This window comes from Microcoleus sp. S36b_A4 (assembly GCF_036700645.1).
Lineage (GTDB): Bacteria > Cyanobacteriota > Cyanobacteriia > Cyanobacteriales > Microcoleaceae > Microcoleus.
In genome coordinates, this window is sequence record NZ_JAUBPI010000034.1 from 1 (window position 1) to 57,671 (window position 57,671).

Here is a 57,671-nt window from a genome sequence, read left to right on the forward strand (position 1 = left end):
TGATCGCTGGTATTTATAATTATGAACTTTTTTTGAAGACAAACTAGCGCTCGTCTGAGACTTTCGCAAGAGGTCTACTGAGTCCCGTTGTTTGACTGATAGTTGCATCATCCAGGCGATCGAGCAATTGCCGCGCGATCGCATTTTAGTAGCGCTCGCGCGGCGGTATGATATTCCTTACGTTGAAACGATTTGGTAGTTGCGGGCGATCGCACTTGGGTTTTCTGGTTAGGGCGATCGCACTTCCCACACCACAATCTATTCTGGTTTTATCCAACCTTTAACGATCGCCTTCCCGACATTGACATAGGGATTGTCTAAAAACTCTTCGATCGCAGCTTCACCACCAGCTTGCAACGCACCAACCACGCGACGCTTGAAACCGGGGGTAGTTTCATCGTTAAAGTAAACAATTTTTTCAGCCTCAGTAGCGGTAGGATTAGTTTTCTCTAACTGTTTGAGCAATTGTTGAATTTCTTCTGCTGCATCAGAAAGAGTTTGTTTCTGTTGTGATTGTTGCACAAAATTGTTGTTGTCGGAGCTGGCATTCTCACCCATAGCCCCAGCCTGACCATAGTTATTATAGTGGGAAGTTTCTGACATTGATTTACTCTCTGATACGGGTTTATACTTTACATCTCCAGTGACGTTTCCTTGAACCCAAATGCCATCGAAACTACCGTTATTCATTCCTACATATTTCGGTTCCATAACTGATACCATCCTCATAATTACTGATTGGGATTTTTAGTCTGATGTTCATTCAGTTAATCATCAGAACCGAACAAGGCATTTCCACCGACATCTCCCTGTATCCAGTTACCTTTAACCTGACCGTTGTTGATAGATATCTGGTAAATTGCATCTTTTTCTTTCTCAATAAACTCATAGATTGCTCCAATAGCCAATTTGAGGTTTGGCTTATCGGTTGTAGTAAAAAGCTTTTTATCGCCAGAATTTAGAGTTAGTAATAAACCTTAGTGTTTTGGCTTAGTAAAGTTCCAAATCGCACCTCCAATCGCAGCCAAACTTAAGGCCAAACCTATTCCACTGTTTGCAAGACCAGCAATTGAACCCATTAAAAGAAGAGCAACTATAATTCCCCAAGGAATCGTTCCTATCTCTACCTCTCCTTCACTAAAATCTGTAATATTGTGAGTCTGGTAAACATTGTGTGAGAAACGAACTGTTTTTTTAGTTATGGTAATAACTTTATTCCTCTCTAAAGTGATGTTCTGATTACTTCCCAAGGGGTTTGCTGTTGCCATTCATTATACCTATAAAATTGATGGTTGAGACTATGTGAAGACACCCTTTTTAGCTCAAAGGCGCAACTATGCACCTGTCAATAGACACTCTAGTAAGATGCTTGTGTCCGGTTGATCCATGCTAGACCGATCGCCCAAAAATTGTCCATAAAAAAAAGTTGGAAAAAGTGGGAACTTCCTAAAATTCGGATGCGCTGCCCCAAAAGTTGCAAAAAGTTGGAAAAAGTTTGCTATAGTAACTAAAATTATCTCACCATCCAACCTATGGACAGTCCTCAGATATTGCAATTTGTCGATGAAGCTGTCTGCGCCACGACAGGCAAACATCTAAACAACTTGCAGCGCAAAATTATCACGGGAATACTGAATCGTAAAAAGTATACTGATGTTGCAGAAACTTATGGTTATAGTTCCCAGCACGTTAAAAAGGCTAGTCACGAGCTTTTGCAAATGTTATCTGAGGTGTTTGGCGAACCCGTTAAGAAAAGTAATCTTGAATCCGTTATAGAAAGACAGATAAATCAGAATATAAATCTGGGCAAAAATAATAATTTTCAAAATAACAGAATTAGCTACGTCAATAATTGCCCTAATCCCTCTACTTCTACCCCAGATGAAACTCAGCCGGAAAATCCCGACTTGCAGGAGGAAACCATAAATCAAACTAAGATTGAAACAATTGATAAATTACGGCAGTTTGGCTTGAGCGACGAGCAAATTGCAGAAGCGCTAGATATACCTTTAGAGCAGGTTAAACAGGTGAACTTGGACGAGTAAAGTCTGCTACAGTAATGAAAAGGTAAGTTGTGAAAATAAATTAGGAGAATTAATTGAAAATAAAAATTATTATTCACGAAGCAGAAGAAGGCGGATACTGGGCAGAAGTTCCTGCTATTCCTGGCTGTGCAACTGAGGGAGAAACTTTTGAGGAATTGCTGCAAAACCTCTATGAAGCGATCGAAGGTTGCCTTGTTGAAGTAAGATAAAATATCCCCAGATTTTTTCAGCTATGAACACAAAACTCATTGAATCCTTAGTACAAATCATCCAGACACTCTCAGAAGAGGAGCAATTGCTAATCAAAGCAAAACTATTTAATAACATCCCCTATCCTTCTACTGTGGAAATAACCCAGTTAGCCCAAAGCGGAGGAGTATTTCAATTCCTGCACGACGAACCTGATATTTACACCCTTGAAGATGGAGAGCCAATTTAGTGAAGCTAAAAAAAGGAGATATTGTTTTAGCTGAATTTCCCTTTACAGATTTGAGTCAGAAAAAGTTACGTCCGGCTTTAGTGCTGTGGGCAAGTTCAACCATAGATGAAATTACGCTCTGCTTCATTTCTTCGCAAAATGTCACTAGCCTAAGTTTAGATGAATTTGCTTTAAATGCTTCAGATCCCGAATTTTCCAGCACGGGATTAAAAGTATCTTCTAAAGTTAGAGTGACTCGGATTGTCAGTCTTGAACAGAGATTAATACTGAGACGATTGGGCAAGTTAGGAAGTCAGCAAATGCAGGAATTGAATGCAACTATCATACAAGCATTTCAATTAGTATAGCCTTGTTTACTCTCGCGTACTTGGCGGAAACGATCGCAAATCTCTGCAATAAAGGTTTCGCCGTCAATCGGGGGAGTATGTTCGGACATGGCAACAGCAGCATCTATCTTAACTCGTACAGAATCTATCCGCTGGCGATCGGCGCGATCGTACTCATCTAACAATCGCAAAGCAACTTCACAACACAAACTAGAATCATCGTGCAAACTCATAGGCAATATTCATGATGCGGCCGCGCCAGTAGGGCAATAGCGAGCCATCAGGCAGTTGCCACGCCACCTCACCGGAGAGCGGAATCCGCATACCGTCTCGCAATTCGTAGTCCCAGAAACGGCCCTGCCAGGGCGCAAACACCAGTCCCCCGTTAACTGTACGGGCGCGGGCCTCGGCGCGGACAGTGGCGATTAGCCCTGCTTCATCAAAGCGGAAATCCAGGGAAACAGCGGTATCGCCATCCTGTAGCGTTGCTCTGGCCGAAGAATTGTCGATCGCCTCCCAGCGAACACCCTGACTCGGCAGCAGTCTCGTCGGATACCAAGCAGCCTCCGCGAAAAAGCGCATCAGTTCCCCTTGTGCCGCTTCTGGAGTGCCGCGGATATCCGCCAGAGTCACCAGGCCCAGCAGCGCCGCATGGAGGATGCCTTCGCCAGAAATGTAGGCATCATGAACAAACGCATTGATACCGGGCATCATGGCAATTCGCCCATCCCAGTCAAAGCCAGGGCGCTGAGTAATTACCAGTTGAGTTGAGGTGAAGGCGCTCCATTTTTCTGCGGTTTCGCTCATGTTAAACGTGCCTTCGTGGGAAACCCGCGCTGCTGCAATTAGCGGTTGTCCATCCTTCAGCACCGCGCGAAAGTAGCGCTGCACGGGCTGGGGTAAATCGGCGATTTCCCGCGCATCAAATGTGAGAGGTTTAATCGGCAAGCGTGCAGCTTCCAGATTCGCTCGCAGTTCCTTGGTACCCAGATGCCAGCGGTATGCTCCAAGGGCGATCGCCCCAACAATGCCAACTACAAGCGCCAGGATGATTAGTACGATCGCCGATCGCCACATAGTGATTCCTCTTGGTAAGTAAAAACGAGTTAATCAAGGGCGAGTCTTAAACCCATCGACCCACTACAACTCTCACCGTTCCATCTGCCAAAGTTTCCTCTTCTTCAACATGAAAACCCTCAGACTGCACCGCCGCCATCAAACTTTTGCGCGCGTATTTTTGACTAATTGAATTGACAAATTCCTGCTGATTAATTCGAGCGCCCCAAAAATCCGCCACCAATTCGTAATCCTCTTCGCTGCGGCGAAAACCCAAATCGTAACCATTGGATTGCCGAATCACGTACTCGGCATTAGTTTTGTCACCGCGATAACCCCGTACCTGCACATTGCACTCTACTTGATAACCCAACTCTTCCAACACTTGATGTAGCAGTTCGCCGTTCTTGATCTGAACCTTGATCGTTGTGAAGTGTGACATATCACTTTCGGATTTGTGTGTGAAACGCTGATTTGATTATAATACTATAAAGTGCAACAGTCAATAAGTTATAAGTTGCGAGCTTAAACGAGGTTTTAGCGTCACCGAAAGCAGCCCGGTTACAAGACCCCGGCTTCATATGTGCAGAAAATTACCACAGAGTATCCGATAACAATTGCCCCGATTTATCCGTGCGTGAGTTCGCTTTTTTTACTAATCCAATTCTTCAATCCAAAATCTAAAATCTAAAATCTAAAATCGTATGATGCCCGACAATCCTAACCAACCCAGAGAATATGATGCCGTCCTCGGCGGTCAAAGTCAAATCCCGATCGCCGGTGCAGTTTTGGGAGGCATCGCCGGGGTCAAGCAGCGCTTCAACAGTCCTAGTATCGAGGCTCGGATTGCCGCTGTTAAAGATGCTCCTAAATACGGAGGCGCTGGTTTAAATTTAGCAATTGAGGCGCTGCTTGACCCCGCACCAGAAGTGCAGCGAGTTGCTTATTTAATTTTGCGATCGAGGACAGAACCTCTAGTGCGCCAAGCTTTAAAAGACTTCGTGCCTTACAAGCTTTTTGACTGTATCCGCACTGTCAAAACTGGGACAAATGTTGCGATTAGTCCCGGAGGCGATCGCACGGCGAGTTTGCACGGGAAAATAATTAGAATTTGCGATGTTGATACAGGAGAAATACTCTATACTGTTGACAAGTATCCCCGCGCTCAAGAAACTTTTATCCTTTGCCAAGAAAGCGAAGTTTTTGTGAGGAGTAGAAATACTCCGAAACACCGTGCGCTCGAAATTTGGCAGGGAGGAGAATTGCAGCATACTTCCCTCGGACATGAAGCGGAAATTAGCGCAATTGCCGTCAGTCCCGACAGTCAAGTTATCGCCAGCGGTTCGGCAGATACTACTATCAAAATTTGGAATTTAGAAACGGGAAAGTTAATCTGTACTTTTGGCAATCTTTTAACTTGGGGAGCTCATAAAGCAGGAATTGTTAGTATTGCTTTTAGCCCGATCGCACAAACTCTCGCTAGCAGCAGTTCTGACGGTACAATTAAACTGTGGAACCTCCGCAGCAGAGAATGCTTCCAAACAATTAAGGGTTATGCGAATTGTCTGGCTTTGGGTCCAGACGGGCAGACTTTGGCTACTGGCGGCTGGGACAGAAACATTCAACTGCGCCAGCTATCGAATCCAGATAGTTCAATCACATTGGCAGGGCATTTTAACTCGATAAATGCGATCGCCTTTAGCCCAGACGGACTCACTGTTGTCAGTGCTAGCGCGGATGGTAATATCAAATTTTGGAATGCCAGTAGCGGCGACAACTTTTACACTCTCAGCGGACATCAAAGCTCTGTTACTTGTCTTACTTTTAGCACGGATGGTGAAACTATTATCAGTGGTAGTATAGACAAAACTGTCAAAATTTGGGGAGTTATACCATTTTAGATTGTAGATTTTAGATTTTAGATTGAAGAATAGGGAATGACTGCTCGGCTATAGGTTTGGAGCTTGCCTAAAGTTGCAATTTAATTGAGGGCTATTAATTGAATTTTCGCGAATACCCGACTAAAACAATATTGTTCCGATGCAAACCCAAAGGATATTATTCTTATATTTTTTATCACTCAACCCGATCTTTTTTCGTATAAACCCGGTTTCGCAAGGCAAGCCTGCGTCCAGGACTATTCTCATAAAACTCGCTCGGACGGACTTCCTAACTACAAACACCTGTTATGACTGGTAATTGACCGGACATGATATCAAGAGTGCGTCCTGGACTGTTTAATATTTCAATTTTCCCGATTCCCTCTTCCTCGGTGCGTGAATCTACGCAAACAAATATAATAAATTTACAATCCCAGTTCTTGTGCAAGCCGAAGATTGCGAAAATTCTTTTTTCACTAATACAAATTGTTACCGTAAAAATACCGAGTGGCAGGCATTATTCAGCTTATTATCAATTTGTGAACCGTCGCCATAAATCCTAAGTTAGCCGCAATTTCTGAATCCTTTAAAGTAGCTTTAATATATCGCATCTTGGTCGGATGAGTATTCCTGCTAATTGTAATATTTGACTTAAAAAGTTTATGCTTAAAAGATAGGCTAGGGTTAAATATACAGTGCGCCCTAGAGTAACCATGTCACACTGCAACCAATCCATCTGTCGTTCCCGCAATTTCGCAGAAATGTGCGATACTGCTGCCAGTTGGCAGCAAAAAGCCGATCGACTAACGGTAGAACTAAACACCACCCAGGATCTGCTTCACGCAGAAATCGATCGGCTTAAACAAGCCAACGAAACCCTTCACACCGCTGTCAGTTGTGCCCCAATTTTCCTGTGGGCAACAGACAGAGAAGGCAAGTTAACCCTTGCAGCAGGGAAAGAATTAGAAAATTTGGGACTCAAACCAGGTGCAACTGTCGGGCGATCGATTTTTGAAGTTTACAGCAGCCAACCAGATATCTTAGAAAATATTGCCGAGGTACTAGCAGGAAACGATCGTACTTGGAACATCCGAGAGAGGCATTTTATTCACGAAATTCGATCGGCAGCCCTGCGAGATGGAAACGGCGAAGTTGTCGGCGCAGTTGGTGTTTCTACTGAAATTACCGAGCGCGAGCACTCCATCGCTACTCTGGAAACGGCAAATCAAGAATTAGAAGAGAGACTTCAGCAGCAGACGGCAGTCTTCAATGCAGCACTTGCCGAAAGCGAAAAAAAGTACCGCAACCTCGTAGAAACCTCCCAAGAATTGATTTGGTCGATCGATATTGAAGGCCTCTTGACTTTTGTCAATTCCGCCGCCAAACGCATCTACGGTTACGAACCGCCAGAAATGATCGGACGCCGCTTCACCGATTTTTTAGTTTCCGATCAAGAAAGTAGACCAAGAGAAATATTTGCCCAACTTTTAGCGAGAACCAAACTTCAGCCACAAACAGCTAATTCTCCTTACGAAACAGTACACATTCGCAAAGACGGTACTCCCGTCCACCTGCGCGTCAACAGCATCGTCAACCAAGCTGAAAACGGCGCTATTTTAGGCTTGTGCGGAACGGCAACAGATATTAGCGATCACAAGCGATCGGAAGAAGCACTCCAAGAAGCTACAGACCAACTTCGCGCCGTTTTGGATGCCGTACCCGGACTGATTTCTTGGATCAGTTCAGATTTGCGGTATATCGGAGTCAACCAGCACCTAGCAACCTCATTCAACCTGTCTCCTGAAAGCTTTGTCGGTCAAGAAATCAACTTTCTCGACAAAGGCTCGACTTTCGGAGAACTGATCAGAAAATTTTTTGCCAGTTCATCTCAGCAAACCTGTCAAGAAATAGACATTGAAATTAACGGTTTCGTCCGAAACTATTTGATAGTCGCTCAGAAATATCATCAGGGAACCGCAGCAGTTTCCGTAGGAATAGACATTACCGACCGCAAGCGTGCGGAAGCTATCAAAAACCAATTGATCTGCTCGTTGCAAGAATCAGAACACAAATTTCGCAGCCTTTATGAAGCCACCAGCGACGCAGTAATGTTGCTTGACGAAAAGGAGTTTTTTGACTGCAACCTCGCTACTTTAAAAATATTTGGCTGTAGCAGCACAAAACAATTTTACGGCAAAAAACTGAGCGACTTTTCCCCACAATTTCAGCCTAGTGGACAAGACTCATCCAGTCTAGCAATACAGAGAATATCGACAGCAATGCAAACAGGTAGCTGTCGCTTTGACTGGGTACACAAACGAATCGACGGTTCAGAATTTCCCGCTGAAGTGCTGTTAAATGCAATGGAAATTAACGGACGAAAAGTAATTCAAGGAGTAGTACGGGATATTACAGATCGCAAGCGCGACGAAGATGGCATCAAAGCATCCCTCGCAGAAAAAGAAGTTCTCCTCAAAGAAATTCACCACCGTGTCAAAAACAACCTCCAAGTTATTTCCAGTTTGCTCAAACTTCAGTCACGCTACATCCAAGACAGCCACGTTAGTGAAATGTTAAAAGAAAGTCAAAACCGAGTCAGATCAATGGCCCTGGTTCACGAACAATTGTATCAATCCAAAGACTTGTCAAACATTGACTTTGCTGAATACATCCAAAATCTCGCCTACAATTTATTCCAAGCTTATGAAATTCATGCAGAAGGCGTTAAGTTGCAAACAAATATTGCGCCGTCTTCTCTTAATATTGATACGGCAGTTCCTTGCGGGTTAATTATCAACGAGCTTGTGACAAATGCCATTAAATATGCCTTTAAAGGACAAGTTAAAGGTAAAATTAACATAGATTTCACTTTAGATAATAACAGAGTTTGCGTGCTAACTGTGAGCGACAGCGGAATTGGTTTCCCTCAAGACTTAGATTATCGCAAAGCCCGAACTTTGGGTTTGCGACTGGTCGGGTCTTTAGTCAAGCAAATCCGGGGGAGAATAGAACTGTTAGAAACTCCTGGCACGACTTTTAGAATAACCTTTTCTCAACCCAATTTGCACTCTGAGGAGAAAAAATAGTGTCCAACAAAAAAATTCTGATCGTTGAAGACGAGAGCATCATTGCGGAAGACATTTCCGACAGTTTGATATCTCTAGGATATAGAATAACTGGCATGGTTTATTCTGGAGAAGAAGCGATTGAATCGGCAGCCAACTTGCGCCCGGATTTAGTTTTAATGGATGTCAACCTGCAAGGAGAAATCGACGGCATTACAGCAGCCGAAGAAATTCGCTTGCGCTTTCAAATTCCGGTAGTTTATCTGACAGCTTATGCCGATGAAACTACTTTGCGACGAGTCAATAGTACAAAACCGTTCGGATATATTGTCAAGCCATTTGAAGAAAAAAACTTGCACACAACTATTCAACTGGCACTCTACCGACATCAGTATGACAGCTTGACAAACCTGCCGAACCGTTCATTTTTGCGAGAAAAGTTAAGTCGAGAATTAGATGGTCAAAAAGAATTGTCAGGAGTCGTTCCAGTTGTCACGCTTAGCTTAGATAAAATCAACCGCATTAACAGTACCTGGGGACACGATATCGGGGACTCGGTGCTTTGCAGCATCGCCCAGCGGCTAACTAACTGCATGGAAAATATTAATATTGTTGCTCGTTTGGAAGCAGCCGAATTCGCGCTGATTCTCAAACCAGTTGCAGAAAAACAGGATGTGGCTAAGATTGCTCAAAGCATTTTAGATATTGTATCCCAAGGTATGATTGTCAAAGATTACGAAGTTTCTGTCACTGCTAGTATGGGGATCTGCTTGTATCCCGGTGACGGCACCGACGGAGATGAAATGCTGAAAAATGCTTATATAGCCATGTATCAATCTCAGCAGAAAGGCGGCAATACTTATCATTTTTATACGGCAAAAAATGCTAATTTGTTTATCAATACACTTCTTCAAGAAACTTCACTGCGCCAGGCTTTAAAAAGCTCAGAATTTGAAGTATACTATCAGCCGCAAATAGAAATCAAAACAGGTAAAATTATTGGTGCTGAAGCTTTGGTGCGCTGGAATCATCCAGAACGGGGGCGAGTTTCTCCGGGGGAATTTATTCCGATGGCTGAAGAAATTGGCTTGATTGCGCCGTTGGGTGAATGGGTATTAGAGACTGCTTGCAGGCAAACTAAAACATGGCAAAGAGCAGGTTTGCCGCCCCTGCGAGTGGCAGTTAACGTGTCAGCCCGTCAATTCGAGCGCAAAAATTTCACGGAAAGAGTCAGGGAGATATTAACAGAAACTGGTCTTGATCCCAAGTGTTTGGAATTAGAACTGACGGAAAGTCTGGTTTTGCAAGACGAAATTGCAGCAGCTAAAGCTTTTACGATGTGGAAAGATCAGGGTATTAGGATAGCAATTGATGATTTTGGGACTGGATATTCTTCTTTGAGTTATCCGAAACGCTTTCCGTTTGATGCGATAAAAATAGACAAGAGTTTTATTCGCAACATTGCAGACGATCGCCAAAATGCAGCGATAACAATAGCGATTATTCAAATGGCACACTGCATGAACATGACGGTGGTGGCTGAGGGGGTAGAAAATGAGCAGGAACTTGATTTTTTGTGCGAGTACGAATGTGACGAAATTCAAGGCTATCTTTTCAGTCATGCTTTGCCAAGCGCTGAGTTTGAAGCGCTGCTGAAAAGCGATAAGTGCTGGAATTTAGATCAATTCCGGTTGCAATCCTCCGGAATTGTTGAGTGTTGAGTGTTGACAGTTGACTGTTGACAACTGACAACTGACAACTGACTAATTCAAAAGATACGATCGCCCAACCAACTTCCCAGCCACAGCCCGAAACCCGAAGTAGCCACCAACAGGATAACCGTGTAAAGCCCGCTGCTGGTGTGGATCAACCTTTCTGCCGCTACCATCCGCGCCACAACTCCAGCAATAATGCCGATCGCAGCCCAAGCCCCATAAACAGTCTTAGACCCGGCGATAGCCAAGGCTTCGACGATCGCCCCCGAACCCGCCCCAGCCAAAACCCCCGCCCACGCCCCAATCCCCAGCCCGATCGCACCAGAGAGCCCCACGGGGCCGCCAGAATTCACGCCTAGTTCCGTCGCCAGCCCGCACGTCAAGCCAACAATCGCCCAACACACCGCCGTCACCAACGCCTTAACCCAATTCCCCGAATCCGTTCCAGCCATCAATCCCACCACTGTCACCACTCCCCCTACAGCCAAAACAGCAGCCACAGCCCGCGACTCAGCCTCGGAACTGGCGATCGCCCCCAAACCAGCCCCAACTGCCGCCCAAGCAGCCCCTGTTTCCTTTCCTCCCGCCTGAAAACCGGCGATCGATCCCCCTACGGCCCCAGCCAAAACTAACGCTGCCAGCCACACTCTAGGCGTTGCCGAACCCTCCGCCAGCAAAATCGCGGCCCACAGCCAATCTGCACCGCAGATTAAAGCCCACATCCACAGCGGGGCGTCTGATACTGATACCGTCAAAATCCAACCGGTCAAAGCGTAACTCGCCACGGCGATTGCCAGCGGCCACCAAGGGAAGCTTGAATAGTGTTGAGATGGCCGTACTTCCCTCGGCGCGCTTCGCGGTTTTGAGTATTGAGTTGAAAATTCTTTTTTCTTTTTCGAGATAAGCTTTCGATAGTTTTGAGATGGCCGTGCTTGCCTCGCAACGCTTCGCCCTGGTTGCTTTGTGCCCCGCCACGCTTGACGATTGTCAGTGGTAAATCGTTTCTTGCTTGAAGAGTTTTTTTGAGTGAGAAATTTTTTGGAGGCAGCTTTTGGGCGGGTTTGACGGCGCTGGGAACCAGGCCTGGCTGCTGATTTTCCAGAACGCCTTCTCAGCGGCTTTTCCGGCGCAGGGGGCGGTGGCTGCTGAAACTGTTGTTCGATCGACCTCGATGATTCAGGCTGACTCAGAAACAACACCAACTGCTGGTAAGCTTCATTAATTTCTGTTAATCGTTGTTGAGCTTTTTGTTGCAGGCGATCGTTGTGGGCAAACCGATCGGGATGCCACACAAACGCTAAATCCCTGTAAGCACGCTTAATTTCTTCTAGGGAACTTCCCGGCTCAATTTCGAGGATTTCGTAGCATCGATTAATGTCAGCCATAGGCTTGGGGCAGGTGTTTGTAAATTCGCGTGAAGCGAAGCTATCCCGTAGGGAATCGTACTTAACATCTTGTACTATTCTCAGCCAAGCTGCACAGTAAGCCGAGATCCGATCGAGTGTCAAGCGTCCTCAAGTCTGCGGGTCATTCGATTTTAGATTTTAGATTTTAGATTTTGGATTGACGCCACGGATAAATTCGGGGGCTTGAGGATTTTAGATTTTAGATTTTAGATTTTGGATTGATTCCACGGATAAATCACGTGGCGGGTACCACCTTTGAAATTCTTGGTCATCCTTCCGGTCGATCGATGCAGGCGGACAACTGAGTACAATGAGAAAATCCTTTCGTGCGATCGGTATTTGTGTCTGTGTCGGCAAATCAAGCTCCCATCTTCATCTTAGTTGACGGCCACTCCCTGGCCTTTCGATCCTACTTCGCCTTTGCCAAAAGTCGAGACGGAGGCTTGCGAACTACGACAGGCATTCCCACCAGCGTCTGTTTTGGCTTTCTCAAGTCGCTGCTGGAAGTTATGGCGGCCCACGACCCCCAGTACATGGCGATCGCCTTTGACCTCGCCACACCCACATTTCGCCACGAAGCAGACGAAACTTACAAAGCCGGTCGTGCGGAAACTCCCGAAGATTTTATTCCCGATATCAAAAACCTGCAAGAACTCCTCAGCTATTTGAATTTACCCGCCATAACTGCTCCCGGCTACGAGGCCGACGATGTTTTGGGAACTTTGGCAAACAAAGCCAGCGCCGCCGGTTATCAGGTCAAAATCCTCACGGGCGATCGAGATTTGTTTCAATTAGTAGAAACCGAAAAACAAATCAGCGTATTATATTTGAGTACCGATGAACTCAGGCGATCGGGCAAAGGCAAATCCCAAGAATACGGCCCGGAAGCAGTCAAAGAAAAACTCGGCATTTTGCCAGAACAAGTAGTAGATTACAAAGCTTTGTGCGGCGACAAATCCGATAACATCCCCGGAGTCAAAGGCATCGGCGACAAAACCGCCCTGCAATTGCTGGAAGCTTACAATTCCCTTGATGGAATTTATGCAGCCATCGATGAGATTAAAGGGGCTACTAAGAAAAAGCTAGAAGAAGGCAAAGAAGTGGCTTATCATTCTCAACGCATGGCGACAATTGTCCAAGACGTGCCATTAGAAATCAATTTAGAAGATTGCAAGCTTATAGGTTTTGACGAATCAGCCTTGATTCCCATGCTGGAAAAGTTGGAATTTAAGACATTTTTAAGCAAAGTTAAACAAATTCAAAAGCGTTTTGGTGGTGTAGAAGAACCATTGGCAAAGGGCGGGCAAGATGCCCACCCCACAATCAATTCACTGGAGAGTGGAACAGGCATCTTGCCTGTTGCAAAGGGCGGGCAAGATGCCCAACCCCTACTCCCCACAATAGATAAGTCACCTCAAACTTCTGAAATTTCAGAAGATGAAAGTGACACATTTTACAGTTTGGCAGAAACCCTAGCCGCCCAGCAGGAAAACAAATTACCAATTAAACCCCGAATAATTCAAACAACCGAACAGTTAAATGAATTAGTCGAACTGCTGCAAACCTTCACCCACAAAGCCTCACCCGTGGCGTGGGATACCGAAACCACCGCGATCGAACCGCGAGACGCCGAATTAGTCGGAATTGGCTGCTGTTGGGGAACCGGCGGAGAGGATCTCGCTTACATTCCCACGGGACACAAAACGGGCACAAACTTGGACAAAGCCACAGTTTTAAATGCTTTGCGTCCGATTTTGGAAAGCGAGAATTATCCCAAAGCGCTGCAAAATGCTAAGTTCGATCGATCGATCCTGCGCTGTCAGGGAATCAAACTAGCAGGAGTCGTCTTCGACACCATGCTAGCCAGTTACGTACTCAATCCCGAAACCAGCCACAGCCTCAGCGAATTGTCCAAGAAATACTTAGTCGAGTCAGAAGACAATCACAGTGTCAGCGAATCGTTAAGGGAATACTTACGCACTAATCCCAAAAATTATAATCAATTAGTACCAAAAAACAAAACAATTGCTGACATCAGCATTCGAGAAGTAGCCGACTACTGCGGCATGGATGTTTACACTACATTTCACTTAGTTAAGGAACTTAAAGCCAAATTGAAGGAAGCTGATGAATCTAGCTTTCCCGGAAAAACTTTGGAGGGGTTATTGCTGGAAGTAGAACAGCCCCTAGAACCAGTTTTAGCAGAAATGGAATACTGCGGAATTCGCATTGATTCAGCATATCTGCAAGAACTATCGCAACAGCTAGAAAAGAGCTTAACAGAAATAGAAGAAAAAACTTATGCCGCAGCGGGAAGAAAGTTTAATTTAGGTTCCCCGAAACAACTCAGCGAAATCTTGTTAGAAAAAATCCCGGATGAGTTTCAGAAAAAGTCTCGCAAAACTAAGACGGGATACTCTACAGACGCGGCTGTTTTGGATAAATTGCAAGGAGACCACCCGATTGTAGACGATTTATTAGAACACCGAACATTATCCAAGTTGAAATCAACTTATGTCGATGCTTTGCCTCAGTTAGTGCGTAAGGATACTGGGCGAGTGCATACAGATTTCAACCAAGCGGCAACTGGTACGGGAAGGCTTTCTTCTTCTAATCCAAATTTACAAAATATTCCCATCCGCACCGAGTTTTCACGGCAAATTCGCAAGGCTTTTTTACCAGAAGCAGGTTGGCTGATGGTGTCGGCTGACTATTCTCAAATCGAACTGCGAATTTTGGCTCATTTGAGTCAAGAACCTGTGTTAATTGAAGCTTATCAAAATAACCGAGATGTGCATACCGTAACCGCTCAACTGTTGTTTGAAAAGGAAGAAATAACTCCCGACGAGCGCAGGTTTGGCAAGACGATTAATTTTGGGGTAGTTTACGGTATGGGGGCGATTAAGTTTGGCAAATCGATGGGTAAAAGCGCAGCAGACGGCAAAGAGTTTATTAAGCGATTTAACGAGCGTTACAGTAAAGTTTTTGAATATTTGGAGAAAGTAAAAAAACAGGCGATCGCCCTCGGCTATGTTACCACAATTCTAGGCCGCCGCCGCTATCTAAACTTCGACAAAAATGGCAGCCTCCGCCGCTTACAAGGCAGCAATCCCGAAGACATTCGCTCAAACGAACTTAAATCTCTCAGCAGAGATGACGCCCAATCTTTGCGGGCGGCAGCCAACGCTCCCATTCAAGGTTCCAGTGCTGATATCATTAAACTTGCCATGATTGAGGTACACAAAATTTTGCAAAACTATCAGGCCCGGCTGCTGCTGCAAGTTCACGATGAATTAATATTTGAAGTACCTCCCGATGAATGGGAAGAATTGCAACCGAAAATTAGAACTGCGATGGAAAATGCTCTGCAACTTAGCGTACCGCTGATAGTTGACATCCACGCTGGGCAAAATTGGATGGAAACTAAATAGACAGCAGCAACCGCACTTTTGGGAGAAAAAACAAGATGATGACAGCAGAAACACAAACTTTGTGGCAGCAGTTAAACGACTTAAAAAAACGCGCCACCGATTTAAACTTGCGCTTTTCTCAAGCAGCTCAAAAACTGCAAGACACGGGCACTCCTTTATCCGAAAGCTTGATTGAAGAATTAGCCGTCTACCGCCAAGATTTTGACAAGCTATGTGCCAAAACTCAGCAATTGCCAAGCCCGCAAGCTGCACCTGCGGAGATTGTTTCTCTACAAGATATCGAAAGATTGTTGCTAAAAGCAGAAGTAGCAAAAATTCCCACTTGGCATCACTGCATTGACCTCGGTTGCGGAGTCATCACTCCCGGCGGCGGTAAAACCTCATCTCCCCAAACCGAAGAAAAAATTGGACTTCCCCAAAGTTTAGCAGGAATGACTGTTTTAGATGTCGGTGCTTGGGATGGATTTTATTCTTTTGCCGCCGAAAGGCGCGGGGCTAAGCGCGTTTTGGCTACAGATTCCTTTGTTTGGCAATCCCCCGATGTTGGCAAAGGAGGATTTGAGTTAGCCCGCAGAGTGCTCAACTCTCAAGTTGAAGATATGGAGATAGACGTGCTCGACCTTTCGCCGGAGAAAGTAGGGGTTTTTGATTTGGTTTTGTTCTTGGGAGTGCTTTACCATATGAGGCATCCCCTGCTGGCCCTCGATCGAGTTTTCAGTGTCACCGGCAAACAGTTAATATTAGAAACTCACGTTGATATGCTCGATTGTCCAAGACCGGCAGCGGCGTTTTACTCTGGCCGCGAACTGAATAATGACCCGACGAATTGGTTCGGGCCAAATGCTCTGGCGGTGAAAGGAATGCTGGAAAGTGCAGGGTTCCGCGACATTAAGGTTGTTAATACTTCGCAGGCTAGCGGTACGTGCGCCCGGATGGTTTTTCACGCTTGGCGTTAGGGAAAGACTGAAAGTGCGATCGGTTAATTAAACTCACCACATAAATGTAAAGTAATGTACAGGCAGAAATATGAGCCAACTTAAAATCGCTATTTTCCCAAAAATAAAAACCTTAAGTGCAGTTGCTCTGCTATTGCTACTATTCGGGTGTCCACAAAAGTTAGCGCCCAACAACTATGCTGTCAAGCGAGTCAGCGACGGCGACACCCTTGTCGCCAGCGATGCCGCCGGGAAAGATATAAAAGTGCGTTTTGCCTGTATTGATGCACCGGAAGTCGCGCACACAAATGCTGAGAAAAATAGCAAAGCAGCAGCAAAAAAAAATCAATTTAAGTGGGGAAATCTAGCGCACCAAAGAATGCAGCAGCTAGTCAAACAAGGAGGCGGTCGCGTTGTTTTGACCGTCACGGATACTGACCGCTACGGCCGCAAAGTTAGCGAAGTTCGCTTGCCAAATGGTACATTTGCCCAAGAAGTTTTGACCCGCGAAGGATTAGCAATGGTTTACCGTCCTTACTTGAAAAACTGTCCGAGTGCAAGTATTTTGGAACAAGCGGAAGCCGAAGCTAAGAAAAATCGCCGCGGCGTTTGGGGAGATTCTAAGTTTGTGCCCGCGTGGAAATTTCGGAACAGTGATAAATGATGGGAAGAAAGCCCTTCGACTTCGCGATCGGGTAAAAAGAAGGAAAATGGTAGGAGTACGAGCTAACTCTTGCCTTCGGAGTTTTGTTAGTCTAGTATTGCCACAAGTTTCAACCGATTTGTATATTGACAGGGACAGGATTATGTTGTTGGGGTGGAATCTGGGAACCTCTATCAGACATTTACAGTCTTGGACTCACTCCGGTTTTGTTAAACCCCGTCTATACTAGAAATCTTAGGTTTAGCTGCTCCGCATCGACCCAGAAAGCGGGTTTCTAGAGACCGATGCCGATCGCCCTAATTTCGATCGCACTTTGATCCGATCTGTTTTTTCGGAAAAGTCAACAAATGTGATAGGCTCCAGATAAACTAATAGACTGCTGACAAAAGCGGTCTATTGCAATCACCCAAAATTAACTTTACCGGACATCAATGAATATCAAACATCTGGTTATTTCCGGCATGGCCCTGCTCCTCGGTACTACAATCGTAGGAAATGCTATTGCTCAAGGACTGACCGAAAACGAAAAAACGGTTATTTGTCGCTTGAAAACAGAAGTTGACCAGCGGAAAAGCAACGGTCAAAAATTAGTATTTGTGCCGTTGCTGGGCCAAGTTCGCAAGCAAGTTTCATCTCCTTTTAGAGCAACGCTGCATCCTAATGTGGAGTATGTTTTTGTTGCCACTTGCGACGGAAATTGCCAGGATTTAAACTTATCTCTCAAGGATGCAAGCGGTCAGGAAGTCGCTGTGAGTCAAAAAACAGGCGAATTGGCGTCAATCTCTTTTACTCCCCCCTCCCAAGGCGAATATCAAATCACTGCTAAGCCTGGGGAATGCACGACGGCAGAGGGTTGCAGTTACGGCCTGGGAATCTTCGTTCCTGCCTCTGCTAGCGTACCTAATGCTTCAAGAATTCCTGCTGAGATAGCACAATTTCGACTTTGCCAGTAGGGGAACAGCGATAGAGTTGTGGGTTGCGAGTAGAGTAGAGTTTTTAATTAGAAATCTAACTCATAACTTGCAACTTATAACTCGCAACTTATCTCGCAACCACGCCAGACGGTGAGTAGGTTATTAATGACTTCAATTATCTGAAACCATGGCTTTGACCGAAAGCATCCAGGATACAAGCCCCCGGATTCATCCGTGGGGTCAAGGCTTCAATCTAAAATCTAAAATCTAAAATCTAAAATCTAAAATCGATTGACTGGTTCTTACTTCTTGCTTTTTTTACTCTGAGCGACTTGCCCTGCCCTTCGACTTGGCTCAGGAACCGCGACTTGCCCGATCGCATTGCCGAAGGGAATGTAGCCGAAGGCAGCCGAAGAGCCTTCTTCCTTCTGCTATATTTTGTTACGCATAACTCCTCCAAACTGTCAAGCAGATCGAGCTGTGGAACCCTGCAAAGACCCCATAAGTGCCGAAAGCTGGCTTGAAGCCAGAACTTTATTTACCCTCATGCAGGCATCAATTAGAATATAGATGGTGCCTCTCAAAGGTGACGAGTACATTGCCCATGTCTTTAACCTTAGCTTTGAAAAATCAACTGCAGAACCGTCCTCAAATAGGGTTGAAAAGTCTGTTGGGCCGCTTGGGCATCAGGCAGAAAATCGGCTGCGGATACGCCTTGGTCATTGGTATTGCCGTTTTGGGTGCTGTGGCGGGACGGGGAGTAGAATCCTATCACAAACAGCAAGTTAGAGAAAAACTAGCGATCGACCGAGACAAAGCGGAAATCTTAACAAACCTCAATCACACGGTGCAGGAAGTCAGAATTCAGCAGCAAGAGCTCGCGAGTCTGACGACCAAACCGCAAATTTTCGATCGCGAACGATCGGAATTCCTGACTCGCGTTGCTCAGATGAGCGGCATCCTCGAACAACTGCAAACCCTACCGCCGACGAAGAATGCCGATATTGCCAAAGACTACCAACAGCTTCAACAGTTCGCTCAAGTCAACGGCAAAACCGTAGAATCATACTTTCAACAAGTACAAAAATTGTTGGCTACTGCGAAATTATCTGCTTTGAATCCGCAACAGCAGCAGGCTTTCGGCCGGAACTTGAACAATTTTGTGGCGGGGGGAACTGCTTTGAAACTCAAACAGTTTTCCGAGGATTCAGCCCAACTGGCCGTCAACTTTCGCGAGAAAGCAGACGAGGCATTGAGAACCTACGAAAATGCCGAAAAACTCGGAACTCTCATTCTCGTTGGCTCTCTCTTGATATCAGGTGCGATCGCAGCAATTCTAGCAGCATACACCAGTGGGGCGATCGCTCGCTCCTTAGAAGCCACCACCCTCATCGCTCAGCGAGTCACAGAAGAATCTAACTTTGACCTGCAAGTACCCGTCACTACTTCCGACGAAGTGGGAATGCTAGCAATTTCCCTCAACGAACTAATCCAAAGAGTAGCGGAATACACAGAAGAATTGCACGAAGCAAAAGTAGCCGCCGAAGCTGCTAACCGCTCGAAAAGTGCATTTCTCGCCAACATGAGCCACGAACTACGCACCCCCCTCAACGCCATCATTAACTACAGCGAAATGCTGCAAGAAGATGCTCAAGATTCCGGTTCAGAAGACTTTCTCCCGGACTTAGAAAAAATTCAAACCGCAGGCAAACACCTGCTGGATATGATCAGCGACATCCTCGACATTTCCAAAATAGAAGCCGGCCACGTCACCCTTTATTTGGAAAACTTCGACGTGGCGACCATGATTGAAGAAGTGATGACTACGGCTCAACCGCTAGTAGAAAAAAAAGGCAATGCTTTAGCACTAAAAACAAAAGGCGAACTCGGCACAATGTACGCCGATCAACCGAAAGTGCGGCAAATTCTCCTTAATTTGCTCAGCAATGCTGCCAAATTTACCGAAAAAGGCGTCATTACTATCGGCGTGGAAAGAATTAAAATTGAAAAATCAAGACCGACGAAACCAAATAAAAATAATGATATTCAATCGGGTTCAAGCTACACTTCTCAAGTTTTAATGTTTCGAGTCAGCGACACCGGCATCGGCATGACAAACGAGCAATTAGAGCAGATATTTAAACCTTTTACCCAAGCTGATGCTTCGACTACCCGCAAATACGGAGGCACGGGTTTGGGATTGACAATTAGCCAGCGTTTGTGTCAAATTCTCGGCGGCGAAATTAGCGTCGAAAGCGAAGACGGTAAAGGTTCAACTTTTATTGTCAGTCTCCCGGAACGGGTTGTGATGCAGGCATGAAGTCAATCGATTTTAGATTTTAGATTTTAGATTTTAGAATTGAAGCATTGACCCCACAGATAAATTCGGGGGCTTGTATCCTGGATGCTTTCGGTCAGGCAAGATAGGGATTTTGACACGGATATACGGATTAATTATTGAGCATTTGTCAATAGTCAGGAGGCAGATATTCAAGGAAAAAGAAAGAGGGAGGAAGGAAGAGGGAAATTTTAAAATATTTTGATATGGCAACCGCTTTCGTCGGTTAGGGCATAAATTGTAAATAGCCCCAATTGCCGTGCGATCGCAAAACCCATCTCCAAAGTTGTACTCTTAAATATCAATACTTCGGACAGTTTTTGATTACCAGCCGTAGAATAAGGGTTTCAAGGCTCCAAGGCGATCGAGCTACCAAGGGAAAACCGAGGGTTTCAGACTACGAAATAAAAACAGTTCGGACTATTGAAATATGAGGGTTTATGAATATTACTCGCGTCTCAGTTGACTCAGCAGGCAATCAGGCCAATCAAAGTCCATCGGTATCCTCCTCTCATTCCATTTCGTCCGACGGGCGGTTTGTGGCGTTTGGATCTCCAGCATCCAACCTCGTGCCGGGGGACACTAACGCTGAATCCGATATCTTTGTGCACGACACTCTAGCTAATACCACCACCCGCGTCTCAGTTGACTCAGCAGGCAATCAGGCGAACGGCATTTCCGTCTGGTCCTCCATCTCAGCCGACGGGCGGTTTGTGGCATTTTCCTCTAATGCCACCAACCTCGTGCCGGGGGACAGTAACAATAAAAACGATGTCTTCGTGCGCGACACACTAGCCAATACCACCAATCGTGTCTCAGTTGACTCGGCAGGCAATCAGGCGAACGACGTTTCCGTCGATCCCTCCATCTCAGCCGACGGGCGGTTTGTGGCATTTTTATCTTTTGCCACCAACCTCGTGCCGGGGGATACTAACGATAACCCTGACATCTTCGTGCGGGATTTGTTGACGAATACCACCACCCGCGTCTCTGTTGACTCAGCAGGCAATCAGGGAAACAAGTATTCCGGCGCACCCTCCATCTCAGCCAACGGGCGGTTTGTGGCATTTAGGTCTTTTGCCACCAACCTCGTGCCGGGGGATACTAACGATAACCCTGACATATTCGTGCGGGATTTGTTGACGAATACCACCACCCGCGTTTCTGTTGGCTCAGCAGGTAATCAGGGGAATAATGGGTTCGGCGAACCCTCCATCTCAGCCGACGGGCGATTTGTGGCATTTTCCTCTAATGCCACCAACCTCGTGCCGGGGGATACTAACAATAGACACGACATCTTCGTGCGGGACACGCTAGCCAATACCACCACCCGTGTCTCAGTTGACTCAGCCGGCAATCAGGCGAACGATTCCTCCGTCTTCAGCCCCTCCATCTCAGCCGACGGGCGATTTGTGGCGTTTGATTCTTCTGCCTCCAACCTCGTGCCGGGGGATACTAACAATAGACACGACATCTTCGTGCGGGACTTGTTGACGAATACCACCACCCGCGTCTCTGTTGACTCAGCCGGTAATCAGGGGAACAGCGGGTCTTTTGAGCCCTCCATCTCTGCAGATGGGCAGAAAGTAGCGTTTTCATCTGAGGCTAGTAACCTCGTACCGGGGGATACTAACTTTACTTTCAATAGCCGCCTCGATGTCTTTGTTTCTGACACCGGCAGCACTCCAGGCAATAACCCTCCTGATAACAGCATCAACGGCAGTCCCGACAACGACATCCTGTTTGGCACCAGCGGCAACGACATCATCAACGGTGTGGAAGGGAATGACGTACTTATGGGTTTACGAGGCAACGATATGCTTGTCGGGGGCGACGGCAGCGATGTCCTGAATGGTGGCAAAGGTTTTGACACCCTCAACGGCGGTTTAGGAAACGATATTCTAGTCGGCGGTGGGGGCAACGATGTTTTTGTTTTAGGTGCCGGATTGGGAGTTGATACAATCGTTAATTTCGTCAAGTCTCAAGATACCGTGCAATTAATCAATGGCTTGACCTTCGGACAGCTATCAATTTCGCCGGGAACTGACGGCACATTAATTACAGTAGCCAGCAGCGGTGAAGTTTTAGCTTCTTTGATAGGTGTTGCTCCCAATCTCATCGGTTCTGAAGATTTCATCTCGGTCTAGAGATAGTAAAATAGCAATCCTTGCAGGAGTCGTAAATTTTTACCCCACCCCAGCCCTCCCCTTACCAAGGGGAGGGAGTAAGAAATTCACAAATGATTTAGGATTGCTATATAGGGGTTCTGCGTAAGTTTTGATAATTCCCAGGTTAAAACCTGGCAATATAGCAAGCCTAAAGAACAAAGCCTTGTACAACAGTAGTTTTCAAGACTCCTTCAAAAGTGCGTTCTGTCTTGTCCAGCAGGACAACGACATTGCGCCGATTCGGAGACAAACGAACTTCTCGGATGGAATAAGAGAACACCCAATCTTGAAAATTGTTCAGGGTTCCGAGGACACGCTGCCGACCGTTATGATTAATTACAAGACGCATTGCCGCGCTTTCTTTGCCAGCAGAAGCATTTTTTTGCCGCTGTTCCAGGCGAATTTGTAAAGGCTTTGCTGTATTGACTCTGACGGCGACTGTCTCGCTTCCATTGGCTCCGGGAGTACGAGAAATAATGTTCAGTTTAGTTCCAGCTTGAGGAGGAGTTAACTTCAAAGTTTGCCTGCTATTCCAACTTTTTTTAAGCAAGTCATCTTCTGCCATTTTAGTGCTTTTATTGGAGTCGGGTTCGCCATATTTAGTTTCGATACACCCATTTCTGATGCACGAATTTGCAGCAACTTGGACAATTTGCAATTCTGCTTTGGGAATTCCCGCTCCAGTATCTCTGGAACTTTCTAGATACAAGTAGTAATTGCTGTCGGCGGAAAAACCAGACATCCGGTGTGCGGCACGCCAGGTACTTGCCAAAGCTTCAGGGGCAAGTGCGATCGCGGAACTTGCTATAATTCCTAACGAAATTAAAGGTAAAATTTTCATGGCTATATTTTCCAGGTGTGAGAGTTCTAGCGGCTGTTATTGATGAGTAAAACAATAACGCTTCGGGTTTAGCTATAGGACTGTGACGCTTCTCAAGTCCTCTCTCCTATTTACATGAGTGTTTCTCCATTTTCCGCAGCAGGAGACTGTTTAAGAATGTGCTGTTTTTTCAAGTGGCACTAGAAAGCATTTTTAATGTGAGAGTTGGTCTTATCTCACATCTTGCACTATTCTCAAGAACAGGCAAGATGCCTGTTCCACAAAGAGTGAATTTTCTTGTGGAACAGGCATCTTGCCTGTTCATAAAAAGCTTATTGACAATGGTGCAACATCTCAGTTTTATCCAAGAGTCCAACTTTTAGGCGCGAAAGTTTGCTTTTCCTTGCGAGGGACTGCTACACAGGACGGAAATACCTATCTCAAGATAGGGGAACACCGATCCGCCCCCCCTCCGCAACTCCCTACAATGACAATTGTACGGGGAATTAAGCAATTGCCTCTACAGCAGTGATCATTTTTAATGCAGGGAATTAAAATATATGCAACCGAATAATCCAAACCAATTTACTGAAAAAGCCTGGGAAGCCCTCGCCCGCACCCCCGAAATCGTCAAAGCAGGTCAGCAGCAGCAGCTAGAAAGCGAACATTTGATGAAAGCTTTGCTGGAACAAGAATCGGGACTTGCTAGCAGCTTATTTAACAAAGCTGGAGTTTCTGTAGCAAAATTGCGCGATCGCACTGATGAGTTTATCAGTCGTCAGCCCAAAATCACTGGAAGCGGCGGCAACGTTTATCTAGGTCGTTCTCTCGACACTTTGCTCGATCGCGCCGAAACTTATCGCAAAGACTACGGCGATGAATTTATTTCGATCGAGCATTTGATACTAGGTTACGTTAAGGACGATCGCTTTGGCAAAAATTTACTACAAGAATTTAAACTAGATGAAGCCAAGCTCAAAGATATCATTACCCAAGTCCGAGGGAAGAACAAAGTGACCGATCAAAATCCAGAAGGCAAATACGAAGCGCTGGAAAAATACGGCCGAGATTTGACTGAAGCTGCGCGTCAAGGCAAACTCGATCCGGTAATCGGACGGGATGACGAAATCCGTCGCACGATTCAAATTTTGAGCCGTCGTACCAAGAATAACCCGGTATTGATTGGGGAACCGGGAGTCGGCAAAACTGCGATCGCCGAAGGACTAGCCCAGCGAATTATCACCGGAGATGTGCCGCAATCTCTCAAAGACAGACAATTAATTAGCCTAGATATGGGCGCGTTAATTGCTGGTGCAAAATTCCGGGGAGAATTTGAAGAACGCTTGAAAGCGGTGCTCAAAGAAGTGATGGACAGCAACGGCAAAGTCATCTTATTTATCGATGAAATTCACACCGTTGTCGGGGCCGGTGCAACTCAAGGATCGATGGATGCCGGCAACTTACTTAAACCCATGTTAGCGAGGGGAGAATTGCGCTGTATCGGCGCTACCACTCTCGACGAATACCGCAAGTATCTCGAAAAAGATGCGGCACTAGAACGTCGTTTTCAACAAGTTTATGTTGACCAACCAACAGTTGAAGATACTGTCTCGATTTTGCGGGGCTTGAAAGAACGCTACGAAGTTCACCACGGCGTTAAAATTTCCGACAGCGCCCTAGTGGCGGCCGCTACTTTGTCTACTCGATATATTAGCGATCGCTTCCTGCCAGACAAAGCCATTGATTTAGTGGACGAAGCAGCAGCTAAACTCAAAATGGAGATTACCTCCAAGCCGGAAGAACTAGATGAAATCGATCGCCGGATTTTGCAGCTAGAAATGGAAAGACTGTCGCTGCAAAAAGAAAGCAATGCGGCTTCGATCGAACGCTTGGAAAGACTGGAAAAAGACTTAGCCAACCTCAAGGAACAGCAAAGCGCTTTGAATGCCCAGTGGCAATCGGAAAAAGGTGTCATCGGCAGCATTCAAAAGATTAAAGAACAGATTGATAAGGTGAATATTGAAATTCAGCAAGCTGAATTAAAATATGACCTGAACCGTGCTGCTGAGTTGAAATATAGCAAGTTAACGGAATTACAAAAACAACTGCAAGAAGCTGAATCTCAACTTTCAGCAACTCAAACCACAGGTAAAACTTTGCTGCGGGAAGAAGTCACGGAAGGTGACATTGCGGAGATTATTTCCAAGTGGACGGGAATTCCGATTAGCAAGTTGGTTGAATCGGAAATGCAGAAACTTCTGCACTTGGAAGATGAACTGCACAAGCGGGTAATTGGACAGGATGAAGCAGTGACGGCGGTTGCAGATGCAATTCAACGATCGCGCGCAGGTTTAGCCGACCCAAATCGTCCGGTTGCGAGTTTTATCTTCCTCGGCCCCACGGGTGTTGGTAAAACCGAGTTAGCCAAAGCATTAGCGGCTTATCTGTTCGACACGGAAGAAGCGATCGTCCGAATTGATATGTCGGAATACATGGAAAAACACGCGGTTTCGCGGTTAATTGGTGCGCCTCCGGGATACGTTGGCTACGATGAAGGTGGACAATTAACTGAGGCTGTGCGCCGCCGCCCTTACTCCGTGATTCTATTCGATGAAATCGAGAAAGCGCACCCGGATGTATTCAACATCATGCTGCAAATTCTGGATGATGGCCGCGTTACCGATGCTCAAGGTCACACAGTAGACTTTAAGAATTCTGTGATTATTATGACATCGAATGTCGGCTCTCAATACATCTTAGATGTGGCGGGAGATAACGAACAAATGCGGAGTCGGGTGATGGAAGCGATGCGGGGAACTTTCCGCCCAGAATTCTTGAACCGGATTGATGAGATGATTATCTTCCACGGTTTGAGTAAGGCCGAACTGCGGCAGATTGTGCTGTTGCAAGTTAAGCGCTTGGAAAAACGGTTAGCCGATCGCAAAATGTCTCTGAAATTGTCGGAATCTGCGATCGATTTCTTAGCAGAAATTGGTTACGATCCGGTGTACGGTGCACGGCCATTGAAGCGGGGAATTCAACGCGAGTTGGAAACGCAAATGGCGAAGGGTATTTTGCGGGGAGATTTTGCTGACGGCGATACCATTTTTGTGGATATCGAGAATGAAAGGTTGGCGTTTAAGCGGCTGCCGGCACAATTGGTGACTGCGAAATAATTTGAGTAGGGTGGGCTGCGGCCCACCTTATTTTTTTGAGGCGATGGTTCTTTTTTTGACCGCAAATGTAGGCGGATGGACGCGGATGGACGCGGATGGGATTGCGGGCGATCGTTCTTAAGGGCGATCGCTTTCTGATTTATCTTTTTTCTGTTCTTGGCGTTCTCGAACAGATTTCGTCAGCAGGTACGTTGCCAAACTGCTAACGGATCTGCTGTCTTCTTCTGCCCATTCTTCGAGAGCTTTTTGAATCTCTTCTGGCAAATATGCGGTAACTCGTCCCCGTGAAGCCATTCGTTGTACTGCAAAACATTTCAACAAACTCCATCTTACGCCGTGGTCATCGCTTAAGGGCGATCGCTTTCTGATTCTTCCTTTTTCTGCTCTTGGCGCTCTCTGACTGCTTTAGCTGCCACATGGGATAGCAGGTTTGCAAGGGTTCTATCTTCTTCTTCAGCCCATTCGGACAAGGCTTGATGAACGTCTTCTGGCAGGGTAACTGTGACTCGCATTCGTGAAGGCATGGGCTGGCATGGTTTTACTTCAATTGTCTTCAATTTTACACTCCAACACCATTTGATATATTTTTGTGTCATTTGATGTCAATGGCATCAAATTATGCTATTAGTGTATATAAGGCTCAGGCCTTAAAACGTCAGAAGCCAGCCCCTTACTGTCCAAGGTTCCGGGCTGGCTCTGGCTCCAAAAATATCAATGGAGTGTATTCAATTATGACTTATAAAGACCGCTTGTGTTGTTGGGCGATCGCCCGTCTGTTACCTTCTCATCAATGGATGATTGTCGCCCGCTTCCGCAGTCGTTCAGATGCAGACGGGCATTTTCAGTTTCTGCGACAAACTATACCTCACGTTAAGTTTGAGGTTGTGTTCGATTTAAGTGGAGACAGCAACCGTTTATCGGTGTTGGGCCGCTGTGCCAATTCCCTCGCCAGCCGGTTATAAATTGTAATTTTCCGGCTGTTTTGAGTTGATTTAATTTGGGCGATCGCACTTTTGTTGATAAGTGCGATCGTCCTTCCTTTCTTGAGTCTCCCTCTGCTGGGACGAGAGTTTTTGTAGACGCGATTTCAATCGCCGAGTTATCTGTTGGGCTGTCTCTAATAATTTATTTCCGCACCATCACAGACTTAATTACAGCATTCGGCTGATACTTATTAGTCTGATAAAATCCCCCTTGACCAGCGCCATAAACTCCCGCAAATTGTTTCCCTTTAGCCTGGGGGACAAACATAATGTTTCTAGTGGGTTGCTTGGCAAATACAACCCCTTCTCTCATTTCATTATCCACGTTATAAGATAAAGTAGCTTTGCCGTAAATTGCCTCAGCTTGTTTCAGAGTCATTCCCGGCCCGACGCCCTGAACTGTTTTATAATTAGAATTCTCAGTCATCAAAAGTTCAATGACATCGGTATCTTTTAGCTTTGTACCCGCAGCGTAGATAATCCGATATTGCACTTTTCCCGACTGCCTGACAGCCACAGCATCAAAGTCTACCATAAAAGGAGACTCTACCTTAAACTGCGCCGTGGAACCCAGAGCCTTTTTCAATTGTCCGAAAGTCATCCCCACCTTCGCCGCTCCAATTGTGCGATCGGAAATTGTTAAACTTGCAGCAGGCGTTTTTTGAGCAGCATTGGCCGCTTCCCCCAACTTATTTGCACCCCTTGGCGCAATAGTGGAACCGGGCTCGGAAATTAAGGTGAGGTAACTGCCGATCGCCAGCAAAGCAGCTATCATTGATCCAGACAAAACTTTAAGATTCAACATGACTAATTCTCCTAGATTTCAAATGCGACTATCTACCCGCCTCTTTTTGACTATCCTGGGCCTCACCCTCCTAGTTTGGATTCTCAGAGGTGTTGGGATATTGACATTCATTCCCGGTGGTGTTATCTGGATACTGATTTTGTTGTCTTTTGTTGCGGGTATCCTCAGCACTTTACTCCGTCGGTAAGCCAGCATCCGGCAAATAACAAATAAGAATTAACAATTAAAACTTAACAATTTATTTTAATTTTGATTGTTTCATTGCCTTTCCCACTGTCACATTCAATTGAGCGCCGATCAGCATCACCAAAGAAGAAAGATCGAGCCACAGCAGCAACACAATAAAAGTTCCGATCGTGCCGTAAGTCCAAGTGTAATTGCCCAAGTGTAAAACATAAAACCGAAATAAAGCTGAAAATAGCGCCCACAAAATAGCAGCAAAAACAGCTCCCGACAAAATAGGAATATCTGGTTGACGGCGGCTAGGCCCGTAGCGGTAAACAAAGGCAAAAGTCAGTGATACAATTCCTAAAGAAATCGGCCACCGCCACCGCCGCCAAACACCTAACAGTTGCGACTCCAAAGGGCAATTGTCGGTGAGGAGCAAGCAATTTTGGACATCTTTTAAATCGCAATTGGCGACGGACTCCAGCAGGCAACTTTGGCGGGCAATAGCTTGTACAATTAAGTCGCTGACAAAGACTACTCCCGATGCCAGAATCAATAGTATAATTGTGCCGACACTCAGCGCCAGAGAAATAAGTTTTGCTTTCCAAAATGGTCGAGTTCGATCGCTAGGGATTTCATGGATGCGATCGAGTGCAGCCATCGCCGCGCTCATTACTCCAGAAAATGCCCAAATCGCTCCAAGAAAGCTCACCGAAAACAGCCCTTTACTGCGAGTTAACAAAATTTCTTTGATTAAGCCACCAATCAACTTCCGCACGTCATCGGGTATAATTTCGCCCAAAAGACGGGCGATTTGATAAAGTGTTGACTGCAAAGGTTCAAACAGAGCGATCGCAGATAAGATAGCCAACAGCCCCGGAAACAGCGCCAGCATAGAATTGTAGGCCATTTCCGCAGATAGCCCCGGTAAGCGCTGTTCTCCTGCCTTCGCGGCGACTTCCTTGAGTGTGCCCCAAGTCAAACACCTACAAAACAGCCAAAAACCCCCAAATTTCCGTTTGAGAGCTCGAAGCAGCCTCAAAAATGCCTTAAACAAAGCTAAAATCAGGTAGCGCAACCAGTAAAAAATGTTCATAGCGCACAGGCAAGGGGGCGAAAGATGAGGTACACAAGTCGTTAATTAGTTAAGCCATTATCAACTCGCAATTGCCAATTCCCAATTCCCCATCTAAAATCTAAAATCTAAAATCTAAAATCTAAACTCTAAAATCAATATTATGGCTCAGGATGTCAGACAGTGGTTAGATGAAATCAAGCGGCTGCAACAGCAGTTAACAGAAGTTTCGCGCGATCGAGATGAGGCCGGTGAAAGTGCGGCGCAGTGGCGTCAACTCTACAATACTGAAGCCGAGCAGCGGCGGAATGATGCTAAATTAACTCAACAAACCATCGCTTCTCTGGAAGCACAAATAGAGCAATTACAAAATTTTTCCCCCATTATGCCCGAAGGCGACGATGCTGGAGTTGCTCGCCAGCAGGAAGTCGAACAACTCCAAACAGTAGGCGAACTTAAAGCTAAGTTAGCAGAAGTTCTCGAAGAGCGCGATCGGGCGATCGAACAAGTTAAACAACTCACTCAAGCCCTCAAACAAGAAGAAGCCCGTCACGCCGAAACTAGCAAAAATTTAACTAGCGCCCTCGGAGATGCTGTTGACTTGCTCACGAAAGCCCAAAATCCTGCCCCTGCAAAAACGGAGACAGTATATTCTTTAGAAATAGTACCTACTCGCACTGCAAATCCTGGCGAAACTGCTCTGGAAATCCGCCAAACTTCCGCCCCAGGCAAAAATTCCGCCCAACTTCCACCTTCTAAAAATCAGTTACTCGATCTACCGCCCTTTGGGAATTAGGAGTTACAAATTCAGGAATTTTCGGCATGGCCAGTCTCCTTAGCAGGTGGGATTTAGTCAGCAATGCGTTGTTTTTGCCTTAACTGCAATTAGGCTGCATTAATCTATCAGCTTTTTTATTATTCCGCACCTACGGATAATCTACTAATTGATGTAACTGTACTATATCCCAACCTATAATCCGCATTCAAAATTTTGAGGACTGCCAAAAAATCTTCCTCGCGTCGTACTCACCTACAGTCTTTAGATAGAACTTAATCGAGCTAAATTTTACTACTATCGACAACGATTGATGCGCGAGGAAACTTCATGAGGGCAGAGATATCCCTAGTCTGGAAAAAGATTCAGAGCATGATCGACGGCTTTCTGATCGTGCTGCCTAATATTGTGCTGGCGTTAATTGTCTTTGCAATTTTTTATTTTGTGGGTCGGCAAATTAAGAGAGTGGTCAGGCGAGTTACCCGCAAGCACCACCAAGCTCGAAATTTGGGGCTGGTGTTAGGACGGTTAGCTCAGAGTCTGATCGTTCTAGTTGGTCTATTTATTTCTCTTTCGATTATAATTCCCACATTGAAAGCTGGCGATTTGGTGCAACTGCTGGGAATTAGCGGGGTGGCAATTGGTTTTGCCTTTCGCGAGATATTGCAAAACTTCTTAGCAGGTATCCTAATTCTGTTGACGGAACCGTTCCGAATCGATGACCAAATTGTGTTTAAAAACTTTGAGGGAACGGTAGAAAATATTGAGACGCGCGCTACAACAATCCAAACCTATGATGGTCGGCGGATTGTCATGCCTAATGCCGAATTGTTTACGAATACGGTGACTGTGAATACTGCTTTCGATAAACGCCGCATGGAATACGATATTAGTATTGGTTACGGCGACGATATTGACCAGGCTAAGCAGTTAATCCTGGAAGCATTGCACAGCCTGAAGGAGGTTTTGAAAGCTCCTGCACCCGATGTACTGGCGATGGATCTAGGAGAAAGTACGGTCAATATCCGCGTTCGGTGGTGGATTGCTCCGCCGCGCCGAATTGACGATCTGCGATCGCGCGACAAGGTAATTTGTGCTATTAAAAAAAAGCTATATGTGGAAAACGGCCTCGATTTGCCTTATCCCACGCGCAACATCTTGTTGTACGATCAAACCGAAGAAACCGATGGCGATCACTCCCAGCAACGTGAAGGATGGCCAGTAGACAAAGGTAAAGTTCCGAAACCTCGTCGTATTAGTAACTCTGTGCGAAAACTGACGCAAGGGCGATCGCAACAAGACGGCAACAGAAAATCTTAACAGCATCACCAGTCATGCCAAATGTCAAGCTGAGCAAACTTTGGGAGTCGCTGCACTTGGCTCGTGCAACCGGAATTGATCTCACTCGCCGAGGGATTAAATGAGTAACAAACCAGGATTGATATCAGGCATAACTTTCAAGCAAAAACCACTGTTCGATTGCCATAAACTAAAACACGATTTTGTAAATGATATCGCACCGCTCTTGCTAACACAACCCTTTCTAAATCTTTACCTTTGCGAACCAAATCAGACACTTCATCGCGGTGACTGACGCGCACAACATCTTGTTCGATAATCGGGCCAGCATCTAAATCTGGTGTAACATAGTGGGCTGTTGCACCGATAATTTTTACCCCTCTTTCATAAGCCCTTTCGTAGGGATTTGCACCCACAAACGCGGGTAAAAATGAATGGTGAATATTAATCACATTGGGAAATTTTCTGATAAAGTCTTGACTCAAGATTTGCATATATTTAGCCAAAACTACTAAATTAATCTTATACTTATTAAGAATTTCTAACTGTTGTGCTTCTTGAATAGCTTTATTATCTTTAGTAATGGGAATATACTCAAAGTCGATACCGTATTGTGCCGCAAGAGGCTTTAAATTTTCATGGTTGCTGATAATCAGCGGAATTTCACCTCTGATTTCTTGCGCTCGCTGTCGCCAAATCAAGTCTAATAAACAGTGATCTTGACGGCTTACCCAGATTGCGATGCGTCGAATTTTATGAGAGAAATGCAATTGCCAATTGGCTTGTAAGTCCTTAGCAATTTCACTAAAAGCAGGTGTTATTTGTTCGGTGGTTAAGTCAAAATCATCTAATTGCCATTCGAGTCGGCTCAGAAATAATCCGGTGGTAAAATCCGTATGGTGATCTGCGTGGATGATATTGCCGTTGTGGGACGCGATAAAATTGGCAAGTAAGGCGACGAGTCCTTTGCGATCGGGACAGGCAATTAACAGGGTTGCAGTAGGTTTGGTCATCGTAGAATGGTTAAAGTATATCGATCTGCTGAATACCGCATCTTTACCTATTTAGATCGAGCTAACTGCTGGCAGTATCTTCATCCAAATTATCGAGACGTTTTTGCAGCCCATCGCGAATATAGCGAATGCGCTCTTTATGAGGTTCCATCCCCAAAAATCGATTGTATGTTTTCAGTGCCTCTTGCCAATTCTTGAGTGATTCCTGTCTCTCAGATAATTTTTCTTGCACATCACCCAGACTCATCAGCGCACTAGCTTTGCATTTGAGAGCCCTGGTATCATCCGGTTGAATAAGTAAAGCAGCATCGAAGGCAGCGATCGCATCAAAGTAAGACTGTTTTGCCGTCTCAAATTCACCTTGCTCTTCTTGTAAACCACCTAGATTTCCCTGCATAATCCCTTTGGCGACAGGATCATAATTATTCATGATTATCATTCAATGCAATAAATTAAACATAATTATAAACTGCGATCGAATCAAAAGCCGTAAAATCTATCTTGCGTTTTATCTTCTTTAATCGGTATCAATCCGAAATCGTTTCTGACTGCGGGGATTGGTTAGTAAATTTTCGGTTCCTCGTCCTTAGAATCTGCCCATTCTCGTTCCCAGGCAGAGCCTGGGAACCAGTTATATCCGACTTAAAAAACCCCAGAGGATACAAAGAACATTACCGAAAACTGCCAACTAACTTATTAAAATCCCATCGCCCCAGCTACTGCATCCAAAGTCGGAGCAATGCCACTTTTAAATTGATTGTTGCTGTGATTAATGGCGGTATCCGGGTCTTTCAAACCGTTACCAGTTAGCACGCAAACCACCGTCGCCCCAGTCGGAACTTGGTCTTTTACCTTCAGCAAACCGGCCACAGAAGCTGCACTTGCTGGTTCGCAGAAAATTCCTTCCTGTGATGCTAACAAACGGTAAGCGTCGAGAATTTCGGCGTCGGTGACTGCGGCAAAACTGCCGCGGCTGGCTTCGGAAGCTGCGATCGCCTGTTTCCAGCTAGCGGGGTTGCCGATCCGAATTGCTGTCGCCAGGGTTTCTGGGTGCGATACCGGTGAGCCCGTTACCAACGGCGCAGCTCCGGCTGCTTGAAATCCCATCATCTGCGGCAAGCGCGAACATTTTTTGGCTTGGTGGTATTGACAAAAGCCCATCCAGTATGCTGTGATGTTTCCCGCATTTCCCACCGGAATGCACAGCCAGTCGGGCGCATCGCCCAAAGCGTCCACCACTTCAAAAGCTCCGGTTTTCTGACCTTCCAAGCGGTAAGGATTGACGGAGTTGACCAATGTCACGGGGTAGTTAACAGCCATTTCGCGGACAATTTCTAAAGCTCGATCGAAATTTCCCCCAATCGAAATTACTTCCGCACCGTAAAGCAAAGCTTGCGCCAGCTTGCCCAAAGCCACGTAACCTTCGGGAATCAACACGAAAGCTCGCATTCCCCCGCGTCTGGCGTAGGCGGCGGCGGCGGCCGAAGTATTGCCGGTACTGGCGCAAATTACTGCCTCGGCACCAGCTTCCTTTGCCTTGGAAATCGCCATTGTCATCCCCCGGTCTTTGAAACTACCAGTGGGGTTGAGGCCGTCGTATTTGACCAGGACGCGCACGTCTCGACCGATGAGAGATGCGATCGCAGGTGCTGGAATCAGGGGAGTATTGCCTTCTTGGAGGGTTACTACCGGCGTGGTTTCCGTCACCGGCAGGTAGGGGCGATAAGCTTCGATCAAGCCGGGCCAGCCGTAGCGTTTCGGCTCGGCTGCGCGGGCAGCGGAGTTAGCAGCGGAGTTAGCAACAGAGTCAGTAGCAGGTAGAATCAGGGTCACGATGTCAATGGTTTTAGGCAATGGCCAAAGAATTTACACTAATTTTAGCTCGATCGGTTAATTTGATGTTTAATACGATCGGTTCAGGTTAAAGTAACTTAATGGTGTGAATGTGTAGATATGTCTACTCAATTACTAATGTCAAATAATTCATCCACTCTTTCTCGGCCTCAAGTCACCGCGAGCAACCCCGAAATGGCTAGTTCTTCTACCCTATCGACCACTTTTGCCCGCAAAGTAGATTTGGTGAAGTGCCCCTACCAAGCAGATCAGCAAGTCAAGTTCCTGCACTTGCAAGCAGAAATCGAATCCTTGCTGCTGGAAGTGCAAAGCCTCAAACAGCAACGCTCGATCGCTGGCTTGCGGGAGATCGACCCCATTGCGGGCAGCAACAGCAATTAGCAGACAACAGTCGCTAATGCTAATTGTCCTGCCCCTGTGTTATAAAAACAAAGGTTTTGCTACCCGCAGTGTTTTTTGCCGAAAGTGCTAGAAATTCCTAACTGCGGATAGCGATCGCTAGCTTTTGCTAAAACGCGCTTGCCTACAGCTCAACTCGTCTGCTGCTTGCTGGCAACGAGCTGACATTTTACGGCGCTTTTTTATTGCGCTAATTTGTTAAGCCATCCTCATGGCATACGGAGAATCGAAATCAGTTTATGACAGCATCGATCGAAAAACCACTAAATTTGACATCCGCAAGTGACACTTCCAACCTGCGCCTCAAAGATATTCTCAAAACCCTGCCGCGGGAAGTATTCGTCAAAAACCCCCGCAAAGCTTGGACAAAAGTAATTGTCAACGTTCTTTTAGTTGCTGTCGGTTACTGGGGCATAGCAGTCTCTCCTTGGTTTCTACTACCCCTAATGTGGATTTTCACAGGCACCGGATTAACCGGTTTTTTTGTGATCGGTCACGACTGCGGTCATCGGTCATTTGCTAACCGCCGCTGGGTAAACGATTTAGTCGGACATCTCGCATTTTTGCCGTTAATTTTTCCGTTTCACGCATGGCGGCACGGGCACAATTACCACCACAAGCACACCAATAAACTTGGCGAGGATAATGCTTGGCACCCGATGACAGCAGCAGACTACGCTGCTGCGCCCAAGGCTTTACAAATAGCTTATAGTTTAATATTTGGTCCAATGTGGTGGATCGGCTCGATCGCCCACTGGGCCAAAGTACACTTTATGTGGTGGCGGTTCAAAGGTCAACAGAAACAAGAACAAGTGCGGTTTTCAGTTTTTGTCGTTTTAATCGGTGCTGCGATCGGATTCCCGATTTTAATTGCAACCACAGGCATTTGGGGATTTGTCAAATTTTGGTTGATGCCCTGGCTGGTTTACCATTTCTGGATGAGCACTTTTACGATCGTCCACCACACAGCACCAGATATTTCATTTAAAGAACCCGAAGAATGGAACGAAGCCCAAGCGCAACTGTCGGGAACAGTTCACTGCGATTATCCCCGCTGGGTAGAGTTTCTGTGCCACGACATTAACGTCCACGTTCCCCACCACCTTTCGACTGCTATTCCCTGGTACAACTTGCGCCTCGCCCACAGCAGCTTAAAGGAAAATTGGCAAGATCATCTCTACGAAACAAAATTTTCTTGGTCTTTAATGAAGCGGATTGCCGACAACTGTCACTTGTACAATCCCGCTGGTGGCTATCAAACATTGCAGGAATTTAACGCTAAAACAAAGTAAGTTTTAAACGCGATAAATGCCAGAAAAACCCGGTTTGTCAAACACAACCGGGTTTTTCGATATTACAATCCGTAGCTTGTGTAAGGTGCGGAATGCGTCAATACGGTTCAGTTAAAACTATTTATTCCTAGGAGATCCCCCTAAATCCCCCTGATTGTTGGGGGACTTTGAGTAAGTTCTTGTCTTCTTGTCCCCCCCTTTTTAAGGGGGGCTAGGGGGGATCGAGCTTAACTGAACCGTATTGAGGAATGCGTACCCTACTGTCAATATCACAATCCGTACCATTATTAAATCAGTCATTCCCAATCTAAAATCTAAAATCTAAAATCTAAAATCTAAAATCTAAAATCGAATGACTTTCAATCCCAATAACTGTCGCAACGAAAGTGAAGTAGAAAGCAAACTCATTGTCAGCTATCTGCTACCAAAACTAGGCTATACGCCCGACACTTGGCACCAAGAAATAGCATTTGGGAATATTCGTCTCGACTTCCTCTCATTTGCCACCCAAGTTATCCCCATAGTAGTCGATGCAGACTCACCGATGAGTGTAGTTATGGAGGCTAAACATCCGAAGGAAAATTTAGACCGCCACCTGCGAAAACTCACTCGCTATTTAACAAGTTTGAGCATCCGCTATGGTCTCATAACTAACGGTAAAGAAATTAGAATTTACCAAAGAGTTGCCGATGATATTCAGCTAGTCTTTAAGTGTGCTGGAAAAGACCTTGAAAAGAGAATTGATGAAATTATCACTTTAATTGGCAGAGATCGTTTAAAATTTATAAAAAATCCCGATAATCTCGAACTGGAAGATAGTAAAATTAACTTGGTTAGTCCTGAGTTAATTAGCGAAGTCCCAGTACAGCCCAACAATCCCGCCACCGCAGAACCTGAGACAAGTCAAATCTCTGAACCGGAACAAATACCTGAAAAATATCCAGTTAAGCCTCAAGTTAAATCCGATGTAACCGTTCCCCAAAAAAGGCAAAATAGTATGAAAATCATTGCAGTTTACCATAACAAAGGTGGCGTTGGCAAAACTACAACTGTCGTCAATTTAGCTGCTGCGCTGAGCAAGAAAGGTAAAAGAGTCTTGGTAATAGACTTAGACAGTCAAGCCAATACAACCTTTGCCACAGGTTTAGTTAAATTTGAGGATGAAGAACAAGACGATTTGAAAGATAATAATATTCTTCAAGTTTTGCAATCAGAAGACTTTTTCTCGATTGCACAAGTAGCTCGCAAGTCTAATTTTTGCCATCCCGAAATTGATGTAGTTCCTTCCCACATCGATTTAATGCAATATGAAACGGAGCTCAATCAACTAGATTACAGCCGAATGATTTTAATTCAGAAACTAGCAGAAGTACAGGAAAACTATGATATTGTACTGATCGATACGCCACCCTCGTTGAATTTTTATGCTAGAGTTGCCCTAATTGCGGCGGATTATTTAATTATTCCTTCGGACTTAAAACCTTTTGCAAATCAAGGACTGATTAATGTCAAGGATTTTATTAAAAAAGTCAACGGATTCAAAAAACAAATTAGCAAGAAACCTCTAGAAGTTTTAGGCGTACTTGCTTGCAAAATCTCAACTAATGCTAAATTTGTACAGTACAGTTTGCCCAAGCGGAGGGAGGCAATTCCCAAACGCTACGGCTTTGAAATCATGGACAGCGTAATTTACGAGAGAGACGATTTAGCAAAGTGTGCAGAACAATTTCAAATCGTGGGAAATATGGAAATCGCCGATCCGATTTCAGTGCTAGACTTTAAGCCTGATTCCATCGCATCCCAAGAATTTGAAATGCTAGCAATAGAAGTTTTGGAAAAAATAGGTAAAAACTAATGAAAAAATTATCTCCGTCACTGGTTGCAGTTAAAAAAATTACATCCGCAGTTCCCCGTTCCAATTTTGCAGAGTCTGATTTGGACAAATTAGCGCGACTGATTTTAGAGTCAGGAGGATTGATTAATCCGATAATTGTCCGCCGAAACGGTATGGATGCTTACGAAATAGTAGACGGAGACTTTGAATACTATGCGGCGGCGAGAGCAAAGGAAATAGAACCTCAAAAAGGGGAGACAATCGGAGCATTCATCCTGGAAGAAGAAAATGAAGAACTTCTCCTCGAACAACTTGAAATTCTCAGAAAAACCGCAAGCACTGACAATAAATTTGTAAGTGAGGTGCCTCAACATTCCTCCAGCTTTGAACAGCGACTGACAAATATTGAAAATAGATTGGAAAACAGAATTAATGAATTAAAAGCCGAGTATACGCGGGAAAAACAGGCGTTGATAGAGAGGGTTAAAGATGTTGAAAGTCGGATTCCCAAACCTGTTCCGCTGTTGGAAGCACTCAACACTCAAGATAAATTTAAATTGGCTACAAATTTGAAAAATGCTGGCATAAAAGCTCAAACAATAGAACAAATCATCAAAGAGCGAGGTTTGCAGCAGTTTGCATCTTTTGAAAATGTGTTGGAACGCATGAAAGGTAAAGGGTTAGGCGAGAAAACAATGATTAAGCTTATTGACAAGTGGCAAAAATATTTATAAGCTTTCAGCCATCTCAATTGCATTTTTGGGGCGCTGACAACCCGCCCGACAAAAGTTGAAAAACCCGATATGACTCGGCGGTTAAAACCCATCCTACACAAACTTCCGTCCCTCTCGGTTGAGACTAAAGAATAAGGACGATATTAAAGCTGGCTTTCGTATAAATCGAAATTGCGATCGTAATTCGCAACGTCAGCCCGATCGCCCTGATGCCAAAAAAAGTAAAAAAGTAAAGATGAGTAAAGCAGTGTATGCTTGGTGTCCCGCAGGCAGTTAAACTCATCACAGTCGCTTTTTTAGGAATTGCAGTAACTTTTGCCGATCGGGCTGTCACCGCACAGCCAGCCGCACAGTTACAGCAGCAACGGCATATCTCCCCCAGATAACCGAGTTCGATCGCAGACTTGGAAGACTCAGCCCAAGAAACCCTTTAACTTACCACGGTCTGGGTAAGGTGTTTGTCTCGCACCTTACAATTTGAGTTCTTGGGTTAGTCCTGCATCCCTTAAAACGCCGGCTGTAAAGTGCAAACATACATAAATACCTACACAGCAGATTTTAATGACAAAAGGGGACTTGTAACAAGATGGATCGATTGTCCGATCAAAACCGAATAGTTGAATATTTGCGGATTAAGCCCATTAGTCACAGTCAGATTTACACTTCCCAAATAGCAGTACCAGAGCCTCAGCGGGGCGAAATTCCTCGCGAACGTCGCGAAGCTCTCAGGAGAAGTCTGATCGAGCAAGGCAGCAACTTAATTCCTTTAATTGTACGCCCTACCGAAGCTTACAGCAACGAAGAAGAATATGAAGTGGTCTGCGGCTCAGATTGGTGTATTGTTGCTAAAGAACTTGGCATCGAGCAAATGTGGGCCTGGGTATTTGAAATGACCGACGAGGAGGTCGCTGTTGCTCAAGCTGAAATGGAACATTTAGCTCCGCAACCGACTCCTAAAACGGCACAAATTGAGACTCTACTGCAACAATTTGAGCTATCATTTCAAAAAAAGATAGATAGTCTAACAAAACAAATAGAACAATCTGTTAAAAAAAATGAAGACCTGCTAAAAAAGCACGTAAAAGCTCTAACTGAGCAGAACTTTGAGCGTAATCAAATAGAACAGATTAAGCATTTGCTCGAACAAGTAGAAAAAGCATTTCATGAAAAGGTAGATAAAATGGCTAAAAAAATTGAACAATCGAGCAGCAACCGTCCGCCAACATCGGTTGTTATTTCTGAGGTAAATCTTGAAGGTGCTTTGAGACAGTTGGATGAACTGGAAAAACTGCTATCAATAAAATTAGAACGCACAGTCGAAACAATTAATCAGTTTGTTTCCGACGCCATTGAAGAAGTAGAAAATGACCTGAAAAATCAAATCAAAACGCTCCGCCACCAACTGGGAGCCACAGCTACGCACTCAGAAATACAGCCCGATGCACCGCCGAAGAAGCAGTCAAAAACGCAGCCGAAGAAGCAGTCGAAAGCACAGCAGAAACCTCAGTTACCGCAGTTGCAGTTGGAGTTGCCGTTTCCGTCCCCGTCCCCAGAGGATGACTACGAAAGTCTTTCGCTGAGACGCTTGAAGGCGATCGGCAAAGACAGGAAAGTGCGGGGCTACGCGCGCATGAAACGACCGGAAATTCTGGCGGCTCTCAGACAAACTGACGGTCAATAAAACGATAATTGCTAATAGTTAAAGACTAATTGTTCGCTGTTCGATCGCGTTTTTCGGCAAAAAGCGCGATCGGGCTTTCAGAATAGTGATCGGCAGAGATATGAAAAGCTTGCTAAAATAGACACACAACCTCTTACTCCTCACCCAGCAGCCATGTCCGCAACCGCAGAATTAGCTACTACCCAAGAAATACCAGAACAAGAGATACCAGAAAATGTTATCTTTCCTTCAGGCGATTTATACAGTGACGAACCTCCCGTGGAAACAGAACTGCATCTCCGACAAATAATCCTACTCCTCAACTGTCTAGAATGGGTATGGCGAGATAGAAATGATTTCTATGCTGCTGGAAACCTCACCATTTATTACAGTCCCAAGCAACTCAAATCGAAAGACTTCCGAGGCCCAGACTTTTTTGTGGTACTCGGAACAGAAAGAAAAACTCGGAAAAGCTGGGTAGTTTGGGATGAAGACGGAAAGTACCCTAATATTATCATAGAAATCCTGTCTCCCAAAACAGCGGATATAGACAAAAACTTTAAAAAACAACTCTATCAAGATACTTTTCGCACTCACGACTACTTTTGGTTTGACCCAGAAACTTTAGAATTAGCTGGGTTTCATTTACTTGACGGGGAATATCAACCGATCACACCGAACGAATCCGGGCATCTGCGGAGTCAACAACTCGATTTGAGTCTCGGAATTTGTGGCGGAAAATTGCGTTTCTTTACAGCAGAAGGAGAGCTTGTCCCTACTCCTGAAGAGGTTGCAGGAAGGGAGATTCAACGAGCCGATCGCCTGGCCGCGAAACTGCGAGAATTAAATATTGATCCCGATACAATTTAGCGATCGTCCTACTCACAAAAACACGGTTTACTGCCGCGTGTATCGGTGCTTCACCCCAATCGGAAAATACTCCGCATCGCCCATCGCAGTTAATGTCACCACAGGTAACTGATATTCTGGCGGCACGTAATTAGCAAATTCGCTGTTTAGCCGCCGCAATTGCGCGAGAATTGAAGATGCGATCGCCTGCTGCATCTCCTCGTCGCCCTCCACCCCCGCTGCTAATTCCACAACCACCGATAAAAAGCGATTTTGATCCGCATCTTCCTTGACTTGCAATACAAATTTTCCCGTTACCCATTCCCGAATCGTGGGAACTTCTAAACCTACGGTGACATTTTCTGGGTAAATGTTAGCACCGAAGTAGGAAACGGTAAAGTGCGATCGCCCGAATACGTAGACAAATGGCAAGCAGCGAATTCCTCTGGGGAAATCAGAAACTTTCATACCTGCTGCTTGCTGCAAACTTGCAACAGGGTTAAATCCCCATTCAGCCAAAAAATTAAGCATTGCTTCGTAAGAAATTAAACCGCCATTATCCGAGATATGATAGCGTATTAGCGGGATACCGTTGTCGCCAGAAAATAACAACGTGCCGTCATTATTCACTTCAAAAAAGCGGCTTTTCGGATCATACTGCACCAGCGTTGGCAACCGCGATTCCCCGAATAAATTGCGTGCTGCTTCTGGATTGTTGGCTAAAAAGCGGCGGATGCAAATGCTCAGCGGTGTCTCGTTGCCCAAAACGCCCGCATCGGCAGTACCGTAAAGGCTCGCAGAGTTGTAATATAGATTGTCAGAATTAGTGCGATCGCTCACCAAACTCCGCCATTCTTCGCTAAACACTTCCCCCGCAAACACCATCTTAATTCGATATTTTTGCCACTCCACACCCCCAGCAATTCCGCTATCAATCACATCTTTGATAAACGGCGGATATCCCAACAATACTACTTGCTCGAAATGATCCCCAAGTTCCTGCACAACTCGAAATATCTCAGTCTTATTATTCCCAGGCGTTACAACTGTAACGGGATAACCCTTACTCGCTAGATAGCGGCAGCAATTCGCCGTGTACATTCCCCCAACCCAAGTCCCCAAAGCAAAGCAAATCACAGCTAAAGTTGAGCGAGTATCGGCGGAAAAACTGTCGTGAAATATTTGTTCAAAACGAGCGGCAATTTGCAACTCGTCGCTGATAAAACGCGGCCAAAATGTCGGGTTTCCTGTCGAACCCGATGAAACAGCAATGAAATCGCAAGTTTCTAATTTGCCCTGGTGGCACAACTGAGGTAGCGGGTAACAGCGTAAATAATTCTCTTTGGTAATTAGCGGCAATTTTTGGAAGTCTTCAAAGGTTTGAATTGAGGCGGGATTGATGTTATGTTCAGCTAGGAAAGTCTGGTAAGCTGGTACTGTGGCAGCGACTTTTTGGAAAAGGGCGATCGCCTCGGATTCGGCAACTCGACTCTGCTGGTGTTGCAATCGTTCCTCAAGTGGCGCCCTCAAAAACTCTTCAAACGCCCCAATCGCTCGCTGACGCTGTTCTGGCTGCATGATTTGCTCCTTAAAATGCGTATTGTAAAACTTCGTTGAGTTTGTAAGCACTTATAAGCAATAGTAGTATGATGATATTATCATAGGGGCCGAGTGAAATACGCGCCATCTAAAAAATAAAAGCCTTAAATGCAGTTAACAGAACGACATATCATTAAATCTACGGAACACCGTTTCGCTGAAATTGATCGACTAGCTTTTAAATCCAAGAATCTCTACAATGCCGCCAACTACGTCATTCGTCAGAGTTTTATTTATGGATGGGGCTATGTCGGCTACAACGAAATGAACCGCTTAATGAAGTCTCACGAAGCGTACAAGGCTTTACCTGCCAAGGTTAGCCAACAAATCTTAATGGTGTTGGACAAGAATTGGAAATCATTCTTTGAAGCGGTTAAAGCTTACAAAACGGATTCCTCTAAATTCACTGGTCGCCCAAAACTGCCGAAATACAAAGATAAAACTAAAGGACGAAACATTCTCGTTTACACAATTCAAGCAATTAGCAGCAAACAGTTGAAAAAGGGAATCATTAAACTTTCGGGGGCTGACCTTTCGATCAAAACTAAAATTAATCCCGCTCGAATTTGCCAAGTCAGATTAGTTCCCAAATGCGATTGCTATGTAATGGAGGTGATTTATGAGGAACCGGAGTCCACCTTTAGTGGTGACAACTTTGTAGCTAGCATTGATTTAGGACTGGATAATTTAGCGGCGCTAACTTCAAGTCAACCGGGGTTTACCCCACTGTTGGTTAACGGGCGACCGTTGAAATCTATCAACCAGTTCTACAACAAGCGCAAAGCCAAGTTGCAATGTCAGTTGAAAAGAAATCGCAGAACCTCATGTCGCATTCAGCGTTTAACTCGCTGTCGCCACCAAAAAGTTGATAATTACTTGCATCACACAAGCCGCCTAATTGTTGACCATTTGGTAGCGAAACAAATTGGGACGCTAGTAATTGGTAAGAATGCACAATGGAAAACCGAGATCGATCTAGGGAAGCAAACTAACCAAAACTTTGTCAGCATTCCTCACGCTCGATTAATCGAGATGTTGGATTACAAAGCTCGACTGGTTGGAATCGAAGTAATTGTACAAGAAGAGTCCTACACCTCGCGAGCGAACTTCCTGGGTTTAGACCCAATCCCAGTTTACGGAAAAACTGATAAAGACCCCGTTTTCACGGGCAAGCGAATTAAACGAGGTTTGTACAAAACATCAATTGGTCAATTAATCAATTCTGATGTTAACGGTTCGTACAATATCCTCAGAAAAGCAATCTCAAATGCGTTTAGCAATGGGATAGGGAGCTGCGTAGTTCAGCCGAGGCGGGTCAATCCGCTCAAAGTAAAAGTGAAAGGGGCGGGGCTTGAAGCCTCCCATGTCTATAAATGACTATACTTTTACCAGCTATTTTGCACCTCGATCGCTCAAGATTCAATTAGTAGCGCTAACGCCCGATCGCACATTGGGCTGGACGCTAAAAATTTGAACACACTTTGAGGTCGATCGAAAAAATGGCGCAGTAGATAAACTTCCATAGCACGAAACCGCTGTTTTCACAATAACCACAGGGGATAGCCAAGCTGCCGATCGACTAATCAACACTGACACACTATGGCAAGATTAAATCAGCGATCGCCCAAAACTCCCAGTCTCAGTCAAGCGTGAAAATCCGACGCAGCAAGTTCCAATGAACAATCCCATCTACCCCGGCATAACTCTCAACAACCACTACCGCATCGTCCGCGAATTGGGACACGGAGGCTTCGGACGCACCTACCTGGCTGAAGACGCCCACCGATTTAACGAACCCTGCGTTTTAAAAGAATTTGCGCCCCAAGTACATGGAAGTTACGCTTTACAAAAATCCGAGGAACTGTTCGAGCGGGAAGCGGGAGTGCTCTACAAGCTGCAACACAATCAAATTCCCCGCTTTCGCGAACTCTTCCGCGTCAGTATCAGCGATCGAGGCTACCTATTTTTCGTCCAAGACTACGTGCCCGGTCAAACTTACCGCTTTCTGCTCGACGCCCGCAAGCGTCAGGGTTTGCGGTTCATAGAAGCAGAAATCAATCAATTACTGCTGCAGATTTTGCCCGTGCTCGAATACATTCACTCTTTGGGAGTGATTCACCGCGACATCTCCCCGGACAACCTGATTCTGCGGAGTTCTGACGGGATGCCCGTGCTGATCGACTTTGGCGGAGTAAAACAAGTCGCCGCCACCGTAGAGTCTCTATTCGCTGAGGCTAACGGCACTCTCGCCCCCGCGACTCGCATCGGCAAGCTCGGCTATGCTCCCGTCGAACAGATGCAGATGGGCATTGTCTCTCCCCACAGCGATTTGTACGCTCTGGCGGCCACGGTTTTGGTGTTGCTGACTGGGAAGGAACCCCATCAATTGCTCGACAGCCATACCCTGAATTGGAACTGGCGGGGGGAATGTTCTCTGTCTCCGAATTTGTCCCTGGTGCTGGATAAAATGCTTGCTCAGGAGCCGAGCCAGCGTTACTCCTCGGCTCGCGAGGTAATGCTCGCTCTCTCCGGCAATCCGCCGTTACAGCCACCTTTGCCACCAGCCCCGGATTTTGGTATCACCCAGCCACCAGATTTCTCGCCTATACCCGTGCCCGCTCCCACACCAAAACTGCCGGGAACTCCGGTGCGAGTTGCTGCTATTGGCAATCAGCAAAAAATGCCTGCTTGGAAAATGGTTTTGTTCGTGGTGGCGGTGCTCTCAAGTATGGGGGGAGTTGGCTGGTTGGCGGGCAATTCTTTGTTAAATCTGCAATCAAAAGTGCAGAAAGTTCCCCAGCCTTCAAGCCCGAAGCAGCAGCAAGAAGATGCTTTGCAAGATCGCTTTGTCAAGCTCAAAATTGACGATCGATTCTATAACGGTTACGTCAACCTTGTGGACGAGACTTTCTATGCCAAATACCCGGAATTGGGGGGACGATTGTTAAAAGAAGGCGAGGAAGATCGCCAGTGGCGCGAAAGATGGCAGAAAATCGGCGAGGAGTTGCTCGACAAGCTGGAAAATCTCAGCAGCGACGCTAGATCACGGTTGGGCACTTACGACACCACTGATATCGATCGCTGGAAAACTGAGGTTAACAAGCTGAATTTGAGTAGTCGGGCTTTGTACGATTTGGCTGATGCTAGGTTCTTTTATTGGTTTCCACAACAGCCGCGCGATCGCAATATCATTGGTTTGCCGATCGGACAAATTTGGCAAGCAATTACCGCCGACGAACTCGAAGCCTTACAAGCTGGAGCAACTGTCGAAAGCGTTGAATTTGACCGCCTATCGAAGAGCAAAAGCCTCGCAGGCAATCTCAAACCCGGAGAAGGGAAAGCTTACATTGCCAGGTTCGCTCAAAATCAAACTTTGCGCGTGAATTTGCAAGCACCGCGCAAATCTACCCTACTGTCAATTTATACTCCGGGGCGGACAAAGGGCGCGCGAGCTTTGCTGGAAGATGCAGAAGGACTTAGTTGGTCAGGATTGCTGGATGATACTGGTTTTTATGAATTCGTGGTAGTTTCTCAAGCATCTGAGCCGATCCCTTACGAGTTGAACCTGACTGCCGAATAACTGCTATTGACAATCAAGCATCCAGGATACCCGCCACGTGATTCATCCGTCCAGAAATAAAAAATCTGTATCCGATAAAGGAGCCCCCGAATTTATCCGTGGGGTCAATGCTAAAATCCAAAATCTAAAATCTAAAATCTAAAATCTAAAATCTGTTGACGCTCTCGATCCACCCAGGCAATAATAAGGTAATACCAATCAGGTAAGTTTTCCTGTTCAAAGAAAGAATATGCTGAGATTCGCGATCGTAGCTTTAGTGACTTTGGGATTAGTATTAGTGACTGCACTAGGTTTACATCCGGCCAATGCGACAGTCAGCAATCCCGAATTTTATGCTTGGAACTTTGCCTCTGTAGGCAGTAGCGAGCTGGTTTGTAAAAAGACCGTGGTAGTTCCGCAAGACCGGATAATTCCGTCATCATCCATGCACGCTGTCAGTATCACTTCTGCAATTGTAGATTCCAAGTTTTGCGCGAATTCCACTAAGCCTGTGAATTAAGGCACCGCATAATAGGATTTCGGGTTAGAGAACCATAATTAAGTTCTCCGTTAATCGATTTTAGATGTTAGATTTACTTCACAGATGAATCTGGGAGATTGAACCTTAATCTAAAATTTTTATCTCTCCACTACTGTTGTCTGAAAGCAAGTATCTTTTTTTGGATGAATCAGGATGCTGCATCCTGATTCATCTATGGAGATAAAACTCTAGTTTTCCGTACAAACACGGACTAATTATGAACAATTAACCGGACATCATATAAGTGATAGTCTGAGTAATTTTCGCCATCGGCGCACTGAAACTGTTCGCTAATTTTTTTATGAGAAATATTGGGGATTTTGTAATAAAAGTTTATCGAACGAGTAGGGCGCAGCAGTTTTCTGCTTTTGAAAGAGATCGAAATTTTCCCAATTTGGGCAGTTCTTTGATTGTGACTTAAGAACCGAGGGAAAATATTCAGCCATTTGGCTAATCATTTATTGGCTAATTGGCCCAATTACTAATTCCCTAGTTTGAGTATGCTAGAGTTAGTCAGGTTCAGATATATAGTGGCATCTGTTATCTAAGTATCATGCTCAAAATTTTGGTAATTGAAGACGACGAATTAATCCGGGAAACTCTTCTGCAACTTCTGGAATCTCACAGCTACCGGGTCATTGCGGCCGAGAACGGTCGAGCTGGGGTGCAGATGGCACTTTCGGAGATACCGGATTTAATTTTGTGCGATGTGCAGATGCCGGAACTCGACGGTTATGACGTGTTGCGGACTCTGCGGCAAAACTCTCTAGCTGCAACAATTCCATTTATTTTCCTCACGGCTCAAAGTGACAAAACCGATTTTCGTCGGGGGATGGAATTGGGGGCAGACGATTACCTGACAAAGCCGTTTACCAAGGCTGAATTGCTGGGAGCCATTGCTTCTCGCGTCTTGAAACGGCAAACTATTACTCAACCGCTGACAGTCGCGCTTCACCAAGCAGAAGCCAGACTCAAAGATTTAGTTAACGACTCCACCAAGGTTACAACTCTCTCTCCTGAAAAGTTTGCTCTCGAAGCTTTGCTGCGCCACGCTTTGGCACAAGGTGAGTTTCAGGTATACTATCAGCCACAAGTGAATATTGCGACCGGTCAAGTTATCGGCGCCGAAGCTTTAGTGCGCTGGCAAAATCCCGATCGAGGTATAATTTCTCCCGTCGAATTTATTCCCTTAGCAGAAGAAACAGGTTTAATTATTCAGATTGGGGAGTGGGTACTGCTTTCAGCTTGCGCTCAAGCCGCTAGTTGGCTGGCTGCAGGGTTTTCCCCCTTTACAATATCAGTAAATTTGTCTGCGCGACAGTTGTCAGACCCGGAACTCAAGGCGCGAATCGTGCAAATATTGGAAACTACAGGTTTAGATCCTGCTAATTTAGAATTAGAAATGACCGAAAGCGCTTTGGTGGAAAATGCGACAGTAGCAGGCGCTACTTTAAACGAACTTAAAGCTCTAGGGATTCGGATTGCTATTGACGACTTCGGCACCGGTTACGCTACTTTAGGATATCTCAAGCAATTTGCTTTTGACAGTTTAAAGATCGATCGAATTTTCGTCCGTAATGCCAACGAAGATGCTCAAAATGCTGCTATTACTACAGCAGTAATTTTACTGGGTCACAGTTTGAACATGACTGTAATTGCTGAGGGAGTGGAAACAGAAGCAGAACTAGATTTTTTGAAACAACATCAGTGCGATATCATGCAGGGGTATCTGTTCAGTCGCCCCGAACCAGCAGCGATAATTGAAAGTATGTTGGTTGCCGACCCAAGTTTGTTCGCGCCGCCGCCAGCAGCACCTGGTCGCGTTGTTCCTTTTGTACCTGTGTCTGAACCCGAAAAATCTAAAAACCTTTCAATGTCGGGTCTAGGAATAGTGTAAGTGTCACCAAAATTTCTGTTTTATAGGATAAAATTCTTTCTTTTACCTTCTATTTTCGGCATAAAAGTTGACGCTTCTTCGTAAAAAGTTGTAGCTTTTGATGATAGGCCAATCAAAGAAAGAGATTGTTCCCCATATTGCTCTATTGCTTCCCCTTTTAGGCGCTAGGCGCCCCTAATTGGACTATTTGAGAAATTGTGGCGTCTTGAAATTGCAAGCCTTTATTAAGTTGCAGCAGGTAAACTCAATTAAGTTCCTACTTTGGGACTGGCAGTTTCAATAACTGTCCAACTGGAATTGGTGCAAGCCTGTCATGGAAAGAATATTAGTGGTGGACGACGAAGCAGACTGTCAAACAGTCTTAGCAATGTACCTGGAAAGTCAAGGATATCGGGTGGAATGCGCTAATTCAGGGGCTGAGGCGCTCTCGATGTTTGAAAATGCCCCCCCAGATTTGGTAATTTCAGATGTCATGATGCCGGAAATGGACGGGTTTGAGTTTTGTCGCCGTTTGCGAACTACCCGTTTGGGACAGTTAGTCCCCTTTATATTTTTGTCGGGTCAAGGCGAGTTGGAGTCAAAAGTTGAAGGTCATTCGATCGGCGGTGACGATTATCTGGTAAAACCTTTTCAGTCTGAAGAAATCTTAGCTAAGGTAAAAGCGCAGTTAGAGCGCTCTCACCGCATTCACGCCGAGATTGTCCGACTGCTGCAAACTTCTAGCGGTAGGGCGGTGGAACCACAATTTGTGCCAGTCTTGCCAGCACCTGCACCTTTGCCTTTAACACCAGCCGAGGAAAGAGTTTTTTGGGAGGTTATCCAGGGTTATACTAACAAACAAATTAGCGATCGGCTGTTTATTAGCCCCCGGACTGTGCAAGCTCATTTAGGCAGCATTTTCAGCAAATTACAGTTAGAAAATCGTGCCCAGCTTGTGAGATTTGCCCTAGAAAGAGGATACAAACCACCTCAAACTTAACTCGGAGTTCAACCTAGGGTGCGCCAGCCAGCCAGCCAGTCGATTTTAGATTTTAGATTTTAGATTTTAGATTTATTCCACAGATTCATCTGGGAGCTAAAACTTTAGTCTAAAATTTTGATCTTTCCACGACTTAAGTCGCGGGATTGTATCCGTTTTCGGGCCGGGTTAGTCGATTTTAGATTTTAGACTTTAGATTTATTCCACAGATTCATCTGGGAGCTAAAACTTTAGTCTAAAATTTTGATCTGTCCACGACTTAAGTGGGGAGCTTGTATCCATTTTTGGGAGGCGTCAAAAACTCCGGTAGCTGCCAAAATAATGGAGGCTGACGCACTCAGCAGGCAGATTATTCCACATTCAAAACACAATAAGGATAATTAGTTATCACACAAACCCCTGGCCCAAAATTCGTACCCCGGAAGTTGGCACGTTCCAAATCACCCTGCCGCACGTTATTCGCCGCATCAATATTTGTCCCGGCCAATTGAGCCCCAGGAAGCCTAGTATTTGACAAAATAGCATTCTGCAAATTAGTATCACGCACATCCGCGAAAGACATATCCGCTCCGCTTAAATTCGCACGATGCAAATTAACTCTAAACAGCAGCGAACGCCTCAAATCGGCATTCGACAAATTAGCTTGCAGCAGATAAGCTTCGCCCAGATTCGCATTAAAAAGCTTAGCACCGCGCAAATCCGCACTCGTCAAATTCGCTCGCCCCAAAAAAGCATTAGACAAATCCGCATTTCGCAGATTAGCACCATTCAATTCAGCCCCGTACATCTCCGCATTAACTAAGTTAGCATTTGCCAAATTAGCCTCACTTAAATCCGCTTCCAGCAAATTAGCTTCATAGAGATTTGCTCCGCTTAAATCCGCTCCTCTTAAATTAGCTCTGTACAAGCTAGCCTTAAACAAATCAGCATTTCTCAAGTCACAGCCTTCGCACTCTTTAGTTTCCAGCAATTGCCTAACATGATCGGGATTTTGAGCTTGAACGGGAGCTGCCAGCCCAAACAAAGCTAAACTTGCCGTTACAGTTGCCAAGAGTTTAAGTTTCACAAACAAACCTCACTGCTACTTCAAACAAATTATACTAGCAAACTATAGACTTAAAACCGATATCCTTCTCTCTTTTCTCTTCCTCTGCGTTCTCTGCGCCCTCTGCGCCCTCTGCGGTAAATATTCAAAAAAATGATTCGCAGCCAAAGATATAGACCTGCTTCCAGCAAGGCGGGCAAAGCCCGCCCTACTTAACTTAATTAAGCTTCATCTAAAGCAGCAACACCCGGCAATTCCTTACCTTCGAGCAGCTCCAAACTAGCACCGCCACCCGTAGAAATGTGGCTCATTTGTTCACCTAAATTCAACTGTTCAACAGCCGCCACCGAGTCACCACCACCGATAATTGTGGTAGTACCAGTTTTAGTAAGTCCAGCCAAAGAATGAGCAATACCTTCAGTTCCCACAGCAAACTTCTCCATCTCAAACACGCCCATCGGCCCGTTCCAGATTACCGTTTTGCAATCGGCCAAAGCATCTTGGAAAGTTTTTACTGAATCCGGGCCGATATCCAAACCCATCCAACCGTCGGGGATGCTTTCTACAGGAACAGTTTGAGTGTTAGCATCAGCAGCAAACTTGTCAGCAACTACCACATCAGTAGGTAACAGAAAAGTAACTCCCCGTTCCTTCGCCTTAGCTTCCAAAGACTTAGCCAGTTCCAGCTTGTCCTCTTCCACCAAAGACTTGCCAACGTTCAAGCCACGAGCTTTGTAGAACGTGAAAACCATGCCACCGCCCAACAGCAGTTTGTCGCACTTTTCGAGCAGTTTTTCAATGACTCCAATCTTGCTGGAAACCTTAGAACCGCCGATTATAGCAGCTAAAGGACGCTGAGGATTGTCGATCGCACTGCCGAGATATTGCAGTTCTTTCTCCATCAAAAACCCAGCCACAGAAGGACTCAGATACTTAGTAACCCCCTCAGTAGAAGCGTGAGCTCGGTGAGCAGTACCAAAAGCATCATTGACATACAAATCGGCCACAGAAGCTAACTTCTTAGCAAATTCTGGGTCGTTTGCCTCCTCCTCTGGGTAGAAGCGGACATTTTCCAGCAACAGCACATCGCCATCTTGCATCCCGGCTACTGTAGCAGCGACTTCATCACCGATGCAGTCGTCAGTCTTTTTGACCTCTTTACCCAACAATTCCGACAGGCGTTTCGCAACCGGCGTCAAGCGCAACTTCTCCGTCACACCCTTGGGACGGCCGAAGTGGCTGCACAAAATCACCTTAGCGCCCTTGGACGCTAAATCTTGAATTGTCGGCAGAGCCGCCCGGATGCGAGTATCATCGGTGATATTGCCGTTGTCGAGCGGCACGTTAAAGTCCGCCCGCACCAATACCCGTTTGCCCGATAAGTCCGATGCCGATAAATTTGCTACAGTTTTTTTTGTCACAGGATTAACCTCCTAATATGTGTGTTTTTGTCGAATTCCGTTGAAATGGCGGCACTGGTAACTTGCACCCCGGCCTCGGACGCATTCAACCGCGCCCGTACAAAAAACGGAAGATGGAACAAACGGCACTGATTGGCTTAACCTAAACATTTTATCGGAGTCCGTGTCCCGGAGATGTGCAGTATGTTCAAGACAGTCTTATTTCCTGTAGATCAAAGCCGAGAAGCCCGCGAAGCTGCCGAAAAGGTGGTCAATATCGTAAAAACCTACGGTGCTCGTTTAGTTATTCTCTCGGTAGTCGAGCCCCCAGCCGAGGAGGCCGACGCCCCCGCGCGAGAGGTGATGACTTCCCCCGAAGCAGTCGCCAAACTGCTTTCTGAGGCCCAATCGATGTTTTCCCAGCAGGGAATTGAAGCTGAAATCATCGAACGGGAAGGCAAACCAGCTTTCACGATTTGCGATGTGGCTGACGAAATTGGGGCGGATTTGATTGTGATGGGCTGTCGGGGGATGGGTTTAACCGATGATGGGGCGTCTGACAGCGTTACCAATCGGGTGATCAATCTGTCTCCTTGTGCAGTTTTGATTGTGCCTTAGTCAGTTGACTGTTGACTGTTGGCAGTTGACGGTTGGCAGTTGTTAGTTGTCATTCAAGAACTAACAACTAAGAACTAACCAATAACAACAGTCAACAGTCAACTAACCAATCACAACTAACCAATCACAATAGTCAACAGTCAACAGTCAACAGTCAACAGTCAACTAACTAATGAAAATTCACTGGTATCCCGGTCACATTGCCAAAGCTGAACGGGCATTAAAAGAACAGCTAAAGCGGGTAGATGTGGTGCTCGAAGTCCGAGATGCCCGCATTCCATTGGCTACTTATCACCCCCAAATGCCGAGCTGGGTGGGCGGCAAGCCGCGAGTCTTGGTCATCAACCGCATGGATATGATTACACCTCGATCGCGCGAGGCGTGGGAAACATGGTTTGAGTCCCAGGGGGAAACTGCGTATTTTACTAATGCCGAGCACGGTCACGGAGTACATGATGTGGCGGATGCCGTGCAGAATGCTGGCGTGCAGCTAAATAAAAGAAGGTTCGATCGAGGTATGCTGCCCCGTCCAGTCCGGGCAGTGGTAATGGGATTTCCCAATGTGGGAAAATCTGCTTTAATTAATCGGCTGTTAGGGCGGAGAGTGGTGGATAGTGCTCGCAGAGCTGGAGTAACTAAATCGCTCCGATGGATTCGCATTTCTGACGAAATTGAATTATTAGACGCGCCTGGAGTGATCCCAACCCGAATTAACAATCAAGAAAATGCCATAAAATTAGCTATTTGCGAAGATATTGGCGAAGCAGCTTACGACAATCAGGTAGTAGCAGCAGCGATGGTAGATTTGCTGCAAGGGCTGGAGGCGGCTGATGACACGTTGATATCACTATCTGGTTTCAAATCCAGGTATAAATTAGATCCAGCCTCTAGTAATGGTGAAGATTATTTGCACGAGGTCGCAAAAGACAAGTATAAAGGAGATGTCGAACGAACGGCGCGGCAGATGTTAAACGATTTTAGAACTGGTGTTTTGGGTCAACTTACTTTGGAGTTGCCGCCGGCTTGATCAGACTCGTAACCTACAACTAATCAGAAATGGTATTCAATAGAGAGTTGCTGACGCGGAGAATGTCAACTTCGTCTCCTATGTGTAATATTTTTTCTGCTGCTTGAGGTGCGAGTCGCGTGTTAACTATCAGCCGACTAAAGTGATTTAAATGCCCTTTTATTACCAGGTCAGGCATGATTTCCTTCTGCTTGGCTGTTAGTATATTTTTAAAATTTATATCGCTTGCTTGCGTCGCATAATTTCGCGTAGATAGGATACATGGCTGACCGGGATTAATAGCTTCAAATATTACTGTTCCTATTTTCAACCTCACAATTTCATCTGCTTGTGGAAAAAGTTGGTCTTCCCAAAAAGCCGGGACATCTCCTATTTCAATATTAGCTCGCAAGCGATGGCGCATCTCGTTAACGCAAACTCTCGGAAACCAAGATGCAACTTCGGCAATTGTTTCGGTACTGATAATGCTTGGCCCTGGTGCAGCCGTATTGTCGGGAAAACCTGTAAGCAAGTTTTCAATTAATTTGACAGGGAAACCAAAGTAGCTGCTCAACCAAGATTCTATTCCCAAGCGTTCTCTATCTACATGAAAAAATATTTCTTGTTCGGTGCCTTGAATTTTCAGACCGGCAATTCTCTTTTTGATGTCAAAGGATAAGCGTAGAAAACTGACTCCGCTGTTGTGCTTAGTGTTAACCAATTCTCCTGCTGCATCGCAGATTGCAAAAGAACGATCGCCTTCTAGAGCTCCGCTGGCTAGAATAGGTGCTTGACTGACTGCTATGCCGTCAAGGGACTTGACCGGATAGATATGAATGCTGGCAACGTAGGACATTTCGAGCCATTGATAAATAATAGTCGTTTTAGATACATTCTAGCATCCCTGTCCGCAGAAGGATGACTGCCATTGACTTTACTAAATAAAATATGAATGAAATAAAAATGGGCTACTTTTTTGAACTTTACATTGTGCCGGAGCAGCTTGTAAAGAAAAATCAAAGAAGTCTGACTGAGCTTGTGGTATATATTATGCTAACAAATACAAACAATTGAACCGAGTTGCAAGCAATGACTAAAAGCGAAAGAGCAGGTATGATTTCGCGACGGAATTTAATGCTGAGGGCTGGTGCAGGGATGCTGGCGGCAAGCTTGGCACCAGCGTTTTTACAAGCCGAAGTAGCAAAGGCAGAGGCAATCTCTGACATTACTCCTACTGACATTACTCCTAACAGTGCTCTTAAGAAATTGATGGAGGGGAATCAACGCTACATTGAGCAAAAACGGACATTTCCCGACCAAGCTCGATCGCGAGTTGTAGAAGTAGCACAGGGTCAACATCCGTTTGCAACTATCCTGGCTTGTTCTGATTCGCGGGTTGCTCCCGAAATTATTTTCGACCAAGGATTAGGGGACTTATTTGATATTCGAGTAGCTGGAAATTTCCTCGACGATGTAGTTCTTGGGAATATAGAATATGCCACCTTAGAATTAGGCGTGCCACTATTAGTAATTCTGGGTCACGAACGCTGCGGTGCTGTCAAAGCAGCTTTAGATGGTAAAGCTGTGCCGGGTCACATTAGCACTTTGGTGGCGGCGATTAAACCCGCAGTAGATTCGACCAAAGGTCAAACAGGCAATGCGTGGGATAATGCAGTCAGAGCTAATGTGAAAATGAATGTAAATAAGTTACAATCCTCGTCGCCTATTTTAGCTGAAGCAATCAAAGCCGGCAAGCTTAAAGTTGTTGGGGGCCGCTATGATTTGGATAGCGGCAAAGTAGAGATAATTGCTTGATTTGGCTGGTAATTTTCAGAATTTGTAGGGTAGTGCCAAGAGTGCCTACCCCTTGGGGAGCGAGGGTAAACCATCGGGGATTGCCCCTAAAAATTATTGGGTAACGATAAAGTAGATAGGGAAGTTTACATTAAACCCATTTCTTGTAGTCCCCGGCGCAAGCGTTCTGCTTCAAAAGGGCGGCGCTGTTCGTGAAGGGCGATCGCTCTTTTGAATTCTGCTAAACTCTCTGGCATTTTGCCAATTTTTAGCAAGGCAACTGCCAAGTTTTGATGAGCTTCCGCGTGTTCTGGATCGATTTTAATCGCTTGTCTGTAATAGGCGATCGCATCTGCTAAATTTCCGGCTGCCTTCAACGTCAGTCCTAAATTGTAGTGACCTACTGCAAAATTGGGGTCTATTTTTAAAGCTGCTTTGTAAGCTTTTTCAGCAGATTTCAAATCTCCTTCATCTTTGAGCAAATTGCCCAAATTATTGTAAGCACCCAACTTGAGTGGTGGGAACACATTGGTATTAATTGCCGCTTGATAGTGTTCTTTTGCTTTTACAAATTGCTGCTGCTGGCGATATGCAATTCCCAAATGATAGTTCAGCTCGTAAACAATAGAATCATCAATTGCCTCGGCAGTCAAGCCTTTGTTTAATAAATTAATTCCCCGCCCGATTTGCCCGCTTTCTACATACAGCGCACCTAATTTGCTACAAGCATAAGCATCGTTTGGATAATAAGCTATATAGCGTTCCATTGCTGCTTGAGCTTTTTGGAATTTACTTTTTGCGGCGATCGCATCTTTTTGATAACCAGAGTGCCAAATCGCCACATCGGGGAGAGAAGCTATTTTCCAATTTGGTTCCCTGTGCAAAATCTCAGCCACGCTGTCGTCTACCATGGCGTGGTAAGGGCGAGAAAAGCGGATGTCGGGGCGATTGCGAAACAAGCGCGACACTAGGGAATAGGGAGATTGAGAGGCACCGATTTCTTGGCGGATGAGATTGATTAGCAGCAGTTGCTCGCTCGCAATTGCCTGCTTAATTTGAGGTAGAATCTCCGGTACCAAAACCTCATCGGCATCCAATACCAAAATCCAGTCGCCCTGGGCGTGCTTCAGACACTCATTGCGCGCCGCTGCGAAGTCGTCGCACCATTCAAAGTCATAAACCCTCGCCCCGGATTCTCTGGCAATTTCACGGGTGCGATCGCCCGATCCCGTATCCACCACCACTATTTCGTCAACAACACCCTTAACGCTGTCCAAAGTCCGCGACAGTGTTGCCTCTTCATTCTTCACAATCATGCACAGAGTCAGATCCATCGGGCGCAAACTTTCCTCATTTCACAAAATTATTGTAATTTTTTTACCAGTAAAACACAAAAAGTCCCAGAAAAAATTCTCCTATTTCCTTTTTGCTTTGAGCATAAGTACCTTTCTTCCCTCGAAAAAGTGGGTTAACTCTTTTGAGATATTAAAAAACCTCAAACTCGGACGATTCATGAGAAATCCTACCACTTTCAGTTCATCCCTGCGGTAGAGGTAAGAGCGGGATAGGGGTTGTTATTCTTAGAACATAAGACAAGGCACAAGAAAAGTTTAAGTATTCAGGAGAAAGAGAAATGGGAATTATTGCTTGGATCGTTTTAGGACTGATTGCCGGTGCGATCGCCAAAGCCATTTATCCGGGATCTCAAGGCGGCGGTTTTCTGGCAACAACAGGTTTAGGAATTTTGGGCGCCCTAGTGGGAGGTTATCTAGGTCAAGTCTTGCTGGGGACGAGCGGGGGAGCATCCTTCGGAGCATTGACACTACCCAGCATAGCTTTTGCAGTCGTAGGTGCGATCGTTCTACTTTTCATCTGGGGATTGTTAACTCAGCGTGCTGCATAACAAATATTGCCAATTCCCAGTCGATCGACTTTTAGGGTATTCATAAACCCGGTTTCTTGAAAAAACCGGGTTTTTCAGTTGTTTGTAGGTGCGTCAATCGATTTTAGATTTTAGATTTTAGATTTTAGATTCTAGAGGCGACCCCACGGATAAATGCGGGGGCTCTTCTGATTTTCGATTTGCGATTTTGGATTGATTCCACGGATAAATCC

The 57,671-nt window shown here is 45.5% G+C and carries 53 protein-coding genes; 33 read left to right on the forward strand and 20 right to left on the reverse strand.

Translation table 11 applies throughout. From position 1 onward, the window contains the following. Positions 1 to 258: 258 nt before the first annotated feature. The 3 genes from QUA03_RS13290 to QUA03_RS13300 form a co-directional block, all read right to left on the reverse strand. On the reverse strand, positions 259 to 711 hold the full coding sequence (locus QUA03_RS13290) for a hypothetical protein (protein WP_333212684.1): 453 nt from the start codon (positions 709 to 711) through the stop codon (positions 259 to 261). Between the two features lie 56 nt (positions 712 to 767). Next, positions 768 to 908 carry a hypothetical protein gene (locus QUA03_RS13295; protein ID WP_333212686.1) on the reverse strand — a complete coding sequence of 47 codons (141 nt, stop codon included), beginning with the start codon at positions 906 to 908 and terminating at the stop codon, positions 768 to 770. A gap of 69 nt (positions 909 to 977) precedes the next feature. Next, positions 978 to 1,268, reverse strand: a complete 291-nt coding sequence (locus QUA03_RS13300) for a hypothetical protein (RefSeq protein ID WP_333212687.1) — start codon at positions 1,266 to 1,268, stop codon at positions 978 to 980. A 264-nt stretch (positions 1,269 to 1,532) separates the two neighbouring features. Here QUA03_RS13300 and QUA03_RS13305 point away from each other — a divergent pair, with 264 nt between their 5' ends. The 4 genes from QUA03_RS13305 to QUA03_RS13320 are packed head-to-tail and all read left to right on the forward strand — an operon-like array spanning position 1,533 to position 2,831. Continuing rightward, complete coding sequence (locus QUA03_RS13305; protein ID WP_333212689.1) at positions 1,533 to 2,045, forward strand: hypothetical protein; 513 nt, start codon at positions 1,533 to 1,535, stop codon at positions 2,043 to 2,045. 53 nt (positions 2,046 to 2,098) lie between these two features. Then, positions 2,099 to 2,254, forward strand: a complete 156-nt coding sequence (locus QUA03_RS13310; RefSeq protein ID WP_333142591.1) for a type II toxin-antitoxin system HicB family antitoxin — start codon at positions 2,099 to 2,101, stop codon at positions 2,252 to 2,254. 23 nt (positions 2,255 to 2,277) lie between these two features. Further along, a complete protein-coding gene (locus QUA03_RS13315; RefSeq protein ID WP_333212691.1) occupies positions 2,278 to 2,484 on the forward strand; it encodes a hypothetical protein in 207 nt (68 codons plus the stop codon). Continuing rightward, positions 2,484 to 2,831 carry a type II toxin-antitoxin system PemK/MazF family toxin gene (locus tag QUA03_RS13320; RefSeq protein WP_333212693.1) on the forward strand — a complete coding sequence of 116 codons (348 nt, stop codon included), beginning with the start codon at positions 2,484 to 2,486 and terminating at the stop codon, positions 2,829 to 2,831. Before QUA03_RS13315 ends, QUA03_RS13320 begins: the two co-directional genes overlap by 1 nt. Here the strand turns inward: QUA03_RS13320 and QUA03_RS13325 are convergent. The 3 genes from QUA03_RS13325 to QUA03_RS13335 are packed head-to-tail and all read right to left on the reverse strand — an operon-like array spanning position 2,819 to position 4,308. Then, the gene (locus QUA03_RS13325; RefSeq protein ID WP_333212695.1) at positions 2,819 to 3,043 is read right to left on the reverse strand and encodes a hypothetical protein; all 225 of its coding nucleotides are present in this window, start codon (positions 3,041 to 3,043) and stop codon (positions 2,819 to 2,821) included. The genes QUA03_RS13320 and QUA03_RS13325 overlap by 13 nt on opposite strands. Next, positions 3,027 to 3,887, reverse strand: a complete 861-nt coding sequence (locus QUA03_RS13330; RefSeq protein ID WP_333212696.1) for a DUF6920 family protein — start codon at positions 3,885 to 3,887, stop codon at positions 3,027 to 3,029. The genes QUA03_RS13325 and QUA03_RS13330 overlap by 17 nt, the downstream gene beginning before the upstream one ends. Before the next feature lie 46 nt (positions 3,888 to 3,933). Next, positions 3,934 to 4,308, reverse strand: coding sequence for a DUF1257 domain-containing protein (locus tag QUA03_RS13335; protein ID WP_333212698.1), 375 nt, complete (start codon positions 4,306 to 4,308; stop codon positions 3,934 to 3,936). Positions 4,309 to 4,570: 262 nt separating this feature from the next. Here QUA03_RS13335 and QUA03_RS13340 point away from each other — a divergent pair, with 262 nt between their 5' ends. From QUA03_RS13340 to QUA03_RS13350, 3 genes are all read left to right on the forward strand, one after another. Beyond that, the gene (locus tag QUA03_RS13340; protein WP_333212700.1) at positions 4,571 to 5,767 is read left to right on the forward strand and encodes a WD40 repeat domain-containing protein; all 1,197 of its coding nucleotides are present in this window, start codon (positions 4,571 to 4,573) and stop codon (positions 5,765 to 5,767) included. A 692-nt stretch (positions 5,768 to 6,459) separates the two neighbouring features. After that, positions 6,460 to 8,832, forward strand: a complete 2,373-nt coding sequence (locus QUA03_RS13345) for a PAS domain S-box protein (protein ID WP_333212702.1) — start codon at positions 6,460 to 6,462, stop codon at positions 8,830 to 8,832. After that, complete coding sequence (locus QUA03_RS13350) at positions 8,832 to 10,532, forward strand: EAL domain-containing protein (RefSeq protein ID WP_333212704.1); 1,701 nt, start codon at positions 8,832 to 8,834, stop codon at positions 10,530 to 10,532. The genes QUA03_RS13345 and QUA03_RS13350 overlap by 1 nt, the downstream gene beginning before the upstream one ends. Positions 10,533 to 10,579: 47 nt before the next feature. On the opposite strand, the gene QUA03_RS13355 is transcribed toward QUA03_RS13350, so the two are convergent. After that, positions 10,580 to 11,911 carry a J domain-containing protein gene (locus QUA03_RS13355; RefSeq protein WP_333212706.1) on the reverse strand — a complete coding sequence of 444 codons (1,332 nt, stop codon included), beginning with the start codon at positions 11,909 to 11,911 and terminating at the stop codon, positions 10,580 to 10,582. Between the two features lie 347 nt (positions 11,912 to 12,258). Between QUA03_RS13355 and polA the strand changes: the two genes are divergently transcribed. The 6 genes from polA (at position 12,259) to QUA03_RS13385 (ending at position 22,361) form a co-directional block, all read left to right on the forward strand. Then, positions 12,259 to 15,363 (forward strand): DNA polymerase I, encoded by a 3,105-nt coding sequence (gene polA / locus QUA03_RS13360; RefSeq protein ID WP_333212708.1) that lies wholly within the window; start codon positions 12,259 to 12,261, stop codon positions 15,361 to 15,363. Positions 15,364 to 15,398: 35 nt separating this feature from the next. After that, complete coding sequence (locus tag QUA03_RS13365) at positions 15,399 to 16,319, forward strand: DUF1698 domain-containing protein (protein ID WP_333212709.1); 921 nt, start codon at positions 15,399 to 15,401, stop codon at positions 16,317 to 16,319. 70 nt (positions 16,320 to 16,389) lie between these two features. After that, positions 16,390 to 16,962, forward strand: a complete 573-nt coding sequence (locus tag QUA03_RS13370; RefSeq protein ID WP_333212711.1) for a thermonuclease family protein — start codon at positions 16,390 to 16,392, stop codon at positions 16,960 to 16,962. Between the two features lie 431 nt (positions 16,963 to 17,393). Continuing rightward, positions 17,394 to 17,915, forward strand: a complete 522-nt coding sequence (locus tag QUA03_RS13375) for a hypothetical protein (protein WP_333212713.1) — start codon at positions 17,394 to 17,396, stop codon at positions 17,913 to 17,915. 565 nt (positions 17,916 to 18,480) lie between these two features. Further along, positions 18,481 to 20,196 carry an ATP-binding protein gene (locus QUA03_RS13380; protein WP_333212715.1) on the forward strand — a complete coding sequence of 572 codons (1,716 nt, stop codon included), beginning with the start codon at positions 18,481 to 18,483 and terminating at the stop codon, positions 20,194 to 20,196. 458 nt (positions 20,197 to 20,654) lie between these two features. Next, positions 20,655 to 22,361 carry a calcium-binding protein gene (locus tag QUA03_RS13385; protein ID WP_333212717.1) on the forward strand — a complete coding sequence of 569 codons (1,707 nt, stop codon included), beginning with the start codon at positions 20,655 to 20,657 and terminating at the stop codon, positions 22,359 to 22,361. A 169-nt stretch (positions 22,362 to 22,530) separates the two neighbouring features. Here the strand turns inward: QUA03_RS13385 and QUA03_RS13390 are convergent, their stop codons facing one another. Then, the gene (locus QUA03_RS13390) at positions 22,531 to 23,223 is read right to left on the reverse strand and encodes a DUF2259 domain-containing protein (protein WP_333212718.1); all 693 of its coding nucleotides are present in this window, start codon (positions 23,221 to 23,223) and stop codon (positions 22,531 to 22,533) included. A gap of 539 nt (positions 23,224 to 23,762) precedes the next feature. On the opposite strand from QUA03_RS13390, the gene clpB reads away from it, so the two are divergent. Then, on the forward strand, positions 23,763 to 26,378 hold the full coding sequence (gene clpB / locus QUA03_RS13395) for an ATP-dependent chaperone ClpB (protein WP_333212720.1): 2,616 nt from the start codon (positions 23,763 to 23,765) through the stop codon (positions 26,376 to 26,378). A 117-nt stretch (positions 26,379 to 26,495) separates the two neighbouring features. Here the strand turns inward: clpB and QUA03_RS13400 are convergent, their stop codons facing one another. Then, entirely contained in the window at positions 26,496 to 26,672 is a 177-nt protein-coding gene (locus QUA03_RS13400; RefSeq protein ID WP_096829277.1) for a ribbon-helix-helix domain-containing protein, read from the reverse strand. A gap of 53 nt (positions 26,673 to 26,725) precedes the next feature. Further along, positions 26,726 to 26,902 (reverse strand): ribbon-helix-helix domain-containing protein, encoded by a 177-nt coding sequence (locus tag QUA03_RS13405; RefSeq protein ID WP_333029546.1) that lies wholly within the window; start codon positions 26,900 to 26,902, stop codon positions 26,726 to 26,728. A 207-nt stretch (positions 26,903 to 27,109) separates the two neighbouring features. Between QUA03_RS13405 and QUA03_RS13410 the strand changes: the two genes are divergently transcribed. Beyond that, entirely contained in the window at positions 27,110 to 27,340 is a 231-nt protein-coding gene (locus QUA03_RS13410; protein WP_333212722.1) for a hypothetical protein, read from the forward strand. Between the two features lie 163 nt (positions 27,341 to 27,503). Here QUA03_RS13410 and QUA03_RS13415 read toward each other — a convergent pair whose 3' ends face one another. Next, positions 27,504 to 28,166 carry a hypothetical protein gene (locus QUA03_RS13415; protein WP_333212724.1) on the reverse strand — a complete coding sequence of 221 codons (663 nt, stop codon included), beginning with the start codon at positions 28,164 to 28,166 and terminating at the stop codon, positions 27,504 to 27,506. A 238-nt stretch (positions 28,167 to 28,404) separates the two neighbouring features. Further along, entirely contained in the window at positions 28,405 to 29,430 is a 1,026-nt protein-coding gene (locus QUA03_RS13420; RefSeq protein WP_333212725.1) for a YihY/virulence factor BrkB family protein, read from the reverse strand. A gap of 142 nt (positions 29,431 to 29,572) precedes the next feature. Here QUA03_RS13420 and QUA03_RS13425 point away from each other — a divergent pair, with 142 nt between their 5' ends. Then, positions 29,573 to 30,205, forward strand: a complete 633-nt coding sequence (locus QUA03_RS13425) for a hypothetical protein (RefSeq protein ID WP_333212727.1) — start codon at positions 29,573 to 29,575, stop codon at positions 30,203 to 30,205. Between the two features lie 309 nt (positions 30,206 to 30,514). Continuing rightward, the gene (locus QUA03_RS13430; protein ID WP_333212728.1) at positions 30,515 to 31,504 is read left to right on the forward strand and encodes a mechanosensitive ion channel family protein; all 990 of its coding nucleotides are present in this window, start codon (positions 30,515 to 30,517) and stop codon (positions 31,502 to 31,504) included. A gap of 137 nt (positions 31,505 to 31,641) precedes the next feature. Here QUA03_RS13430 and purU read toward each other — a convergent pair whose 3' ends face one another. From purU to thrC, 3 genes are all read right to left on the reverse strand, one after another. Then, positions 31,642 to 32,496, reverse strand: coding sequence for a formyltetrahydrofolate deformylase (purU, locus tag QUA03_RS13435; RefSeq protein ID WP_333212730.1), 855 nt, complete (start codon positions 32,494 to 32,496; stop codon positions 31,642 to 31,644). 61 nt (positions 32,497 to 32,557) lie between these two features. Next, entirely contained in the window at positions 32,558 to 32,926 is a 369-nt protein-coding gene (locus tag QUA03_RS13440; protein ID WP_333212732.1) for a hypothetical protein, read from the reverse strand. A 266-nt stretch (positions 32,927 to 33,192) separates the two neighbouring features. Continuing rightward, positions 33,193 to 34,329, reverse strand: a complete 1,137-nt coding sequence (gene thrC / locus QUA03_RS13445; protein WP_445304851.1) for a threonine synthase — start codon at positions 34,327 to 34,329, stop codon at positions 33,193 to 33,195. Between the two features lie 120 nt (positions 34,330 to 34,449). On the opposite strand from thrC, the gene QUA03_RS13450 reads away from it, so the two are divergent. The 7 genes from QUA03_RS13450 (at position 34,450) to QUA03_RS13480 (ending at position 41,139) form a co-directional block, all read left to right on the forward strand. After that, positions 34,450 to 34,731, forward strand: a complete 282-nt coding sequence (locus QUA03_RS13450) for a hypothetical protein (RefSeq protein WP_333212733.1) — start codon at positions 34,450 to 34,452, stop codon at positions 34,729 to 34,731. 257 nt (positions 34,732 to 34,988) lie between these two features. Further along, complete coding sequence (locus QUA03_RS13455) at positions 34,989 to 36,041, forward strand: fatty acid desaturase (protein ID WP_333212735.1); 1,053 nt, start codon at positions 34,989 to 34,991, stop codon at positions 36,039 to 36,041. A gap of 352 nt (positions 36,042 to 36,393) precedes the next feature. Continuing rightward, positions 36,394 to 37,896, forward strand: coding sequence for an AAA family ATPase (locus QUA03_RS13460; RefSeq protein ID WP_333212737.1), 1,503 nt, complete (start codon positions 36,394 to 36,396; stop codon positions 37,894 to 37,896). Next, positions 37,896 to 38,609 (forward strand): ParB N-terminal domain-containing protein, encoded by a 714-nt coding sequence (locus QUA03_RS13465; protein WP_333212738.1) that lies wholly within the window; start codon positions 37,896 to 37,898, stop codon positions 38,607 to 38,609. The genes QUA03_RS13460 and QUA03_RS13465 overlap by 1 nt, the downstream gene beginning before the upstream one ends. Before the next feature lie 251 nt (positions 38,610 to 38,860). Then, entirely contained in the window at positions 38,861 to 38,995 is a 135-nt protein-coding gene (locus QUA03_RS13470; RefSeq protein WP_333212740.1) for a hypothetical protein, read from the forward strand. 200 nt (positions 38,996 to 39,195) lie between these two features. Continuing rightward, a complete protein-coding gene (locus tag QUA03_RS13475) occupies positions 39,196 to 40,290 on the forward strand; it encodes a Rho termination factor (modular protein) (protein ID WP_333212742.1) in 1,095 nt (364 codons plus the stop codon). Between the two features lie 153 nt (positions 40,291 to 40,443). Continuing rightward, the gene (locus tag QUA03_RS13480; protein ID WP_333212744.1) at positions 40,444 to 41,139 is read left to right on the forward strand and encodes a Uma2 family endonuclease; all 696 of its coding nucleotides are present in this window, start codon (positions 40,444 to 40,446) and stop codon (positions 41,137 to 41,139) included. Between the two features lie 27 nt (positions 41,140 to 41,166). Here the strand turns inward: QUA03_RS13480 and QUA03_RS13485 are convergent, their stop codons facing one another. Continuing rightward, positions 41,167 to 42,696 carry a phenylacetate--CoA ligase family protein gene (locus QUA03_RS13485; RefSeq protein WP_333212746.1) on the reverse strand — a complete coding sequence of 510 codons (1,530 nt, stop codon included), beginning with the start codon at positions 42,694 to 42,696 and terminating at the stop codon, positions 41,167 to 41,169. 129 nt (positions 42,697 to 42,825) lie between these two features. Between QUA03_RS13485 and QUA03_RS13490 the strand changes: the two genes are divergently transcribed. From QUA03_RS13490 to QUA03_RS13510, 5 genes are all read left to right on the forward strand, one after another. Continuing rightward, the gene (locus tag QUA03_RS13490) at positions 42,826 to 44,094 is read left to right on the forward strand and encodes a transposase (protein WP_333212747.1); all 1,269 of its coding nucleotides are present in this window, start codon (positions 42,826 to 42,828) and stop codon (positions 44,092 to 44,094) included. A gap of 298 nt (positions 44,095 to 44,392) precedes the next feature. Continuing rightward, positions 44,393 to 46,297, forward strand: coding sequence for a serine/threonine-protein kinase (locus QUA03_RS13495; protein WP_333212750.1), 1,905 nt, complete (start codon positions 44,393 to 44,395; stop codon positions 46,295 to 46,297). Between the two features lie 229 nt (positions 46,298 to 46,526). Then, positions 46,527 to 46,796 (forward strand): hypothetical protein, encoded by a 270-nt coding sequence (locus tag QUA03_RS13500; RefSeq protein ID WP_333212752.1) that lies wholly within the window; start codon positions 46,527 to 46,529, stop codon positions 46,794 to 46,796. A 574-nt stretch (positions 46,797 to 47,370) separates the two neighbouring features. After that, positions 47,371 to 48,714 carry an EAL domain-containing response regulator gene (locus QUA03_RS13505; protein ID WP_333212754.1) on the forward strand — a complete coding sequence of 448 codons (1,344 nt, stop codon included), beginning with the start codon at positions 47,371 to 47,373 and terminating at the stop codon, positions 48,712 to 48,714. Between the two features lie 313 nt (positions 48,715 to 49,027). Then, on the forward strand, positions 49,028 to 49,693 hold the full coding sequence (locus QUA03_RS13510) for a response regulator (protein ID WP_333212756.1): 666 nt from the start codon (positions 49,028 to 49,030) through the stop codon (positions 49,691 to 49,693). A 349-nt stretch (positions 49,694 to 50,042) separates the two neighbouring features. Here the strand turns inward: QUA03_RS13510 and QUA03_RS13515 are convergent, their stop codons facing one another. After that, on the reverse strand, positions 50,043 to 50,759 hold the full coding sequence (locus QUA03_RS13515; RefSeq protein WP_333212757.1) for a pentapeptide repeat-containing protein: 717 nt from the start codon (positions 50,757 to 50,759) through the stop codon (positions 50,043 to 50,045). Positions 50,760 to 50,959: 200 nt separating this feature from the next. Beyond that, the gene (locus QUA03_RS13520; RefSeq protein ID WP_333212758.1) at positions 50,960 to 52,159 is read right to left on the reverse strand and encodes a phosphoglycerate kinase; all 1,200 of its coding nucleotides are present in this window, start codon (positions 52,157 to 52,159) and stop codon (positions 50,960 to 50,962) included. A 183-nt stretch (positions 52,160 to 52,342) separates the two neighbouring features. Between QUA03_RS13520 and QUA03_RS13525 the strand changes: the two genes are divergently transcribed. Further along, on the forward strand, positions 52,343 to 52,756 hold the full coding sequence (locus QUA03_RS13525; protein ID WP_333151871.1) for a universal stress protein: 414 nt from the start codon (positions 52,343 to 52,345) through the stop codon (positions 52,754 to 52,756). A gap of 172 nt (positions 52,757 to 52,928) precedes the next feature. Continuing rightward, entirely contained in the window at positions 52,929 to 53,783 is an 855-nt protein-coding gene (gene ylqF / locus QUA03_RS13530; protein WP_333212760.1) for a ribosome biogenesis GTPase YlqF, read from the forward strand. A gap of 19 nt (positions 53,784 to 53,802) precedes the next feature. Here the strand turns inward: ylqF and QUA03_RS13535 are convergent, their stop codons facing one another. Continuing rightward, positions 53,803 to 54,618 carry an MOSC N-terminal beta barrel domain-containing protein gene (locus tag QUA03_RS13535; protein WP_333212762.1) on the reverse strand — a complete coding sequence of 272 codons (816 nt, stop codon included), beginning with the start codon at positions 54,616 to 54,618 and terminating at the stop codon, positions 53,803 to 53,805. A gap of 233 nt (positions 54,619 to 54,851) precedes the next feature. Between QUA03_RS13535 and QUA03_RS13540 the strand changes: the two genes are divergently transcribed. Beyond that, on the forward strand, positions 54,852 to 55,577 hold the full coding sequence (locus QUA03_RS13540; RefSeq protein WP_333212764.1) for a carbonic anhydrase: 726 nt from the start codon (positions 54,852 to 54,854) through the stop codon (positions 55,575 to 55,577). A gap of 125 nt (positions 55,578 to 55,702) precedes the next feature. Here the strand turns inward: QUA03_RS13540 and QUA03_RS13545 are convergent, their stop codons facing one another. Then, complete coding sequence (locus QUA03_RS13545; protein WP_333212765.1) at positions 55,703 to 56,890, reverse strand: tetratricopeptide repeat protein; 1,188 nt, start codon at positions 56,888 to 56,890, stop codon at positions 55,703 to 55,705. Positions 56,891 to 57,189: 299 nt separating this feature from the next. On the opposite strand from QUA03_RS13545, the gene QUA03_RS13550 reads away from it, so the two are divergent. After that, on the forward strand, positions 57,190 to 57,459 hold the full coding sequence (locus QUA03_RS13550) for a GlsB/YeaQ/YmgE family stress response membrane protein (protein ID WP_333128479.1): 270 nt from the start codon (positions 57,190 to 57,192) through the stop codon (positions 57,457 to 57,459). Positions 57,460 to 57,671 lie beyond the last annotated feature (212 nt).

What these genes read in the sequence shown, in the direction of transcription:
- QUA03_RS13290 (WP_333212684.1), bottom strand. Translation starts at nt 711, where the DNA reads ATGGAACCGAAATATGTAGGAATGAATAACGGTAGTTTCGATGGCATT.
- QUA03_RS13300 (WP_333212687.1), bottom strand. Translation starts at nt 1,268, where the DNA reads ATGGCAACAGCAAACCCCTTGGGAAGTAATCAGAACATCACTTTAGAG.
- QUA03_RS13305 (WP_333212689.1), top strand. Translation starts at nt 1,533, where the DNA reads ATGGACAGTCCTCAGATATTGCAATTTGTCGATGAAGCTGTCTGCGCC.
- QUA03_RS13315 (WP_333212691.1), top strand. Translation starts at nt 2,278, where the DNA reads ATGAACACAAAACTCATTGAATCCTTAGTACAAATCATCCAGACACTC.
- QUA03_RS13325 (WP_333212695.1), bottom strand. Translation starts at nt 3,043, where the DNA reads ATGAGTTTGCACGATGATTCTAGTTTGTGTTGTGAAGTTGCTTTGCGA.
- QUA03_RS13330 (WP_333212696.1), bottom strand. Translation starts at nt 3,887, where the DNA reads ATGTGGCGATCGGCGATCGTACTAATCATCCTGGCGCTTGTAGTTGGC.
- QUA03_RS13335 (WP_333212698.1), bottom strand. Translation starts at nt 4,308, where the DNA reads ATGTCACACTTCACAACGATCAAGGTTCAGATCAAGAACGGCGAACTG.
- QUA03_RS13340 (WP_333212700.1), top strand. Translation starts at nt 4,571, where the DNA reads ATGATGCCCGACAATCCTAACCAACCCAGAGAATATGATGCCGTCCTC.
- QUA03_RS13345 (WP_333212702.1), top strand. Translation starts at nt 6,460, where the DNA reads ATGTCACACTGCAACCAATCCATCTGTCGTTCCCGCAATTTCGCAGAA.
- QUA03_RS13355 (WP_333212706.1), bottom strand. Translation starts at nt 11,911, where the DNA reads ATGGCTGACATTAATCGATGCTACGAAATCCTCGAAATTGAGCCGGGA.
- QUA03_RS13365 (WP_333212709.1), top strand. Translation starts at nt 15,399, where the DNA reads ATGATGACAGCAGAAACACAAACTTTGTGGCAGCAGTTAAACGACTTA.
- QUA03_RS13370 (WP_333212711.1), top strand. Translation starts at nt 16,390, where the DNA reads ATGAGCCAACTTAAAATCGCTATTTTCCCAAAAATAAAAACCTTAAGT.
- QUA03_RS13375 (WP_333212713.1), top strand. Translation starts at nt 17,394, where the DNA reads ATGAATATCAAACATCTGGTTATTTCCGGCATGGCCCTGCTCCTCGGT.
- QUA03_RS13380 (WP_333212715.1), top strand. Translation starts at nt 18,481, where the DNA reads ATGTCTTTAACCTTAGCTTTGAAAAATCAACTGCAGAACCGTCCTCAA.
- QUA03_RS13385 (WP_333212717.1), top strand. Translation starts at nt 20,655, where the DNA reads ATGAATATTACTCGCGTCTCAGTTGACTCAGCAGGCAATCAGGCCAAT.
- QUA03_RS13390 (WP_333212718.1), bottom strand. Translation starts at nt 23,223, where the DNA reads ATGAAAATTTTACCTTTAATTTCGTTAGGAATTATAGCAAGTTCCGCG.
- clpB (WP_333212720.1), top strand. Translation starts at nt 23,763, where the DNA reads ATGCAACCGAATAATCCAAACCAATTTACTGAAAAAGCCTGGGAAGCC.
- QUA03_RS13400 (WP_096829277.1), bottom strand. Translation starts at nt 26,672, where the DNA reads ATGGCTTCACGGGGACGAGTTACCGCATATTTGCCAGAAGAGATTCAA.
- QUA03_RS13405 (WP_333029546.1), bottom strand. Translation starts at nt 26,902, where the DNA reads ATGCCTTCACGAATGCGAGTCACAGTTACCCTGCCAGAAGACGTTCAT.
- QUA03_RS13410 (WP_333212722.1), top strand. Translation starts at nt 27,110, where the DNA reads ATGACTTATAAAGACCGCTTGTGTTGTTGGGCGATCGCCCGTCTGTTA.
- QUA03_RS13415 (WP_333212724.1), bottom strand. Translation starts at nt 28,166, where the DNA reads ATGTTGAATCTTAAAGTTTTGTCTGGATCAATGATAGCTGCTTTGCTG.
- QUA03_RS13420 (WP_333212725.1), bottom strand. Translation starts at nt 29,430, where the DNA reads ATGAACATTTTTTACTGGTTGCGCTACCTGATTTTAGCTTTGTTTAAG.
- QUA03_RS13425 (WP_333212727.1), top strand. Translation starts at nt 29,573, where the DNA reads ATGGCTCAGGATGTCAGACAGTGGTTAGATGAAATCAAGCGGCTGCAA.
- QUA03_RS13430 (WP_333212728.1), top strand. Translation starts at nt 30,515, where the DNA reads ATGAGGGCAGAGATATCCCTAGTCTGGAAAAAGATTCAGAGCATGATC.
- purU (WP_333212730.1), bottom strand. Translation starts at nt 32,496, where the DNA reads ATGACCAAACCTACTGCAACCCTGTTAATTGCCTGTCCCGATCGCAAA.
- QUA03_RS13440 (WP_333212732.1), bottom strand. Translation starts at nt 32,926, where the DNA reads ATGAATAATTATGATCCTGTCGCCAAAGGGATTATGCAGGGAAATCTA.
- QUA03_RS13450 (WP_333212733.1), top strand. Translation starts at nt 34,450, where the DNA reads ATGTCTACTCAATTACTAATGTCAAATAATTCATCCACTCTTTCTCGG.
- QUA03_RS13455 (WP_333212735.1), top strand. Translation starts at nt 34,989, where the DNA reads ATGACAGCATCGATCGAAAAACCACTAAATTTGACATCCGCAAGTGAC.
- QUA03_RS13460 (WP_333212737.1), top strand. Translation starts at nt 36,394, where the DNA reads ATGACTTTCAATCCCAATAACTGTCGCAACGAAAGTGAAGTAGAAAGC.
- QUA03_RS13465 (WP_333212738.1), top strand. Translation starts at nt 37,896, where the DNA reads ATGAAAAAATTATCTCCGTCACTGGTTGCAGTTAAAAAAATTACATCC.
- QUA03_RS13470 (WP_333212740.1), top strand. Translation starts at nt 38,861, where the DNA reads ATGCTTGGTGTCCCGCAGGCAGTTAAACTCATCACAGTCGCTTTTTTA.
- QUA03_RS13475 (WP_333212742.1), top strand. Translation starts at nt 39,196, where the DNA reads ATGGATCGATTGTCCGATCAAAACCGAATAGTTGAATATTTGCGGATT.
- QUA03_RS13480 (WP_333212744.1), top strand. Translation starts at nt 40,444, where the DNA reads ATGTCCGCAACCGCAGAATTAGCTACTACCCAAGAAATACCAGAACAA.
- QUA03_RS13485 (WP_333212746.1), bottom strand. Translation starts at nt 42,696, where the DNA reads ATGCAGCCAGAACAGCGTCAGCGAGCGATTGGGGCGTTTGAAGAGTTT.
- QUA03_RS13490 (WP_333212747.1), top strand. Translation starts at nt 42,826, where the DNA reads ATGCAGTTAACAGAACGACATATCATTAAATCTACGGAACACCGTTTC.
- QUA03_RS13495 (WP_333212750.1), top strand. Translation starts at nt 44,393, where the DNA reads ATGAACAATCCCATCTACCCCGGCATAACTCTCAACAACCACTACCGC.
- QUA03_RS13500 (WP_333212752.1), top strand. Translation starts at nt 46,527, where the DNA reads ATGCTGAGATTCGCGATCGTAGCTTTAGTGACTTTGGGATTAGTATTA.
- QUA03_RS13505 (WP_333212754.1), top strand. Translation starts at nt 47,371, where the DNA reads ATGCTCAAAATTTTGGTAATTGAAGACGACGAATTAATCCGGGAAACT.
- QUA03_RS13510 (WP_333212756.1), top strand. Translation starts at nt 49,028, where the DNA reads ATGGAAAGAATATTAGTGGTGGACGACGAAGCAGACTGTCAAACAGTC.
- QUA03_RS13525 (WP_333151871.1), top strand. Translation starts at nt 52,343, where the DNA reads ATGTTCAAGACAGTCTTATTTCCTGTAGATCAAAGCCGAGAAGCCCGC.
- ylqF (WP_333212760.1), top strand. Translation starts at nt 52,929, where the DNA reads ATGAAAATTCACTGGTATCCCGGTCACATTGCCAAAGCTGAACGGGCA.
- QUA03_RS13535 (WP_333212762.1), bottom strand. Translation starts at nt 54,618, where the DNA reads ATGTCCTACGTTGCCAGCATTCATATCTATCCGGTCAAGTCCCTTGAC.
- QUA03_RS13540 (WP_333212764.1), top strand. Translation starts at nt 54,852, where the DNA reads ATGACTAAAAGCGAAAGAGCAGGTATGATTTCGCGACGGAATTTAATG.
- QUA03_RS13545 (WP_333212765.1), bottom strand. Translation starts at nt 56,890, where the DNA reads ATGGATCTGACTCTGTGCATGATTGTGAAGAATGAAGAGGCAACACTG.
- QUA03_RS13550 (WP_333128479.1), top strand. Translation starts at nt 57,190, where the DNA reads ATGGGAATTATTGCTTGGATCGTTTTAGGACTGATTGCCGGTGCGATC.